Origin of the sequence: Flavobacterium sp. I3-2, assembly GCF_013389595.1 — a bacterium.
In the GTDB taxonomy this organism is placed as follows: Bacteria; Bacteroidota; Bacteroidia; order Flavobacteriales; family Flavobacteriaceae; genus Flavobacterium.
This window is the reverse complement of record NZ_CP058306.1, coordinates 519,042-576,712: the sequence shown is the minus strand read 5'-3', so window position 1 is coordinate 576,712 and position 57,671 is coordinate 519,042. Positions and strand designations below refer to the sequence as shown.

Sequence of the window (57,671 nt, the reverse complement as noted above, 5' to 3'; positions counted from 1 at the left end):
ATTCTCGTGGAAATCCAACTGTAGAAGTTGATGTAGTAACAGAAAATGGTATTTTAGGTAGAGCGGCAGTTCCTTCAGGAGCTTCTACAGGAGAACATGAAGCTGTTGAATTACGTGACGGTGGTAAAACTTGGATGGGTAAAGGAGTTTCAAAAGCTGTTGAAAATGTAAATACTACTATTGCTGAAAATATCATTGGTTTTGACGTTTTTGAACAAAATGCTATCGATCAAGCAATGATTGAATTAGACGGAACTTCAAACAAATCTAATTTAGGAGCTAACGCTATTTTAGGCGTTTCTTTGGCTGTTGCTAAAGCTGCTGCTAACGAATTAGGTTTGCCTTTATATCGTTATATTGGTGGTGTTTCTGCGAATACATTACCTGTTCCAATGATGAATATTATTAACGGTGGTTCACATTCGGATGCTCCAATTGCATTTCAGGAGTTTATGATTATGCCTGTTCTGGCTAAGAATTTCACTGAAGCAATGCAAATGGGAACTGAAATTTTCCATAATTTAAAGAAAGTTTTACACGATAGAAATTTATCTACAGCTGTTGGAGACGAAGGTGGTTTTGCACCAAATTTAGCTGGTGGAACTGAAGATGCTTTAGATTCAATCAAGTTAGCAGTTGAAAATGCAGGATATGTTTTTGGAAAAGATATTATGATTGCTTTGGATTGTGCAGCTTCTGAATTCTATGTAAACGGAAAATACGATTATACAAAATTTGAAGGTGATAAAGGAGTGGTTCGAACTTCTGAAGAACAAGCAGATTATTTAGCTGAATTAGCTTCAAAATACCCAATTATTTCTATTGAAGATGGTATGTATGAAGATGATTGGGCTGGTTGGAAATATTTAACAGAGAAAATCGGTGATAAAGTTCAATTAGTTGGAGATGATTTATTTGTAACTAATGTTGAGCGTTTATCTAGAGGAGTTGAAGAAAATATAGCAAATTCAATTTTAATTAAAGTAAATCAAATTGGTACTTTGTCTGAAACAATTGCTGCTGTAAATATGGCACATAATGCTGGTTTTACTTCTGTAATGTCTCACCGTTCTGGTGAAACTGAAGATAATACAATCGCAGATTTAGCTGTTGCTTTAAATTGTGGGCAAATTAAAACCGGTTCAGCTTCTCGTTCAGATCGTATGTCAAAATATAACCAATTATTACGTATTGAAGAAGAGTTGGATTCAGTTGCTTATTATCCTCAAATGAAAGCATTTAAGGTAAAGTAATTGTTGTAAATAGTTAAATTTTATGCATCTTGGAAACAAGGTGCATTTTTTATGTTATTTAGCAATATTTAGCTATAGAAAAGTAAATTAATCGATATTAAAGTTATTTTGATTGTTATATTGAAGAATATTTATTTTTTTCTTAAAATCTTTTGTTTAAATTTTGTTAAATGTATTTAAACGCTATGATATTCGAATAAATTTAAAGACTTTTTTAGTTTTTATTTTCTTTTTTTTTGGTTTGTTTTCAAAGAAAATACGTAAATTCGCTGTTAGCAATAAAAAAACAAATAATTTATAATATGTCAAAAAATGCAACTTTAGAGATAGATGGCAAAAAAGTTGATCTACCTTTAATCGTAGGTAGTGAAAACGAAGTTGCTATCGACATTGAGAAGCTACGAGCTTTAACTGGGGCAATAACTTTGGATCCAGGATACAAAAATTCAGGCTCTTGTAAAAGTGCAATTACTTTCTTAGATGGTGAAGAAGGAATTTTACGTTATAGAGGTTATTCTATCGAAGAATTAGCTGAAAATTCTAACTTTTTAGAGGTTTCTTATTTAATTATCTTTGGAGAATTACCAACTCAAGATCAGATAGAAAAATTTGAAAACGATATCCGTAAGCATACATTAGTAAACGAAGAGATGAAAAATATCATCGATGGTTTCCCTAAGAATGCGCATCCAATGGGAGTTTTATCTTCATTGACTTGTGCTTTAACAGCGTTCAATCCAGGTGTTGTTAATGTTGAAAATGACGAGAAAATGTACGAAGCTATTTGTAAAACAATGGGTAAATTTTTAGTAATTGCCACTTGGACATACAGAAAAGCTAAAGGATATCCATTGAATTATTATGATAATACAAAACCCTATGTTGATAATTTCTTACGTTTAATGTTCGAATTACCAACAGGGCCTTACACAATCAATAAAACGGTTTTAAACGCTATTGATAAATTATTCATCTTACACGCAGATCACGAACAAAACTGTTCAACTTCTACAGTAAGAATGGTTGGTTCTTCTCATGCAGGATTATTTGCTTCAATTTCTTCAGGTGTTTCAGCTCTTTGGGGACCATTACATGGTGGTGCAAACCAAGCGGTTTTAGAAATGTTAGAAGAAATCCAAAACGATGGTGGTGACGCAGATAAATTCTTAGCGAAAGCGAAAGATAAAAATGATCCATTCCGTTTAATGGGATTCGGACATAGAGTTTACAAAAACTTCGATCCACGTGCTCGTATCATTAAAAAAGCTGCTGATGAAGTGTTAGCTGAGTTAGGAGTTAATGATCCAATATTAAGAATCGCTAAAGATTTAGAAGAAAAAGCATTAAAAGATGAGTATTTCGTTGCTAGAAATTTATATCCAAATGTAGATTTCTATTCAGGAATTATTTACCGTGCTTTAGGAATTCCAACTGAAATGTTCACTGTAATGTTCGCAATCGGACGTTTACCAGGTTGGATTGCTCAATGGAAAGAAATGCGTGTTAACAAAGAACCAATCGGACGCCCTCGTCAAGTATATGTAGGTGAGCCATTACGTTCTTTTAAAAAAATGAATGAACGATAAACAGATACAATTTTTATTTATAAACTCTTCAAAAGCCAGACTTATCATCTGGCTTTTGTCGTTTATTTATATATATAATTTAAAAAATGCTTTGAAATGCGTTTTCATTTTATATATTTGTGAAAAAACACCCGTTATGTTACAGTTAAATGTAAAAAATGAGTCCTCGAGGTTAAGGGCAGTGGTTTTAGGAACCGCAATTAGTAATGGTCCTACACCTACAATTGAAGAAGCTTACGATCCTAAATCATTAGAGCATATTAAAGCCGGAACATATCCAACAGAAGATGATATGATTCAAGAAATGGAAGCTTTTAATCAAGTTTTTCAGAAATACGATGTTAAAGTTTTTCGTCCTGAAATAATTGAAAATTGTAACCAAATTTTCACACGTGATATCGGTTTTGTGATTGATGATATTTTCGTGAAAGCTAATATTTTACCAGATCGCGAAAATGAACTAGATGCTGTAAATTATGTGATTGATAAGATGGACCCTACAAAAGTAGTTCGTCCTCCAGAAGAAGTTCATATCGAAGGAGGTGATGTTATGCTTTGGAATGATTATATTTTTATCGGAACTTACAAAGGTTCTGATTACAAAGATTATATTACTGCTCGTACAAATATGCATGGAGTTGAATATATCAAGAATTTGTTTCCGAATAAAATTGTAAAAGAGTTCAACTTAAGTAAGTCGAGAACTGAACCAAGAGATAATGCGTTACATTTAGATTGTTGTTTTCAACCTGTAGGAGATAATAAAGCAATTATTCATCGCGAAGGTTTTCTGGATGAAGCGGATTATCAATATTTAGTTGATTTGTTTGGTATAGAAAATCTTTTTCACATCGATAGAGAAGAAATGTATCATATGTTTTCAAATGTTTTTTCAATTGATAAAAATGTTGTAGTTTCGGAAAAGAAGTTTACACGATTAAATAATTGGCTTCGTGAAAACGGTTTTGTTGTTGAGGAAATTCCGTATGCAGAAATTTCAAAACAAGAAGGCTTATTACGTTGTTCAACTTTACCCTTAATTAGAGATTAAAATGAGTCAGATAACCAATTCTGTATTAATGATACGACCAGTTGCTTTTCGTATGAATGAGCAAACGGCTGTAAATAATTATTATCAAAAAGTATTAGAAAACACAACTCCTGCAACTGTAAACGCAAAAGCACAACAAGAGTTTGATGCTTTTGTTGATAAATTACGTTCTGTTGGAGTTAATGTAATTGTAGTTGATGATACTTTAGAACCAAATACTCCAGATAGTATTTTTCCAAACAATTGGATTTCTTTTCACGATAACGGCGATGTAGTTTTATATCCGATGTTTGCTGAAAATCGCAGACAAGAACGTCGTGAAGATATTTTGGATATGTTAGAAGAAAAAGGTTTCAAAATCGAAAATATTATTGATTATACTTCGGCCGAAGAAGATAATATTTTCTTAGAAGGAACAGGAAGTATGATTCTAGACCGTGAGAACGAAAAGGTTTATGCAGCACTTTCTCCACGTGCAGATGAAGAATTGATTATTGAATTTTGTGAAGAATTCTTTTCTGATCCAGTTATTTTTGAAGCTTATCAAGATACACCAGATGGTAGAAAATTAATCTATCACACCAATGTAATGATGTGTGTTGCTGATGAATTTGCAGTAATTTGTGCAGATTGTATTGATGATAAACAAGAACGTAAAATCGTTTTAGATCATCTAAAAAAATCAGGGAAAGAAATTATTTATATTACCGAAGATCAAGTAAATAATTTTGCTGGAAATATGCTTCAGGTTTTAGGTGCTGATAATAAGAAATATTTAGTTATGAGTACACAAGCTTATAATAGTTTAAATAAAGGTCAGATTCAAGCGATAGAGAAACATTGCGAAATCCTACATTCATCACTAGATACGATTGAAGCTTGTGGTGGTGGAAGTGCTCGTTGTATGTTAGCCGAAATTTTCTTACCTCAAGAATAATAAATTAAAAAGGTTTCTAAATTTAGAAACCTTTTTTTGTTATATTTTAAAAATTGCAACTAACGAATTAACAATGTACTGAACTCCAATTGCTAAAACCAAGAAACCTATGATTCTTGAAATAGCTACAATTCCAGAAGCTCCTAAAAATTTCGATAAAAAGTTTGCACTTCGTAAAATCAAAAAAACAGTTAAAGATAAAATTAAAATTGAACCAACAATAATGGCTTTGTCTTGATATTCAGGATAATCTTGGTACATCGCGATTAGTAACGACATTGAACCAGGTCCTGCCATCATTGGTATTGCTAATGGCGTCAATGCAATATCACTTCGATGTTGCGCATCGTTGGTAACTTTTTTGCTCACACCTCTTTTTTTGCTAAAAGTACCCGAAAGTAATCCAAAACCGGAAGTACAAATAACAATTCCACCGGCGATTCGTAAAACATCAATGCTAATTCCAAAGAATTTTAAGACATATTCTCCAATAAAAAACGAGATAATTAAAATGATACAAACATTTATAGCCGCCCAAAGTGCTGTTTTGTTTTTAGACTCTTTTGAATCATCTTGAGTTAAACCAAGAAAAATCGGAACGCTTCCAAGTGGATTTATCACTGAAAAAAGTGCTGCGAAAGTAAGTAAAAATAAATCCATTTTTATATTTTGATTTTCATTAAAAGTAAGTAAAAACAGACGTATTTACAAGTTGAAATAATTTATGAAATGATTTTTTTTAAGAAAACATTTTAAATTAATTATTTTATAAAGTTTAAATTTATTGAAAAAACAAAGATGGTTAAATATTCTTTTTTAGATTTAGCTTATGTAACTGAGGATGCAACTATTGCTGAAACTTTTGATAAAACTTTAGAATCTGCTAAATGCGCCGAACTATTAGGATTTGAACGATTTTGGTTGGCAGAGCATCATAATATGGATGGTGTAGCAAGTTCTGCAACTTCTATTTTAATTGGGTTTGTTGCGGCAAATACAAAAACAATTCGTGTTGGTTCAGGTGGTTTAATGTTACCTAATCATTCGCCATTAGTAGTTGCTGAACAATTTGGAACTTTAGCAACTTTATATCCAAATCGAATTGACCTTGGTTTAGGACGAGCACCAGGAACAGACCAATTGACGGCTTCGTACATACGACCTGATTTTTATGAAAACGCTCAAAATTTCCCCAAAAACGTTTCCTTGCTTCAGCAATTTTTATCTTCAAATAATCGTAATTCTAAAGTTCGTGCAATTCCGGGCGAAGGAGTTGATATTCCCATTTGGATTTTAGGTTCAAGTACAGAAAGTTCAGTATTAGCTGCTTCGTTTGGTTTGCCGTATGCATTTGCAAGTCATTTTGCACCAGGGCAAATTAAAGCAGCTTTTAATTTTTATAAAGAAAATTTTCAAGTAAATGATGTCTTAGAGAAACCTTATAATTTAGCTTGTATCAATGTTATTGTAGCGGATTCTTTGCAAGAAGCTCAAAAATTAGCTACTTCTTTTTATATGATGTTTTTAGGAATTATTAGAAATGAACGTAAAAAGATGCAACCACCAATTGACTCCATGGACAATGTTTGGTCTGTAAATGAAGAAGCGATGGTACGTCAAATGTTGACTTGTTCGTTTATTGGAACAAAAGAAATTGTTAAACGTGAATTAACTAATTTCTTAGAAAAAATTCCTTGTAGTGAATTAATGATGAGTTGCCCAGTTTATGATTTAGAAGCTCGAAAACTTTCAATGACTTATTTTTCAGAAATTATGGCTGAAATTAATGAATAAAAAATCTTCCAAAAAGGAAGATTTTTTGTTATGAAATTGAATTTAAAAACATTGCTAGTTTAGTTAAGTCAGCGTTGTCTTTGAAATTAATTTTGTTTGATTTAAAATATTCTTTAATTTCTGATTCTTTACCAGGGAACATTTTGATATAATCTTTTTGTTTTGTAGGTAATTCAGAAACTTTATCTCCAACTTTAATGTAAAATGAATCTGATGCTCTTTTATATTCAGCAGGAGATCCTGTGTCATATGTGTTAACAGCAGGTCTAGCTTCTACATAGTTAATTTTTTCATATTTGTAAATACTAATTTTACCTGCATTTTTGATAAGATATAAGTATGAATCAAAAGTTTTACCTTTCTTATCTGTGTAAGAAATTAATTCATAAGATCTACCGTCTGAGAACTCAATAAATGTATTATCTTTTTTAATTAAAATAAGATTTTCATCATCTTTTTTGTATTCCATTACATTATTATGAGCATTAAAACGTATTTGGAAAGATTGATTACCTTGATTAACCTTAGCAGATTTATATTCTTCAATAATGTATTCTGATCCAATTACAGAAGGTTTATTGTCTGAATTACTTCTGTAAAATGTTAAAGTACCTCTACCACTCACACCTTGTGCGCTTACTTGAGCAAAAGAATCTGAAAAACTTAATAAAGTTAAGGTACTTAATATAAAAGTTATTTTTTTCATTTTATATAGCTTTTTTTGAAAATTGAAACCGAAATTACTTTTTCTTTTTGTCTAAAAAAAATATTACTTGTTAATGTTTTGATAATAATTAAGAAATTCGTTTAAATCTTTCATAGGCTGTAAACAATTATTGTTTGTGCAAATATATATTTCTGTGTTTTGATTTATTTTGTAATCTTTTAAAAAAGGTAAACTTGATTTGTTTTTGCTGCCTGTTTTTAAACTATTTGGGTAATATTTTTCATAGATTATATGTAAATATTCCTTTACTTCACTTCCCATTATAGTTATTTCCGTAAAAGTGTTTTTTGTTTTTAAAAAAGCTAATAACCAATGCGAAAATGCCGATGCATAATCTATAGTTTCTAGAATATGATGGGTCATTTTTTTTGCAGTTTCAGTAAAATATGAGTTTTGAAAAAGCTGCCCTAGAATTAATAAATTATTAGCCATTACAGAATTTGAAGCAGGAATAACATTGTCTTCAATTTCAAAATGTTTGATGATTAGATTTGGGTCTTTTCTGTGTGAACAGAAAAAATGTTTTTCAACATCATAAAATAAATCAAAAGCAACATGTGTGTAATTTTTAGCTTTTTGCAAATATTCTTCGTTGAAAGAATTTGAATACAAATCTATGTAAGCTTGAATAACAAATGCATAATCTTCAAACAAACCATCGATGTATAAATTATCGTTTTTGTAAACATGACCTAAATTATAATCTTCTTTGGTTAAATGATTTGAAATAAACGATTCTAAATTATAAATTGTTTCTTCTATTTCAATGTCTTTTAAAATACTATTTGCATGAACTAATCCAGATAAAAGCATTCCGTTCCACGAGGTTATGATTTTATCATCAAGTCTTGGTTTATTTCTTTTGTCTCGATATGTTTTTAAAAGCGTTTCCCAGTTTTTTTTCTTTTCGATTAAGACTTCAAATGTAATATTAGCTTCTTCTGCGATTTTATCAAGTTCTTTATTTTGAATCAAAACATAAAAATCATCTTCCCAATAGCCGAAATCATTGATATTAAAAACTTCTGAAAATAGATTAAAATCATCTTTTAAAATTGTTTTTAATTCTTCAATTTTCCAACTATAATAAGCACCTTCAACTAATTTGTTTTCTGGAGTTAACGAATCTGCATCGAACGCAGCATAAAATCCACCTTGAGTATTTAAAAATTCATCTTTTAAAAACTGAATTGTCTTTTCAATAACTTCTTTGTAAAGATTGTTTTGTGTACGTTTATAAGCATCTGAGTAAACTTTTAAAAGTAAAGCATTGTCATATAACATTTTTTCGAAATGTGGGATATGCCATTTTACATCTACAGAATATCGACTAAAGCCACCATGAATGGTATCGAAAAGACCACCCCAAGCCATTTTAGTTAAGCTTAAATCTACAAAATTTAAGATGTTTTTATCATTGGTTAAAAAACCGTAGTCTTGAAGAAATTCGAGATTGCTAGGCATCATGAATTTTGGTGCTCGTGCATATCCACCATATTCCCAATCAAAACTTTTACTCCATTTCTGAATCAAATGATTTAAATTAAACGACGATTCACTTTTAGGTAACTCATCGGTGTTACTTATTATTTCAATTCCATTTAAAAGTTTGTCTGCATAATCGACCATTTTTTCTGGGTCATTTTTATATAAATCGGATAATTGAGTTAATACTTCAATCCATTGACTTTTGCTGGCATAAGTTGCTCCCCAAACTGGTTTTCCGTTCGGAAGTGCAACAATATTTAATGGCCAACCGCCTTGTTTTGTCATCAACTGAAGTGCTTTCATGTATATAGCATCAACTTCGGGTTGTTCTTCACGGTCAATTTTTATCGAAACAAAATGATTGTTCATTACTTCTGCAACATCAAAATCTTCAAAACATTCATGTTCCATCACATGGCACCAATGACAAGCAGAATATCCAATACTTATAAGGAGTAGTTTGTTTTCTTTCAGAGCTTGTTCTAAAGATTCGTTGTTCCAAAATTTCCAGTGTACTGGATTTTCGGCATGTTGAAGTAAATAGGGCGAATGTGCGTTTTTTAGTTGATTCATTTGTGGATTAAATAATTGTTGTAAAAATACACTTAAGAATTAAATAAAAAAACGTTCACTTGGTTTAGTGAACGTTTGATTTTTAACCGTTGTTTGCTTCTACAATAATGTCGTTGTCGTTTAACATCTGACGTAACATATTTTCAATGCCGTTTTTAAGTGTAAAAGTAGATGAAGGACATCCGCTACAAGCACCTTGTAAAGTTACAGAAACACGTTTTGTAGCATCGTCATAACTATTAAACGAAATGTTTCCGCCATCAGCAGCAACTGCTGGTTTAACATATTCTTCTAAAATATTAATGATTTGTTGAGAAGTTACATCTAGTTTGTCGAAGTATTCTTCTTGATTTTTTTCGTGAACTTCTGTTTTAACAATCAAATCTTCTTCAATTACAGTACCACCATTTTCGATAAAGTTTTTGATGAAACTACGAACTTCAATAGTGATGTCGTTCCAATCGTAAGAATCGTATTTTGAAATTGAAACATAATTCTCATCGATAAAAACTTCTTTTACATACGGAAATTTAAATAATTCTTTAGCTAAAGGAGAAACGTCAGTTTGGTCAATGTTTTTAAATTCGATTGCAGTTTTTGTAAGTTTTTTGTTTGCGACAAATTTTAAAACTGCTGGATTTGGAGTAGTTTCTCCGTAAACCGTAACTGGGATTTTTTTGTTTTGACTATTTTCTGTTTCGATTAAAACTTTACCGCCATCTGTAATAAATTTTTCAATTTCTTCAGCAACAGCATCTTGAACGTCTGCCCATTCAACAATTGAAAAACGTTCAATTGCAATGAAATTACCAGAAATATAAACTGTTTTTACAAATGGTAAGTAAAATAATTTTTTGGCTAAAGGCGAATTTTCGGTTTCATCGATGTTTTTATATTCAAAATTAGCTCCGTAAGTTAAGAAATCTGGGAATTCGAATTTAAGAATTGCAGGGTTTTGCGTTTCTTTTATATTGACTTTAAACATTTTTTAAGATTTTTTTCAAAATTAACAAAGAAATATGGATTGATTATTTATATTTGGAATTTAAACGAAAAATTAACATTTGTTTAATTTAAAATTACCATAAATAAACTAACCCGTATAAATTTATGAAAAAGTACTTGTTGTTATGTATGCTCTTGTCTTGCTTTTGGGGTATTTCCCAGCCAATTACAGTTAGTACAACGCAATATACAGTTGAGGAGTTAATCACAGAAGTATTAATTAATACTCCTTGTGCTGAAATTACAAATATTACATGGAAAAATGGAAATCAGTTTGGGTCAGTAAATAGTATTGGTTCTTTTACTAATACAAATCCAAATTTTCCAATGGCTTCTGGAATCGTTTTATCTTCTGGAGCTGCAATGAGTGCGCCTGGACCATACGGTTCTTCGTCTCAAAACAATGGTAATGCCGCTTGGGTTGCAGATACTCAGCTTACTAATTATATGAATGATTATTTTCAAGAAACTGCAAATTATCATAATGCTTCTGTGATTGAGTTCGATTTTAGACCATTTACAGATGAGATGAGCTTTAATTTCTTATTTGCTTCTCAAGAATATGGTGGAGCTCAATGTTTTTTTTCAGATTCATTTGCTTTTTTTCTTACCAATACTGAAACTGGTGAAGTTACTAATTTAGCTTTACTTCCTGGTACAAATATACCTGTTTCTGTAGTTACAATTAGAGATAGTCAATATAATGATGGTTGTGAATCTGAAAATGTTGAGTATTTCGGGTCATTCAATCAAGGAGATCCAAATTCAGTTTTGAATTATAGTGGACAAACGGTTAAGTTGACAGCGGCTTCAGAAGTTTCGGCTGGTGTACTTTATCATATCAAGCTGGTTATTCAAGATAGAACAGATTTTATCTTAGATTCTGCAGTTTTTATTGAAGGTGGAAGTTTTGATATTGGAATGCCTAATTTAGGTGAAAATCGTCTTAAAGTAGATGGTTCAGCAATGTGTGCTGAAGAAGAATATGAATTATCAACTGGTTTAAATCCAGATCAATATTTGTTTCAATGGACTAAAGATGGTGAACTGATACCAGGAGCTACAGGAGCAACTTATACAGTAACAGAGGCGGGTCTGTATGGTGTGATGATTACTGCCATTTTCGGGGCTTGTGAACAAAATCCTGAACCAGTTCTGATAGAATTTTTTGATGAGTTGGAGATTTCTAATTTACCTAAAAATCTAAATTCTTGTCCAACAATTGGAGCTTCAACTATCTTTAATTTAAAAGATTCTGAAGAAGGCGTTACTAATGAGCCTGTTATTTTTAGTTATTTCTTAACTGAAGAAGATGCTAAGAATAATGAAAATTCGATTTCATCAACATATTTATTTGATAATAATGATACAGAACCTGTAACAATTTGGGTTCGTATTACAGGATTAACAATACCATGTTCAAGAGTTGAATCTTTTACTATTGCTTTAGATAATTGTACTTTACAATTAGAGCATTTGCCAGATATGTCTGTATGTATTGGTGCGCAACCAAACTCATTTGATTTTAATCCATATAAAAATTTAGTTTATCACGGAATTATTGGATATACAGTTACTTTCTATCACTCAGAGGAGGATGCACAATTGCAAACAAATCCAATAGATAATAATCTTATATCAAATTATACAGCTACAGATGGCGAGACAATTTGGGTAAGAGTACAAGATGATAGTGATGTTGAAATTTTTGGAATTCAATCATTTAATTTATATTTATACGATTTACCAGTGGTTAATACTCCAGAAGTATTAAGGTCATGTGAAGTTTACACAGCAGGTTTTGCTACTTTTGACTTGAGTATTAATCAAAATGCAATTGTTGGAGATCAAACTAATATCGCATTACAATATTATAGAACTTATGCTGAGGCTGAAATTGGTGATGTTGCTACAAGTTTGCCTTTGATTTATTCTGGACCACAAGGAGATATTTTTATTAGAGTTATTAATCAGCAAACAGGATGTTACATAATTGTTACACAACCTTTACAGATTGTTGAAGCGCCTGTTTTAGCACCTGTCGCTCCGTTAGAAGTTTGTGATGTTAACAACGATGGATTTGCTGTTTTTAATTTAATTCCAACGACAATTATAGTTACAGAGAATCCAGTTCCTGCTGATTTACTTATAACTTATCATGAAACTTTAGCTGATGCTAATAATAATGCTAATAAGATTCAAGATATTGGCGCTTATCAAAATACTGTTGCTAATAATCAAACAATTTATGTTAGGGTAACACGAATTAATTCTAAATGTTTCGCTACAATGCCAATTATGTTGAAAGTGAAACCAACTCCTAATATTTCAAATCCAACACCTTTACATGTTTGTGATTCTGATAATAACGGGATTGCAGATTTTGATTTGACTTCTAAAAAAGCTGAGATTTTAAACGGTTTAGATCCATTAGATTATATTGTAACTTATTATACTAATGAAGTAAATGCTAATGCAGGGACTAATGATATTACAAACCCAGCGAGTTATTCAAATTTAACTTCAAATATAGTTTTTGTTAGAGTTGAAGGTATTGGACAAGAATGCGCAAAAGTTGTTAGGCTAGTTTTAATTACTGATCCAACGCCAGTAGTTGCAAATCCAGTAGCAACATATTCGTTATGTGATGATAATTTTGATGGATTCCAAGTTTTTGATTTAGCGAGTAAAATACCAGTAATAACTGGTTCACAAACAGGGTTACAAGTAACTTTCCATTATTCATTAGCAGATGCAAATTCAGGATCAAATCCATTGGCATCACCATATCAAAATGTTGTACAAAATGTTCAAACTTTACATGTTCGTGTACAGCGTTTAAGCACAGGTTGTTTTACAACAACAACTATGGATATTCGTGTAACACCAATACCAGTATTGAATATTCCAATTGCACCAATTGATGTTTGTAGTAATACAGATTCAAGTTTTGGAACAATAAATTTAACAAGTTACAATGCGCAGTTTTTAAATGGAGGACCAGCATATGAATTGAAATATTTCGAAACACAAGCTAATGCACAAAATAATGTATTACCTATTTTAGGACCAGAAGCATATAATAACTTACAGCCATCAAACCCATCAGTTTGGGTAAGAGCAACAAATCCACAAACAGGATGTTTCTCTGTTTACAAAGTGACTTTCCGTTTATTAGTTTCACCTAAAATGCCAGTAGTTTTACCAGATGTAGTAACATGTGATGTTCATGCTGATTTATTTGACGGAATAACGCCGATCAATTTAGCACAACAAACACCATTGATTCTAGCAGCGCAAACTATACCAGGAACTTATGAAGTACGTTATTTTACATCATTAGTTTTAGCAAATGTTGGAACCAATTGGATTGCAAATCCAGAAACTTATTTGAATACATCAAATCCACAAACGATTTGGGTACGAGTTCAGAATGCAGCACATCCAACGTCATGTTTTGAGGTGAAAAGTTTTAATGTTGTAGTAAATACACCGTTACCATTAGGATTACCATCACCAATTGCATTGTGTGATAACGGCTTACCAAATGATGGACAAACAACATTTGACTTAACAATGAGACAAGGTCAAATTACGCAAGGTCAAATTTTTGGAGTAACATTGAAATATTATACAAATGAAGCAGAAGCAAAAGCAGGATTTAATCATATTACCAATCCAACTTCATATGTAAATACATCAAATCCACAAACAATTTGGGTTTCAGTAGAGAATATGCATGGATGTTTTTCATATACTACATTGACAATTCGTGTATTGCCATTACCAGAACCAAATTTAACCCCAACAGCTTTACAAAAATGTGAAACAGCTTTAGGAAGTGGAGAGGCATCCTTTGATTTAAGATTAGCACAACCAGACCTAAGTAATGGAAACGCTACTTTGACATATAAATATTTTATAACAGAACAAGAAGCGATAAATAATGTTGGTGCTATTGGTACACCAGAAGATTTCTTAACAGGATCAATGACAGTTTACGTTCGTGTGTCAAATACACCAACTATCTTATCAGAAAGTTGTTTTGTAATTGTGCCATTACAATTGATAGTAAATTCTTTACCAACAATTGGAACATTAACGCCATTGTTAGCATGTGAATTGAATACAGACGGAATTTATACTTTTGACTTACGCGATAAAGATCCACAAGTTTTAGGAAATCAAAACCCAGCGAATTTTGATGTTCGTTATTATGTAACTGAAACAGCAGCATTGTTAGGAGCAGCACCGATTCCTTATATTTATACGAATGCAGCAGCATATTTACAGACAATTTGGGTGCGAGTTCAACATAGAGTTACAGGATGTTATTCAATAGCATCTCTAGATTTAAAAGTTGAAGAAAAAGTATTTGCATATCCACCATCAGTAAGTTTAGCATTCTGTGATACAGATGGTGTAAATGATGGATTTGGACCAGCTGATATCACAACATTGAATGCAGGAATTATCTCTACACAAAATTTAACAGGAAATTTAGGAGTGAGATATTATTCATCTTGGGCGAATTACAACGCAGGAAATGCATCATCATCAACGCAATTCCCGATAACAAGTAATCCTCAGTTAGTAATTGCAGAAGTGTTTAATTTAGATAATGAGGAATTATGTACTGCAACAGTTCAGTTCTTTGTAACAATGAGTAAAGCTCCAAGTTTTGAACCAATACCAAACGGATATGTTTGTACAGATTTCAGAACAGGAAGAGTAAATGGTTACTTAATGGATACAGAATTACCAGCAGGACAGTACACATTTACTTGGATGCAAAATGGTAATATATTAGCAAATAATGGACCATCTCATGAAGCAACAGCTGCAGGAAATTATACAGTTACTGTAACGTCAAATGAAACAGGATGTTCAGTAACACAAACGATAAACGTTCAAGTAGCACCGGCAGTTTCTATAGATGAAATCAAAATAAGTGAAGGATTCTCAGAAACAAATGTTGTAGAAGTTATAGCATCAGCTACACCAGGAACATTATTGGAATATGCTATGGATGAAGGAGCTTATCAAGATAGTAATATCTTTGTAGATGTTGCTCCAGGAACACATATTATCTGGGTTAAAGTAAAAGGATTAAACGCATGTGCAACATCAAAAGTTATAAATGTGTTGAATTATCCTAAATTCTTTACACCAAATAATGATGGATATAACGATACTTGGAATATTTTTGCATTAAAAGATCAACCTGAAGCAAAAATTTATATCTTTGACAGACAAGGAAAATTATTAAAGCAATTAAGTCCAGCAGGTGAAGGATGGGATGGGACGTTTAACAACAAACCATTACCATCAACAGATTACTGGTTTAAAGCTGAATATATTGAACCAAACACAGGATTACAAAAAGAAGCTACAGGTCACTTTACATTAAAAAGATAACGAATGAATATTTTTAAAAAGCCTTTATTATTATTAGTGTCATCACTTTTCATTTCTCAAGCTAGTATAGCTCAAGAAGGTCTATCTGTTTATTCAGATTATTTAACAGATAATTATTATCTAATTCACCCATCTATGGCGGGAGCTGCGAATTGTGCTAAAATTCGTTTATCTGCTCGTCAACAATGGACAGATAATGATAAATCCCCTGCATTACAAACTTTGAGTTTTAATACTAAAGTTGGAGAACAATCGGGTGTTGGTTTTATTGCGTTTAATGATAGAAATGGTTATCATTCTCAGTATGGAGCTAAACTTACGTACGCGCATCATATTAATTTCTCAAGAAGTTATTATGATTTAAATCAACTTTCATTTGGTATTAGTGCGGGTGTTAATCAAACTACTTTAGATGAATCTAGTTTTGGTAATACATTTGATCCTTTAGTTAATGGAGGAGTAGATCAAAAGGATGTTTCTTTTATGGCTGATTTTGGTGTGTCATACCATTATCTAGATTTTTATGCACATGCAACTGTTAAAAATGCTTTTACAACAAAAAGTGATATTTATTCTGATATAGAAAGTGATAACTTAAGAAAATATTTATTCTCTACAGGTTATGTATTTGGTACTTATAGTAATTCTGGTTTTACATGGGAACCTTCTGTTTTATTTCAATATACTGAAAAAACAAACGAAAAAATGTTAGATGTAAACATGAAAATGTACAAAGAGTTTACAAACGGACAATTCTTTGCAGGTATTTCATATCGTACAGCTTTTGACGGTGCTGAATATGTAAAAACAGATGAGACCAAAAAACAATACTATCATTCTGTTTCTCCGATCCTTGGTGTAAAATATAAAAACATGATGTTAGGTTATACTTATTCTCATCAATTTGGTGATGTTAAATTCGAAAAGGGTGGATTCCATCAATTAACATTAGGGTTTAATTTTTTATGTAGAAACTCAAGTTATAAATGTAGCTGTCCTTCAGTTAACTTCTAATAAAATAAAATCCCGATATTTATCGGGATTTTTTTAATTTAATTATAAAATGGCTTTAATAAAAGAAATAAACGGAATTACTCCAAAGATTCCAGATGATTGTTATTTGGCAGAAAATGCTACTATAGTTGGAGATGTTACATTCGGAATTCAGTGTAGTGTTTGGTATAATGCTGTAATAAGAGGCGATGTAAACGCAATAAAAATTGGTAACAAAGTAAATATACAAGATGGAGCAGTTATTCATTGTACGTACTTAAAACACGCAACAATAATTGGGAATAATGTTTCTATCGGGCATAATGCAATTGTTCATGGCTGTACTATAGAAGATGATGTCTTAATCGGAATGGGGGCTATTGTGATGGATAATTGTATCGTTAAAAGTAATGTAATCATCGGAGCAGGTTCGGTTGTAACTCAAAATTCAATTTTAGAATCTAATGCTATTTATGCTGGAATTCCAGCCAAAAAAGTAAAAGATTTAGAAGCTTCCGATTTTAAAGGAGAAATCGAACGAATCGCAAATAATTACATCATGTATTCAAGTTGGCAATAACAAAAAAAATCTTCAAATTAATTTGAAGATTTTTTTGTTAAAAGTCTAATTCATAAACAGAATTTATATTAGGTAAAAAAGATTTTAGTACTGATGAATCTGTATTAATAAAAAATTCATTTTTAGGATGAATATTAGTTAAGTTTAATAGATTTAATGAGTTTAAAATATTTTTTGTTTGTTTTGCTACAGCTTCTCCTGAATCTATAATTTTAATTGTATCAGGTATTATTTGTTTGATGATTGGAATCAGATATGGATAGTGTGTACAACCTAACACAAGCTGGTCGATATTTTTTTCAATCATCGGATTCAAATACTCTTCTAATAATTTTTTTGTTGTTTTTGAATTTATTTGACCAGATTCAATAAGTGAAACTAAATTATAGCCAATCTGAGTGATTATTTCAGTGTTCTCAAAGGTGTTTACGCCCTTTTGGAACAATTCGCTTTCGATTGTACTTTTTGTTGCTAAAACGCCAATTACGCCAGTTTTTGATTGGTTTGATGCGGGTTTGATGGCTGGTTCAAGTCCAATTAAAGGAGTTTTATATTTTGCTCTTAAATAATCAATAGCGTTGGTTGTTGCGGTGTTACAGGCTATAACTATTATTTTTGAATTTTTATTAAGTAAAAACTCTACATTTTTTTCACTTAAATGAATAATTTCTTCTTTACTTTTTTGACCATACGGAGCATTTTTACTATCCGCTAAATAGATAGTATCTTCATTAGGAAGTAATTTGTTTACTTCTCTCCAAATTGTTGTTCCTCCAATTCCTGAATCAAATAAACCAATGGGATTGTACTCTTTCATAAATACAAAAATAAAAAAAAACTGCCATTTCTGACAGTTTTATATTTATCTATACGGATATTATTTTATTTTTAATTCAGCTTTAACATCTTGGAAAATATCTCCTGTGTCTGCCATGATAACTCCAGCTCCAGGAGTTGAATCTAAAACCATTTCGTAACCTTTAGCTTTAGCAACTTTATGAATTGCTAATCTTGCTTTTTCTAAAATTGGTGTGTTTAATTCAACTTGCTTTTTTTGTAATTCAGCTTGTGCTGTTTGTTCAAATTTTTCAATTCTAACACCAAATTCTTGTAACTCTCTTGATCTGGTTTCGTTTAATGCGTCACCTGCTGTTGGAGCTTCTTTACTGTATTTCTCAGCTTTTGTTTGGTATTCAGTTGTCATTGCTTTATAGTCTTTATCAAAACCTTCAGCTAATTTTTTTATTTGGTCATTTGCAGCTTTAACTTCTGGCATTAAAGGAATTAATTCACTTAAATTAATATGTGCAACTTTTGTTTGAGCTGTCATATTTGAATTTACTCCTAAAAATAAAACTGCTGCAATTACTAAACTTTTTAATTTTCTCATTTTAATCGTACTATTTAATTGTTTTTGATTTAATATTTAATTATTTTTCTTTCTTTCTTCTAATTCTTTCAAACGTTTTTCTTTATCTTCTTTCATTTTTTGTATACGTTCTTCTTGAAGTTTTTTAGCCTCTTCTTGGCGTTTTTGAGCAGCTAATTTTCGTTCGGCTAACAATTGGTCTCTTTTTTCTTTTGCTTCTTTAGCTTTTTGTAGACGAGCTTCCATCATTTCTTTCTGCTTTTCCGTCATCTCTTTTTGAGAATTTTGAGTGCTGTTAGATTTTTGACCAATATTGTTTTTTCTATCTAATGCATCTTGTGCTGCTTTTTCTCGAGCAAGTTTTAATTCTTCTTGTTTCTTTTTTATTGCTAACTTTTGAGCTTCAATCTTTTCAAGTTGTGCAGCTCTAATTTCCTCTTGTTTCTTTTTAGCTTCAGCGATTCGTTCTTGGTTGATTCTATTTCTTTTTTCAGCATCTGTTTCAGTAGGACCAATCGGATTTGATTCGCGGTTATTTTCGTTTGTATTTGATGGATTTAATAATCCTGATTCAATATCTTTTTGTCTTTCTCTTAATTCATCTCTTTTGTTACGTTGTCTTTCTTTACTTTCGGCAATTTTATCTTGTGCTTCTAAATCAGCAATTTCTTTTTTAGATAATTTACCACGAGTACGGCTACGCTCCATTTCTTTTAATACAAGATCCGTAATATCATTGCGCTTGTTTGCATAAAGCATGGTGTTGCCATCTCCTTTTACTAGGACTACATCATATTTCTTTTTAGCAGCAATATCATTTGTTATCGTATGAATTTGATCTAAAATAGGTTTGTATATATTCTGATGTTGATTGAAATAATCACCATCTGTGCCAAATTTTTCTTGTTGAAGCGTATTAAGTTCTGATTCAACCATTCTGATTTCATCTTCTTTTTCTTCAATAAGCTGACTTGTTAACAATGCGCGTTCAGTTAGTAAAGCATCTTTCATTTTTGTGACTTCTGCTTTTTTCTTATTGATTTGTGATTGCCAATCTTTGACACGTTTTTCTAGTTCCAAATTTGCCTCGGTATATTCGGGACTCTTTTTTAATATATGATAAATATCAACATAAGCAGTTTTGCCATTCTGTCCGAAAACAAATGAACTAACTGAAAGAAAAAGAATCGAAACTAAAAAATTTTTCATAAATGTTATTTTTCAAATATTGTGCCATTAGAACTGTTGCCCTAAGACAAAGTGTACTTGATAGCCACCTTTTTGATTTGTTCCAGGAATCTTATCAAATCCATATCCGAAATCAATTCCTAAAAGACCAAACATTGGCATGTGTACACGTACTCCGGCTCCGGCTCCACGTTGTAACTTAAACGGATTATAGTTTTTGAATGACGCATAAGAAGCACCAGCATCAAAGAATCCTAATACGTAAGCACTCATAGATTGTTTAAGTGTTATAGGATAACGTAATTCTAGGGCAAATTTATTGTACACAGTTCCACCAATATCAACACCATTTGAATTTACTGGGGATAAAGAGTTGTCTGGGTAACCTCTCAATGCAATATTTTCTCTACCATCCATTGAATAATTAATCATTCCACTTCCTCCTAAATAATATCTTTCAAAAGGAATTAAACCTCTACCTTGATTATAAGCTCCTAAAAATCCGAATTGTCCAGATGTTTTTAAAACTAAATCAGCAAATAAATTAGAATACCATTCTGCTTTCAAATTGATTTTATAATACTCTAACCAATTAAAACGTTTTTGATCGATTTTTTCTTCATTAGGTGCTGCATCTTCCCAATTTGCTACAGGTAATCCTTGCTTGTCTAAATACGTTCCGATTGGAATATCTGCACCTGTTTTAGGATTTGTTTGAATTTGAGTAGTTCTAACTTTGTACTCTCTTTCGTTGCCTAAGTTACCATAATCTATTTTATTAAACAAAGAATATGGAGGTGTTAATTTAGCATCAAAACTTAACAATGATCCGTATTTTGGAAATATCGGGTTCTGACCTCTACTATCTCTAGTTAAATTGAAATTATAGCTTAGGTTTTTTGAACTACCGTTTTTAAAGTTGAATAAACCATAATCATAATTATTTAAATCATAATATTGAAACCCAATTGAATGAGAAACGGTAAAGAAATCATCAGGAACACTTAATCTTTTTGCGAAACCAAAGTTCACACTTGTGATGTTTAATCCTTGTGAACGATCCACTTTGTAGTTGCTGTAATTGTATGCAAATTGTCTACTATGAGAAACTGATCCAAATAATGAAATTGGTTTACGACCTCTAAACCAAGGTTCAGAAAAACTTACACTAAATGTTCTGTAATATGTACTTGCTTGAATTCTTAAAGACATTCTTTGAGCATCTCCCATTGGGAAAGGTTTGTAAGCGTCTTTGTTGAAAACATTTCGTGCTGAAAAGTTGTTGAATGATAAAGCTAGAGTACCAATAAGCGCTCCACCACCATAACCTCCTTGTACCTCAACTTGACTTTGTCCGTTTTCGGTTACGTCCCAGTTGATGTCTACTTTTCCTTCATAAGGATCTGGTTTTACATCAGGTGTGATAGATTCAGCATCAAAAATTCCCATTCCACCTAAACGACGAATAGTTTCAATAACATCTGCTTTACTCCAGATTTGACCTGGTCTTGTACTTAATTCTCTGTAAATAATATTATCATGTGTTTTGTTGTTACCAGTAACTGTGATGTTATTATAACGAGCAAGTGGACCTTCTATAATTCGAATATCATAGTCAATGGTATCGTTATATGTTCTAGTTTCAACAGGAATTACTTGTGCAAATAAATATCCATGATTGTGGTATTCGTTTTGTAAATCGAATGCATCAGGATTTGATTGATCTGCAATTTTTTTCTGAAGTAAAACACCATTATACAAATCACCGTTTTTAATTCCAAGAACGTTTCTTAAGTGACGGTCTGGGTAAATTGTGTTTCCAACAAAACGGATGTTTCCAATGTAATATTGGTTTCCTTCTTCAACTTTAAGGTCGATTTTTACACGATTTGTTTTTGGATTATAGGTTGCTTTTTCTTCTACAATTTGGGCGTCTCTATATCCGTTTTCTTTGTACTTATCAATTACACTATTTAAATCTGATTTATAGTTTTTTTCAATATACTTAGACGATTTAAAGATACGTTTAGGATTCAATACACTACGTGTTTTTGTTTCCTTCATCGCTTTCTTAATCTGAGCGTTTGTTAACTTTGAATTTCCTTCGATATTGATTGATTCGATTTTAACTTTCTTGCCTTTATCAAAATCGATAATCATGTTTTGAGTTTTTCCGTCTCCAGAATCAACCGTTTTTATGTCAACTTTCGAATTGAAAAAACCATCTTTTTTATATTTGTTTTGAATATAGTTTTTAGTAGTTGTAATTAAATTGTCGTTAATTACAGCTCCTTGTTTGATATCTAAATCTTTTAAGATTTCAGTCTTTTTTGCTTTTTTTAAGCCATTTAATGTAATCTCATTTAAACGTGGAAGTTCGTTTAGATTAAGTTCTAGGTTAATTACATCACCAACTATAGAAGTTTCATAAAAATTAATATCGCTAAAATAATTAAGTTTCCAAAGCTTTTTTATCGCATCGGGAATCTCTTCTCCAGGAATGTTAATTTCTTGACCTTTCTCCAAACCTGTAAAAGTTAAGATAGTAAGTTCGTTGTATTTAACATTTCCAGTTACTGTAATGTTACCCAATTTATAGGTTCTAACTCCGTAATCTTCTCTGTTTATAACATTTTCAGAAATTTCTGTTTCTGTTACAATTTCTTGTGCATTTACTTGAGATACAATTCCTATGCAAAGGGGAATTAGATATTTTATGCTTTTATGAAACATTGGTATTTGTTTTACTTATTTTAATTGTTCGCTTGTTTTACCAAAGCGTCTTTCTCTATCTTGATAATTTTGTAACGCTTCCATTAAATGGTCTTTAGTGAAATCAGGCCATAAAACTTCAGTGAAATACAACTCAGCATAAGCAATTTGCCATAATAAAAAATTACTAATTCGTTGTTCACCACTGGTTCTAATAACCAAATCTACATCAGGCATCAATTTAGTGTAAAGATGATTATTAATAATGGATTCGTCAATATCTTCGATTGAAATTATATTATTTTTAACTTTATTACATAGCTCTTTTGTAGCTGAAACTAGCTCTTCTCTAGAGCCATAGCTTAATGCAAGTGTTAAAGTTAGTTTTGTGTTTTCTTTCGTTTTTTCTAAAACTTCTGTTAATTCTTTGCGAACTTCTGATGGGAGATTGTCTAAATTTCCGATTGCATTTAAGCGGATATTGTTTTTAGTGAAGGTTTTAATTTCTTTTTTTAAAGACTTAACTAAAAGCTTCATAAGCATCTGAACTTCAAATTTTGGTCGGTTCCAATTTTCTGTCGAAAACGCATATAAAGTTAGATATTCTATCCCAAATTCAGTACATGCTTCTACGATTTTTCGAACGGTGTTAACTCCGTTTTCATGCCCGATTGTTCTTAGAAATCCATTTTTCTTAGCCCATCTTCCGTTACCATCCATGATTATTGCTAAGTGTTTTGGTAACTTTTCTTTATTTAATTTAAATTCTGTATTCATTAATTAGGTGCGCAGTAGCAAGGGTTTTTTCCAAATGTATATGAAAGGCTTAGTCCTGTAAAAACATACCAATCTTTCGATAAAGTGTTTCCGAATTGGTTTGATGAATAATTCGCATCTTTTGGATGATTTCCATCTAAATTGTCTGTAAATGTATATCTAGCTCCAACCTCAGCACTTAATACAAATCTTTTGTCGATTAATGCTTTTACTCCAACATGAATAGGAATTGCCATTGAATAACCATTTCCGTATTTAACTTGTGTGTTGGTTTTGTTAAAATAGGTTTCATCGAATTTAAAACCTGCCAATCCTGTATAAATATATGGAGTGAAGGCAAACCATTCGTTATGAAGATCAAACTCAAAGAAGTTAAATTCAATACCTAATGAAGCTTCGTGTATTTTATTTTCGAAACTTAAATTTCTTAATTTTCTGCTCCCCATGTCAGATTTTGCATCTTTGCCGGATATTCCCATATAGGTATACGAAGCTCTCCAAGAATGTCTTGGGCTTCTGTTCCAACGGTATTGAATTCCAAATCCTAAATCTTTTGGTGCTATGTAATTTGTAGCGCCAATATCACCAATGTGATTTGCGCCACCTATGGTTACTCCGATTTCATGTATTTGTGCGTTTGAATTTACGCACATTGCCAAAGCAAAAAATGTTATTAAATTTCGAATCATAGGTATCTATTAATTTGCAAATATACTAATGTAAATCAATAATTGTTATTTTCAAAATTGAAATTAATTAATTATTTAGTTAGTATAACGCTAAAAAATTAGAATTATTTTCTATTAATTTCTTTTGTCTTCTCCCCAAAGTAATTTATTTCTCAGCGTTCTCAGAAAAGTTACATCCGGAAATTCAACCATATTAACGGTATGGTGTGCAAGCGAAATTTCAATTTCGGTTTCGTTGTCCATTGCAGCTGTTTCAGAATCAATAGATAATAAAAATTGAGGTTCGCGTCCAGAGATTTTCATTTTTATTCTACTTCTGTCATTTATAATTAATGGACGTGTAGTTAGATTATGAGGTGCAATGGGTGTGATTACCAAGCAGTTTGAGTCTGGAGTGATGATTGGTCCGCCACAACTTAATGAATATCCGGTTGAACCAGTTGGTGTTGAAATGATGATTCCATCTGCCCAATAGGTTGCTAAAAATTCTTCGTTGATATACGTTTCTATAGTTATCATCGAAGTAGTATTTTTACGTGAAATTGTTATTTCGTTTAATGCAAAATTGATTTCAAACGGAGTTTGACTTGGTTCAGGTGAATCTAATTTTAATAAGGTTCTTCGAGAAAGTGTATACTTGTTTTCGAACAATAATGGTATCAATTCTGAAATTGCATCTTGTTGAACGTTAGCAAGAAAACCTAAACGACCTGCGTTTATTCCAACAATCGGCACATTTTTACTTTTTACAAAATTTGCTGCACGTAACATGGAACCATCACCACCAATACTTACAAAAAATTTGGTGTCATCAGCTAAATCAATATGATTGGTAAATGTTTCAAAAATCGGTTCAATGATTTTTTCTTTAATCAATTCATTGTAATAATTCAACTCAAAACTGATTTGACCTTTTTTGTTTTGAATGGATTGGATTAATGATTTTACAATTGCATTATTCGCTGGTTTGTAAACTTGTGCGTAAATGGCAAACTTCATATTTATATGTTTAAATATTTATCTAAATAATCAGAACGATCTTTTAAATCGGATAAAAATAAATCTTCTATATGTTCTGAAATTATATTGTATTCATATCTTCTTAAAGATTGAATGATTTCATTAATATTAATTGTTGTTGCTTTTATAATAATTTGAGCTGTATTGTCAGTAACTTCACTTATAATTATACCTAAAATTTTTGAATTGTTAACCTCAAATATTTGCGAAATTTGACTGATGCTATAGCTATAAATATCTTTCTCAATGATAACTGTTGTTCCTATTTCTTTCAAAAATGGAGTTTCGTTGAAATAAGGAATCACATCGTCAAAAAGGTAATAACCAATTACTTTATTGCTTTTGTTTAAAACGGGAATGATATTCGTTTCGTGTTTAGAAAAGAGTTCTATAACTTCAAACCAAAAACTAGTTTCTCTAACAAAAAAAACTTCAAATAATGCTCTTGCATCTCCGATCTCATTTTTTTGAGGAAAAGTTTCTGCGTCGTTAGTTGATAAATTACCTAGGAAAATACCATTTTCTACAACCGGAAAATGGGTTAGGTTTTCATTTATCAATACATCGACAGCATCAGAAAATATAGTCTTTAGATTAAAATATTTTTTGTTTTTTATAATGAATTCTTGAATAGATTCCATAAGTCCAATTTTGTTACTGCAAAATAATTAAAAATATACTAATTACCCTTCATATTTACTTTGTATTTTTGTAATAAAATGATTAATAATGACGAAACTATCTGTAAACATAAATAAAATTGCCACTTTGAGAAATTCTCGTGGCGGAAATGTACCTGATTTATTACAATTTGCATCTGATGTTCAGGCTTTTGGTGCAGAAGGAATAACGATTCATCCACGTCCAGACGAACGTCATATACGTTATCAAGATGCCCGCGATTTGGTAAAAGTTGTTTATACCGAATATAACATTGAAGGAAATCCGATGGATAACTTTATGGATTTGGTTTTTGAATGTAAACCAACTCAGGTAACTTTAGTACCGGATGCTGTAAATGCTTTGACTTCAAATGCAGGTTGGGATACAATCAAACATCAGGGTTATTTAAAAGAAATAGTTGCTGAGTTTCAGAAAAAAGGAATTCGTACCTCAATTTTCGTGGATCCAGTTTTAGAGATGATTGAAGGAGCTAAAGAAACGGGAACCAATCGAATTGAATTATATACAGAAGAATTTGCACATCAATATGGTTTAGGAAACGAAAAAGCAATTGAGCCTTATTCAAAAGCTGCGCAATTAGCTAATGATTTGGGATTAGGAGTTAACGCTGGGCATGATTTGAGTTTACAAAACATCGAATTCTTTAAAAATAATATCCCTAATTTATTAGAAGTTTCAATTGGCCACGCTTTAATTTCAGAATCTTTGTATTTGGGAGTTGAAAACGTAATTCGAATGTATCAACAAAAAATGAAATAATATGATTTATTCTAAGATTGAAGGTTCTGGAAAACCGTTTTTGATTATTCATGGCTTTCTTGGAATGTCAGATAACTGGAAAACTCTTGCCATACAATTTGCTGCAGAAGGATTTGAAATGCATTTACTAGATATGCGAAATCATGGGCGTAGTTTTCATTCCGATGTGTTTAATTACGAGGTAATGGTTCAGGATGTTTTGGAATATTGTCAAGAAAATAAATTAGACGAATTCATCCTTTTAGGACATTCAATGGGAGGGAAGGTTGCAATGAATTTTGCATGTAAATATCCACTAAAGGTAAGTAAATTAATTGTAGCAGATATTGCACCAAGAGCTTATGCACCGCATCATCAGGATGTTATGGAGGCTTTGAATGCTGTCGATTTTTCTAAAGTAACTTCTCGCAAAGAAATTGAAGAAATTATGGGTAGCTATATTAAAGATTTTGGTACGCTTCAGTTTTTAATGAAAAATGTACATCGAGTTACTCCAGATTCATTTGGGTTTAGATTTAATTTAGAAGCGTTCAATAATGACGATTCGGTTATTGGAGAAGCTTTGTCTGAAGAAAAAAGATATTTAGGAAAGACATTGTTTTTAAAAGGCGAGCGTTCAAAATATATTCAAAAATCTGATTTTGTAGAAATTGAAAAGCATTTTCCAAATGCAATAATCGAAGCGGTTTCAAATTCAGGTCATTGGCTTCATGCCGAAAATCCTAACGAGTTTTTTATTAAAGTAAATGAGTTTATTTGTGATAAAACGTATTAAAATAATAAGAATATTTATTTAAATCGGTTATATTTTTTATAAATGTAATTTTTTCTAAAAATATTAAAAGATTAACATTTTGTTATATATTTGAGATTATAAAACTATAAATGTAAAATTTATGAATAGAAACAAACTTATGGCAATTTCTTTGCTAACCTTGATGTCTTCAAGTGTTTTTGCAGGGGGATATCGTATTAGTATGCAAGGTCAAAGGCAATTGGCGATGGGGCACACTGGAGTTGCTGTCATTGGTCAGAATGCAGAAAGTATCTTTTTTAATCCAGCAAACGGAACTTTCTTAAAAGATAAATGGAGTTTTTCTGCAGGTGTTACTGCTTTAACTTCGGATGTGAAATTTCAGAATAAAACTTATAATTGGAAAAATGAAACTAGTAATACAGGTACACCACTTTATTTTTATGGGAACTATCAGGTAAACGATCGTTTTTCTGTAGGTTTAGCAATTTATACACCTTACGGAAGTGCTGTTGAGTGGGATCAAGATTGGGAAGGTTCACATTTGGTGAACAATATTGATTTAAAATCATTCTTTATTCAACCGACTGTTTCTTACAAAATTACTGAAGATGTAAGTATTGGTGCTGGTTTAATTTATGTAAATGGAGGTGTTAAGTTCAATAGAAACTTGACTCGTAGCATGACAGACGATTCGGGAATGAATAGATCAGATGTTACTGTAGATGCTCAAGGAGTTCATGCGTGGGGATATAATGTAGGGTTAACAGCTAAATTAGACGATTATGTAACTTTTGGTGTTAATTATCGTTCTCAAATTGACATGAAAGCTAAAGGTGGTGATGCGACTTTCCATGACATGCCAACTTTTGCCCAAGCAACTTATAAAGATGGTAAATTTGATGCAACTATGCCATTGCCTGCGGAATTAACAGTTGGTTTTTCGTACCAAATTAATAAACAATGGTTAGCAGCAATTGATTATAATTATACATTTTGGAGCGCTTACAAAAGTTTAGTAATTGATTTTGAAGATCCTAATATTCCATCTTCTGTAAATCCTAGAAATTATAAAAATTCAAGTACAATTCGTGCTGGAGTTCAATATGCGCCGACTGAAAAATTCTCAGCTCGTATTGGAGGATATTATGATGTTTCACCAGTACAAGATGGTTATTTTGCACCTGAAACGCCAAGAAATGATGCGTTGGCTGGAACTTTAGGTTTTACATATAAAGTTACACCAAAACTAGGAATTGATTTCTCTGCTACAGTTCTTCATTTCAAAGAAACAGATAATTCATATGATTATTTTGTTGAAGATGGAAATCCGGTTTCTTTTGTAGGAACTTATCGTTCAGGAGCGTATTCTCTTGGTTTAGGACTTTCTTATAATTTTTAATTGAAGCGTCATGAAAAAATATCAAATTATACTTTTAGCTGCAATCGCAGTAGGTTTTTCATCATGTAAACCAGAGTTTGATGATGAAATTTCAAATGGAACTTATACTGCTGGAGAAGCAGATTTCTCAAGATATGTTGCTGTTGGGAATTCATTAACCTCAGGATATATGGATGGAACAATGTATCGCTCAGGTCAACAATATTCTTTTCCTAACTTGTTATCAAAACAATTCTCTGTTGTTGGTGGTGGCGAATTCACCCAACCTTCATATGCGGATGATGTTAATGATCTTGGAGGATTACTTTTAGGAAGTAATATTATAGCTAAAACTCGAATGATTATCAATATGAGTACAGGTGGGCCTCAAAACCTAGCAGGTACACCTACTATTCAGGTTGGTCAATTACAACAAAAAGCCTTCAATAATATGGGAGTTCCAGGTGCTAAATCTTTTCATTTATTAGCAGCTGGATACGGAAATTTACAAGGCGTTGCTACTGGTCAAGCTAATCCATATTTTGTTCGAATGGCAACAAATCCTAATGCAACGGTTTTAGCTGATGCACTTTCTATGAATCCAACGTTTTTTACAAACTGGATTGGTAGTAATGACGTTTTAGCTTATGCGTTATCAGGAGGAACTGGTGTAAATCAACAAGGTAATTTAAATCCAGCTACTTATGGAGGAAATGATATTACTGATCCAAATGTTTTTGCACAAGTTTATTCTACAATAACTAACGGGTTGACGGCTAATGGAGCAAAAGGAGTCGTGGCAACAATTCCGTATGTAACGTCTATTCCTCATTTTACAACTGTTCCTTATAATCCATTAACAACTGAAGCTCTTGGTGGGACTCAAGTTGTAGGGCAATTAAATGAATTGATTGTAAAATTAAAAGGAGCCTTAACTTATTTAGGTGCTGGAGATCGTGTACAAACTTTCTCAACAACAGCTCCAAATCCTTTGTTAATCAAAGACGAAACGTTACCTAATCTATCGACTCAATTAGCAACTATACTTGCTCAAGATCCACAATTTGCTCCTTTAGCAACGGTTTTAGGGCAAATTTACGGACAAGCTCGTCACGCAACTTCAAATGATTTGTTTGTTTTGGGTACAAGTTCGGTGATTGGAACAACTTCAACTGCAGCGACTATTGCAGCTTTACCAGCTCAATATCAAGCTTTATTTGGTAAAGTTGGGGTTACTTATCCGCTTGAAGATATGTATACATTGATTCCTCAAGAACAACAAGAAATTAAAGAAGCGACAGATTCGTTTAATAATACAATCAAAACAATTGCAGCAAGTAAAGGTTTGGCAGTTGCTGATATGAATGCAATTATGAATCAGTTAGTTTCTGGAATCAGAGTTGCTGACGGACAGATTTATACTGCTGATTATTTTAAAGGTTTAGGGAATATGAATGTAGTTTTGTTCTCTTTAGATGGTGTGCATCCAAATCCGAGAGGATATGCATTAGTAACAAACGAAATTATTCAGGTTATTAATAAGCATTACAAAGCTCATTTACCATTGTATGTTCCAGGAAATTTCCCTGGAGTTACAATCAAAGCTTCAAATTAGTTTTTTATATTTAAAAGCGTTACTTTGGTGACGCTTTTTTAAATTTTTTAGAATATGAATTTTATCATTAGATTAATAGTTTCAAGTGTTTTGGTGATGTTGACTGAAACAATCATTCCGGGTGTTTCTATCGAAAGTTGGTCGTCGGCTTTATGGGTTGTTGTAGCATTAGCTGTTTTAAATGCTATTGTAAAACCAATTTTACAGTTGTTTTCATTGCCAATTACAATTTTAACTTTAGGATTATTTTCATTAGTAATTAATGCAATAATTGTTTTATTAGCAGAGTATTTTGTTAGTGGATTTGTTGTAGGAGGATTTTTAAACGCCTTGTTTTTCTCAATCGTTTTATCTATTCTACAGTCAGTTGCTGGAATTCTGATTCCGTCATCGAAAAAAAAATAAAAAATTAATAGTTTATTGTAATACAATAGATTAAAAACTTGGTTGGCTTGTAAAAATATCATAATTTTGCAAGCCAATTTTAGTAGTAAATAACAGAAAGATGAATATTACAAGAAATAATGTAGATGCTCTTAACGCAATCGTTACAATCGAGCTTGCAAAAGAAGATTTCCAAGGAAATGTTGATAATGTATTAAAGAATTATAAAAAAAATGCTAACATTCCTGGATTCAGAAAAGGTGCTGTTCCAATGTCTTTAATCCAAAAACAATACGGAACTGCTGTTTTATTTGAAGAAGTTAATAAATTACTTCAAGAAAATTTAAACAAGTATTTGAATGAAGAAAAAATCGATATTTTAGGAAATCCACTTCCTGTTGCAAAAGATATTGATTGGAATGCAGATACATTATCATTTGATTTTGAATTAGGATTAGCTCCAGAATTTACTGTTGATTTAGGTGCTAAGAATAAAATAACTAAATTTAATATTGTTGCTGACGACGCAATGTTAGAAGAACAAGTTGAATTTATCCAAAAACAATACGGAAAAATCGTTTCTAAAGAAAAATCTGAAGAAGGTGATGATATTCGTGTAAAAGTTTCAAACGAAGAAGAAGGAATTTCTAACGAAACTACTTTCGCTATTTCTGACGTTCGTACAAAGACAAATCAAAAGAAATTCATCGGTAAAAAAGTTGGAGATGTAGTTGCAATTTCGACTAAAGGTTTATTCGAAGATGAGCAAAAATTAGCAAACGTTTTAAATATCGATGCTGAAAAAGCAAACGGTTTAGATGTTGAGGTTGCTTTTGAAATTACTGAAATCAACACAACTGAAAAAGCAGAATTAAATCAAGAATTCTTTGATAAATTATTCGGAGAAGGTGTGGTTACTACAGTTGAAGAATTAAAAGCTAAAATCAAAGAAGATGCTGAAAAACAATTCGCTTCTCAAGGTGATCAAAAGTTCACTAACGATGTAGTTGAATTCTTAATCGAATCTACTGATTTTGAATTACCAGCAACTTTCTTGAAAAAATGGTTACAAACTGCTGCTGAAAAACCTTTAACAGAAGAAGAAGCAAACGAAGAATACGTAAAATCTGAAAAAGGTTTACGTTACCAATTAATCGAAGGAAGAATTATTACAGATAATAATTTACAAATCACTTTCGAAGAAATTAAAGAATATACTTCTAAATTAATCAAAGAGCAAATGGCTCAATTTGGTCAATTAGAACCAGCTGAAGCTGATGTTGATAATATCGTTTCTCGTGTATTAACAAACCAAGAAGAAGTTCGTAGAATTTCTGAGCAATTAATGCAAGAAAAAATGGTTAAGTTATTCAGCGAAAAAGTAAACGCTAAAGTGAAAGAAGTTTCTTACAAAGATTTCGTTAAGGAAGCTTACGAAGCATAATTTTCACGAAAAAAATGACTATATTTGAGCGTCAGATTCATCAGAATTTGACGCTCACTTATTTATATAAATCAAAAAAAATAAATTTTGCATATGGACTTTGGTAATGAATTTAAAAAATATGCTACACAGCATCACGGTATAAACAATATGTACTACGATAAAATTGTAGGAAGCATGACACCTTATATTATTGAAGAACGTCCGATGAACATTGCTTCGATGGATGTTTTTTCTCGTTTAATGATGGATCGTATTATTTTCCTTGGAACAGGAGTTGATGATTACGTAGCAAACATCATTCAAGCGCAATTATTATTTTTAGAAAGCGTTGATGCTTCTAAAGATATTTCAATCTATATCAATTCTCCTGGAGGAAGTGTTTACGCAGGTTTAGGCATTTACGATACGATGCAATTTGTAAAACCTGACGTAGCTACAATTTGTACAGGAATGGCTGCGTCGATGGGAGCTGTTTTATTATGTGCTGGTGCAGATGGAAAACGTTCAGCTTTACCACATTCACGTGTAATGATTCACCAGCCTTCTGGAGGAGCGCAAGGTGTTGCAACTGATATGGAAATCAATTTAAAAGAAATGTTGAAACTGAAAGATGAACTATATGAAATCATCGCTAAACATTCAAAACAACCTTTCGAAAAAGTTTACAAAGACTCAGAACGTGATTACTGGATGAAAGCTGCTGAAGCTAAAGAATACGGTATGATTGACGAAGTTTTAATTAGAGAATAATCCCAAGAGAAAAAGAATTTAAATGAGAAATGATGGGAATGATTGTTCGTTTTGTGGACGTTCAAAAGCAGAAACGAACATTCTTATAGCAGGAATTAATGCGCATATTTGTGACCATTGTGTGGAACAAGCTCACGGAATCGTACTTGAAGAAATTAAATCAAACGGAATTAACGGATTGTCTGATGAGGTTTTATTAAAAAAACCAATCGAAATTCGTCAGTTTTTAGATCAATATGTAATAGGTCAAGATCAAACTAAAAAAGTTTTATCAGTTGCAGTTTATAATCACTACAAACGATTGTTGCAGCAAGAAAGTAATGACGATGTTGAAATCGAAAAAAGTAACATCATCATTGTTGGACAAACCGGAACAGGAAAAACATTGGTAGCAAAAACTATCGCTCGTATGTTAAACGTGCCGTTAGCTATCGTTGACGCTACTGTTTTAACTGAAGCTGGTTATGTTGGTGAAGATGTTGAAGGTATTTTAACTAAGTTGTTGCAAGCTGCAGATTACGATGTTGAAAAAGCAGAACGCGGAATTATCTTCATTGACGAAATCGATAAGATTGCTCGTAAAAGCGATAATCCATCGATAACACGTGATGTTTCTGGAGAAGGTGTTCAGCAAGCGTTATTAAAATTATTAGAAGGTTCAATTGTAAATGTTCCGCCTAAAGGAGGACGTAAACATCCTGATCAGAAATTCATCGAAGTTAATACAAAAGATATTCTTTTTATTGCTGGTGGAGCTTTCGATGGAATTGAAAGAATCATTTCTAAGCGTATGAATTTTCAAGCAGTTGGATTCGGAAATTCAAAAGATGAAGGTAAAGTTGATAAAGCTAATTTATTGCAATATATCATCCCAAAAGATATTAAAGATTTTGGTTTAATTCCTGAAATCATTGGTCGTTTACCAGTTCTGACGCACATGGATCCGTTGGATAAAGAAACGCTTCGAATGATTTTAACTGAGCCTAAAAATGCTTTGGTTAAGCAATACGAAAAGCTTTTTGAAATGGACGGTGTAACACTTACTTTTACAGACGAAGCTTTAGATTATGTAGTAGAAAAAGCATTAGAATATAAATTAGGTGCTCGTGGTTTACGTTCGTTGTGTGAAGCTATTTTAACAGATCCGATGTACGAATTACCAAGTTCTGATAAAGAAGCATTTATTGTTGATAAAGCTTTTGCAGAAACAGCTTTGAACAAAAATTTAATGAACAGGTTGGAAATGTCAATCTAGTTTTTTTATCATAAATTAATTAAAATCTCAATGTGTTTTTACGTATTGAGATTTTTTTGTTACTTTAGTAAGTATAAACCACTTTAAATCAATTATATAACATTTTTAGTTTTTTTTGATTTAGAAAAAAATATTTATTTATGAAAAACATTGTAAAAAGCTTAGTATTATCATCGATGCTTGTTTTGTTTGTAAATTGCTCTGATGATAACAATTCGAATCAAATAGTTGATCCTGGTTTTCAGCCAAATGGTCAAGATTTGAAAAATCTGTTTGCTTCAAATCTAAATAATATTACTCAAAGAACGAGTTTTGATTCAGAACAAGATTTTAGTTTTATCTCTGAAAAGGGAACATTGATAACAATTAATGCTAATTGTTTAAAGAGGCAAGATGATACGCCTGTGACTGGGCAAGTCGATTTTGCTTTTGTTGAAATTTTTGATAGAGGAACTATGTTAACTACAAATAAACCAACTGTTGGTCTATTTGGAGATGAAAAAAGATTACTATATTCTGGTGGTGAATTTTATGTCGAAGTTACTCAAAATGGTGAAAAATTAAAATCAGATTGTGGTTATATGCTTTCTACACCAACTAGTAATACTGGAGATGTCGATTATGAAATGAGATCATTTTATGGAGAGATTAACTCTCAAGGAGAATTACTTTGGAACCTTTCAATAACAGGAGGAGAAATGTGGATAGGTTACAATGAATTAATTAATACAGATGCATATAATGCTTTTGTTAATAATTTTGGTTGGTATAATTGTGATCGTTTTGTTGATCTTGGAAATGGCTTTACAACCGTTAATTTTTCAGTTCCTACTGGGTTTGCAAATAATTCTGTAGTATTTTTAGCAACAAAGAATGAACCTAATTCATTAGCATATGCTTATACAAATATGCCAGTTGGTTTAGAAGTTTACTATGTTCTGGTTACAGCTAATAACGGAAGATTTAAATATGCTATCAAACCATCTCAAGTAATTACACCAAATTTGAATGTAACATTTAGTTTGAGTGAAATGCAAGATGGAACCACACAACAATTAGTAGATGCATTAAACAATCTACCTTAAGGATATTAAATAATTTTTTTTAATTAGATTCAAATCTCAATGTGTTTTTACGTATTGAGATTTTTTATTTTTTAACGGTATGGTATTTGTTAATTTTGTATATATAATTTAACATTTTAGTTTATTTAATATGATTATCTAATAAATGTTATTTTTAATTATTAATTTAAAAATTGTTGCTATGAAAAAAATTGTACACTTATTATTAATCTTACCGTTAATTACATTTGTTAGCTGTAACAACGACGACAATGGTAATCTTGAAAATGAACAACAGTTTCAGCCCAACGGAATAGCTTTAAAAAGTTTATTTGCTTCAAATCTTAACAATATTAAACAACAAACTACTTTTGATTCTGGACAAAATTTTGTTTTTGTTTCAGAAAAAGGTACAGTTGTTAAGATTTTTGCTAATTGTATGACTAAGCTCGATGATACACCAGTAACTGGAAATGTTGATTTTGAATTTATTGAAATCTACGATCGTGGTACTATGTTGGCTACTAATAAAGCTACAGTTGGTAAATTTGGAACAGAAAAAAGAATGTTAGCTTCTGGCGGCGAATTTCATTTTAAAGTTTCACAAAATGGCGAAACATTAAAGCCTAGTTGCCATTTTCAAATTATAACTCCAGCTATTAATACAGGTGGTTTAGATTCAGAAATGCAAGGTTTTGTTGGAACGATTGACGAAAACGGAAATTTGTTATGGGAGAATTTCACTGGACAAGAAATGTGGTCTGGTTTTAATCAAGAAATAAATCAAGATGCATATACTGCTTTTTTGAATAATTTTGGATGGTATAATCACGATAGATTTATAGATCTAGGAAATGGTTATACCGATGTTACTTATGTTTTGCCTCAAGGGTTTAACGCTAGCAATAGCAGTATTTTTATGGCATCCAAAACAATTCCTAATTCACTAGCTAATGCATATGTTCGTGCTCCAATAGGACTTGAATTGTATTATATTTTAGTTGTCGAAAGTAACGGCGGTTTTAAATATGCAATCAAGCCAGCTCAATTTGTAACACAAAATATGAATGTTGTCTTTACATTACCAGAGATGCAAAATGGTTCTATTCAACAAGTTATTGATGCTATTAATAATCTTCCTCAATAAATTTTCTAAATCATTTATTTTTAAGCTTACAAGAAATTGTAAGCTTTTTTATTTATAAAATTTGGATAAATAAAATTTTGTTCTATATTTGTAGAACAAGTTCTAAAAAAACCGAATATGAAATTAACACCAGCCGAAGAACAATTGATGCAATATGTTTGGAATAAAGATAAATCGTTATTAAAAGATTTAATCGAAAGTTACGATGAACCTAAACCAGCTAAAACAACTGTTGCTACAACGATTAAAAAACTTATCGATAAAAAATTTGTGGCTTACGACGAAATCGGAAGTACACGTTTATATTATGCGATTGTAAAGAAGGAAAACTATTTTTCAAAACAAATGAAAAATATGATACATCAGTTTTTTGATAATTCAACTTCCAATTTCGCTTCCTTTTTTGCCAAAGAAGCTTCCTTGACCAAAGAAGAATTACAAAATCTACGCGACTTAATTGACGATGAACTTAAAAACAAGTAGCTATGATTTTATATTTCATTAAGTCAACTTTTTTGTTGATTGTTTTTTTCTTGATTTACAGATACAGTCTTCAGGATAAAAAATCATTAAAATTCAACCGATTTTATTTATTGGTTACGTTTGTTTTAGGTTTGATTTTACCTTTTCTCAATTTTAATTTTATTGTCAAATCAAATCAAATTATTGAAACAAAAACGATTGTTTTTAAGCAATTAGAAGATATTTCAAATTTCGATTATTTTCCGATTGTTGAAAAACAGCGCTTGTTTTCAAATATCGAAATACTATTTTCGGTAATCGCACTTTTATTACTGATTCGGATTGTGTTTCGAATTTATGCAATTATCAGTTTAAAAAACTCAGGAAAAAAAATTGAAAATGAATTCGGATTACTGATTTTAAATACCAAAGTTAAATCGCCCTTTTCGTTTTTAAGTTGCATTTATCTAAACTTAGAATCTTGGAATAAAAAATTAATAGAAAAAGAAATTTTGATTCATGAAAAAGGTCATGTTGTTCAAAGACATTCCTTGGATATTTTATTCATCGAATTTTTGAAAATTGGATTGTGGTTTCAGCCGATGTTGTATTTCTATAAAAAAGCCATTCAAGAAAATCACGAATTTTTGGCCGATGCCTTTTGTTTAAATCAAACAGAAAATATTAAAGATTACCAAAATATTATTTTAAACTATTATAGTGCACAAAATAAACAATTAGAATTAAGCAGTTCATTTAATTATAAAAATCTAAAAAAACGTTTTATTATGATGAAAAACACAAAAAAAGGAAATGTTACAAAAGTACTATTTTATAGTTTGGCTTTTGTATTGACTTACTTTGGTTTAGTTGGAATTGAAACCAAAGCAAACACGATTGATAAATTTGAAAGCGTGATTTCAGATAAAGTGAATGATTTAATGGATAAAAAAACAAGTGATGAAATAATTACGGATGTTGAATCTATTGAAATTGAAGATAAAATCGAAAATAGAAAGGCAAAACCCAAAGTTGAGTTTTCTATATTTCTAAATGAAATTCAAGATAAAATAGAAAAATATTATTCAAATGATGAATTAGAAAATACGGTTCATGTATTTTTTAATATTGATGAAAATGGTAAAATAGGCAAGGTAAATATTCTTAATACGAATGATTTTTTAATCAAAGATTTTATTACAAAGTTATTGGAGGAATCACCGAATTGGAACCCAGAAATTAAAAATGGAATTGCTATTCAATCAACCATGAGTATTCCATTACGAATTAAAAAGTCTGATTCTGAAATGTTAAACACTGATTTACACAAGACTGAAAATGTTAAGCAAGATTTTATAAAAGCGCATCCAAAAGAAGGGATAAAAAAATTCTATTCACATTTTATGAGAATACTTACAGTTCCAGAATTTAACGAGAATATTGATGTTAAGATTGTCCTTAAAATGGTTGTCGAAGAAGATGGAAATTTATCTAATTTTGAATTCGAAAAACCTAATGTATTGTACAAAGAACTAGAAGAAAATATAATTTCAGCTTTAAAATCAATGCCTGCTTGGAATCCCGCAACGCAAGATGGTAAACCAATTGCTTCTGATTTTTATTTGCCTATTAATATTAAGGTAAATATTTAAAACACAAAACCGAGAAATTAATTTCTCGGTTTTGTGTTATATATCAAGTTTCGCCTTTTGAAGGTCTAATTCGTTTTGTTGTAATTTTATTTTCAAATCTTTAACTTCTGTTTCAAGTTTAAGGATTTTGGCTTTTGCTTTTATTTGGTTTTCAGTGGATAATTTTCTGTTTAGCATATCTTTTTCAAATTGCGTTGTGGCTTTTTTTAGGTTGTTTTCCACTTTTGCTAATTTTACTTTAGATTGGGTTACGTTTTTTTGATATTTTTCAATGGAGTTTTTAGCTTTTGAGATTTTGTTAGCCTCTTTTAATATTTCCTTTTGTGATTTCTCAACTGTTTTTAATTCATTTTTTAAGACTTTAACTTCGTCATCAACTTTCTTTTGATTTTGCTTCGCTTCTTCAATTTTTAAAACATCATCAGTTTTTTTTGCTTCTTTGGTTAAGATTGCTAATTCACTCGCTTGACTGATTTTTTGATTTAAATCTTGCTTTTTTAACTCGATGTCTTCACCAATTTTAGCAGCTTCGGCATTTAATTCTGCAATTCTTTCTTTAGATGTTTTTATTATCTGTACTGTAGTTTCTACATTTTGAGCATTAGAATAGAAAGGTGAAAATGATAATAAAAAAAGGAGTAATAAAAACTTATTTTTCATATTATATTTTTTAGTATTTATGTTAATAATGCTCAAAAAGTGTACCAATTACCACTCGTTTACTTTATTTGAATCTAATTTTAAAAAGATAAATAACATAATCGTAAAGGCTATTAAACTTGATCCGCCATAAGAAAAGAATGGAAGTGGAACTCCAATTGTAGGAAACAACCCGATTAACATGGATACGTTTACAAAAAAGTGCATAAACAAAAATGCTGCTACACAGTAACCATAAATTCTAGGAAATGCTGTTTTTTGTTGTTCTGCCAAATATATTATCCTAAAAAATAACGTGACAAAAAGTCCAATTACAACGATACAGCCAACAAATCCCCATTCTTCTCCGACTGTAGTAAATATATAATCGGTGTGTTGTTCTGGAACAAATCCACCTTTGGTTTGGGTTCCTTCAAGAAATCCCTTACCTGTCCAGTTTCCTGAACCAATTGCAATTTTAGATTGATTTAGATTATAACCTTCTTTTTTCATGTCTACATCTTGACCAATCAATACATTGATTCGATCTTTTTGATGTGGTTCTAATACTGAATCATAAACATAATCTACACTATAGACAAATCCTACCATTATCAGTGTGATGATTAAATATATGAATGGATTTCTGTTGATTTTTTTGTTGGTAATAAAGTGGATTAAAGCTACTACTATTATTCCTAAGATTATGAAATGAGGTTCGATTAAAAGTGAGAGAAAAAATAATACAATGGCTATAAATCCTGTCCAAAGATACCAACTAGGAAAACCTTCTCGATATAATACCAAAAATAATGTCATGAAAATCATGGCGCTTCCCATGTCAGGTTGCATCAAGATTAGTAAAACGGGAAACATAAAAATTCCCATTCCAATGGCTTGTTCTTTTAATGTTTCGAAAGTGGGTTGTGCTTCTGCAATATATTTTGCTAAGAGTAAAGCTGTGGCTGTTTTTACAAACTCGGAAGGTTGGAGTCCAAAACCTCCGAATTGATACCAGTTCGTTTGTCCTTTAATGCTTTTACCAAAAACAAATAATCCTAACAGAGATACTATTCCAATACAATAAAACACAACAGCATATTTTTCATAAAATTTTGCATCAATGGAAAGTAAGAGAATAATCAAAGGAACAGATAATCCAATAAATAAAATTTGTTTGCCGTAAATCTGACCAAGATCAAAAATCGATGTGGTTTCATCAGGTAACGATGCTGAATAAATATTCAACCAACCTAAAAACACTAGGACAGCATATATAAAAATGGTAAGCCAATCGACATTGCTTATTACACTTTGATTTGCTAAATGCTTTGTTTTAACCATTGATTTTTTTTTGTTTTGCTTTTAACTGTGCTTGTAATTTTGCTTTTGCTTTTTTTTCTGCATCCACTTGATCCTTTAATATGTACTCTGAATGTAAAGAAGTTTCAAACATTCGTTTCTCTAAATCTGTTCGAGTAATGGTACCTTTTAAATATTTTTCTATCATTAAGGAAGTAATCGGACCTGCATAAGAAGCTCCCCAACCACCATTTTCAATAAATACAGCAACTACTATTTTAGGGTCATCTTTTGGTGCAAATGCTAAGAATACTGAGTGATCTTTTAATTGTTTCTTTTGACCGTCAATTTTTATAAAATTTTCTACAGTTCCTGTTTTTCCACAAACTGCAATGTCTGGTATTTGTAATCTACTTGCTGTTCCAGTTCTATAAACTTCTGCTAAACCTTCAATAACAGGAATAAAATGTTGCTTATCAATAGTCGTTGTTTTTTTCTGAACAAAGTTTTTATCGATATGATCTTTTTCAATTGATTTTATAATATGAGGTGTGTAATAATAACCTTGATTGGCAACTGCGCACATTACATTTGCAAGTTGAATTGGAGTTACCGTAATTTCACCCTGTCCAATGGCATTAGATATTGTTGTAGTTCCTTTCCAACCGCCATTTGGATACCATTTGTCGTAATATTCTGAATTTGGAATCTGACCTTTTCTACCTATTGGTAAATCATATCCCAAAAACTGACCTAATCCAAAACTCTTCAGATGATTATACCAAGCATCCATTCCTAATTTTGGATTACTATATTTATCTATGATACGTTTATACGTTTGTGCAAAATAGGTGTTACATGATTTTGCGATGGCAGGATGTAAATTCCAACTTCCAGCATCGTGACATTTCATAAAAGCTCCTCGGGAATAATAAAACCCATGACTACAAGAAAAGTGAGTGTTGGTGTCAATGACTTCTTCTTGTAAACCAATCAGTCCAGTTAAGATTTTAAAAGGAGAACCGGGTGAATATTCTCCGATTAATACGCGGTCAAAAAAAGGATCACCTGGTAATTCTGCTAATTGTTGGTAATTTTTTGAACGATCTCTTCCGACTAATAATTTGGGATCATAATTTGGAGAAGCAACCAATGCAAGAATTTCACCTGTTTTAGGTTCAATTGCAACTATTCCACCACGTTTGTTTACCATTAATTTTTCGCCATATTCTTGTAAAGCTCCATCAATGGTAATAGTAATGTCTTTTCCTTTTTCTGAAATCGAATCGTAAATACCCTCTTTGAAAGGACCAATTTCTCTATTGTGTTTATCTTTTTGAATATATTTTACACCTTTTTGTCCTCGTAAAATTTCTTCATAAGCTTGTTCAACTCCTTGAATTCCGATTAAATCACCACTGATATAATATGGATTTCTTTTGATGTCGTTATCATTAACTTGACGGATGTATCCAAAAACATTTCCTGCAAAATCAACTTGATAATCTCTTAGGTTTCTTTTTTGTATGTAAAATCCTTTGAAATGACGAATTTTTTCTTGAAAAACGGCGAATTCCCTTTTGGTTAATTGTGATAAAAAAACAGAAGGAAGGCGAGGGCTATAAACTTTTGCTTTTTCAATTTTATTATTGAACTCTGCAACTGAAATATCTAAAATTTTACATAAACTTAAAGTATCAAGGTTTTTTATTTCGCGTGGAATAACCATGATATCATAACTTGGTTGATTCGCTACTAAAAGTTTTCCTGTTCTGTCGTAAATATAACCTCTTTCTGGATATTCATAAACAATTTTTAAAGCGTTGTTATCTGACTTTTTTAAGTATGAATCATCAATAATTTGCAAATAAAATAAGCGCGCAACAATGGCAATTGTCGCTAAAATTATAATTATAGGGAATAATAATTTTCTCATTTTTTTGCTGGCTTAATTAAGAAGATTAAGATGATTATAAAAATTAAAGTTAAAGCTGAAGATAAAATAGTTCTTAAAAGTATTTCGAAAGCAAATTGAATATTGAATATTTCTAATGTATAAAATATCAAATGATGAAATAAAATAGAGATGGACAAATAAGTCAATAATTCGGTAGAGAATTTGTCTGTAATTTTCATCATGTGATATTCGTAACTTATTCCGAAAGAAAACTTTAAAAAGGGCTCTCTAAAATAGGCTAAACAAACACAAGCTGCGGCTTGAACACCACCAGAATTATTGAAACTATCTAGTATTATTCCAAGAAAAAAACTTGCCAAAATTAATCCAGCACGATTTGAATTTAATGGATAAAGTAGAATGAATAATATATATGGATATGGCGTTACAAAACCGAATAAATCGATGTTGTCAAACAAAACAACTTGTAATAAAAGTAAAGATACAAATCGAAAAATATTTATAATTAATGTACTATTCATCGCTTAAAGTTGCTTCTTCTAATTGTTTTATTTCTTGTAAATTCACGTTTTCAATCAGATAGACAGAACCAATGTTTGTCATATCATTAAATAAACGAACGCTTATTGTGTAAAAGTTTGATGATTTTGATGCAAATACCTTATCTACGACTCCAATCGGAATGTTCTCAGGAAAAATAATTGATTCACCACCTGTAACAATACTATCTCCTTTGTGAAGTTTAGCTAATTTTGGAATGTCAATTAACTGCACAAAGCCTGCATTTTTTCCATCCCAAACAATGGTTCCAAAATGATTTGAATTACTCACTTTGGCATCGATACGAGTTTTAGAATTTAAAATACTTTGAACGGTTGCATAGTGTTTCGAAACATTTTCTACTATTCCAACTACTCCTCGTGAGTTTATAACTCCCATATCTTTTGCAAAACCATTTTTTGTTCCTCCTTTAATGGTCAAATAATTTTCTTTTTTATTGTAATTGTTTCGAATTATTTTAGTTTGAAAAACGTTATAATCTGTGGCAATACGTAATTCAGGATTAACCTTAAATGCTGAGTCAATGATGATTTGGCTGTTGTATAGCGTTTGTTTAAGCTTTGCATTTTCTTTAGCAAGCATTTCATTTTCAGTCTTTAAATGAAGGTATTCTTTTAAATTATTGGTTTCTTCATAGATTGTTCCTGAAACAATATTTGCAGAATTTACGAATTGGCTTTTATGAAAAGCGTGCGATTGAATAGTCATGTATAATGAAATGACTAAAAGCAGCAAAAACAGCAACTTCGTGCTGTTTTTTGTAAAAAAAGATATGATCTGCTGCATGCTTTTTCTTTATATTATTTTATAAGAATACTTCTGTATTTATTGATGTTTTTTATCACCATTCCTGTTCCGCGAACTACGGCTCTTAATGGATCTTCTGCAATGTAAACTGGTAAATCTGTTTTTTGAGAAATACGTTTGTCTAAACCTCTTAGTAACGAACCTCCACCTGCTAAATAGATTCCTGTATTATAAATATCAGCTGCTAATTCTGGCGGTGTTTGCGATAATGTTTCCATTACTGCATCTTCAATTCGTTGAATAGATTTGTCTAATGCTTTTGCAATTTCACGATATGATACGTTTATCTGTTTAGGTTTACCTGTTAATAAATCTCTACCTTGAACTAACATATCTTCTGGACCTTGGTCTAAATCTTCGATTGCTGCTCCAATTTGGATTTTAATTTTTTCGGCAGTTCCTTCTCCGACAAATAAGTTGTGCTGAGTTCTCATGTAATAGATGATGTCGTTAGTGAAAACGTCACCAGCAATTTTTACAGATTTATCACATACAATTCCGCCTAAAGCAAGTACAGCAATTTCTGACGTTCCACCACCTATGTCAACAATCATATTTCCTTTAGGTTGCATGATGTCAACTCCAATACCAATTGCAGCTGCCATTGGTTCGTGAATCAAATAAACTTCTTTTCCGTTTACGCGTTCACACGATTCTTTTACCGCACGCATTTCTACCTCTGTAATTCCAGACGGAATACAAACGACCATACGTAATGCTGGTGTGAACATTTTTTTCTTTAGTGCAGGAATACTTTTAATGAAAAGACTAATCATCTTTTCAGAAGCATCAAAGTCAGCAATAACTCCGTCTTTTAACGGACGAATGGTTTTAATGTTATCATGGGTTTTACCCTGCATTAAACTTGCTTCTTTCCCTACTGCAATTATTTTTCCAGTAACTCTATCACGAGCTACGATAGACGGACTGTCTACCACAACTTTTCCATTGTGAATAACAAGTGTATTAGCAGTACCAAGGTCCATTGCAATTTCCTCGGTCATGAAATCAAAAAATCCCATATTCGTTAAAAGGGTATTAGGTTAGTTAAAATTTTTAGCTTACAAAAATAACAAATTAATGTTTAAAATGACGAATTCCTGTTGTAACCATTGCAACATTATTTTCGTTACAATAGTTTATACTTAATTCATCCTTAATTGATCCACCAGGTTGAATAACAGCTGTGATTCCTGCGTTATTTGCAATTTCAACACAATCAGGGAAAGGGAAGAAAGCATCACTTGCCATGACAGCTCCTTTTAATTCAAAATTAAAAGTGTTTGCTTTTTCTATCGCTTGATTTAAAGCGTCAACACGTGATGTTTGTCCTGTTCCAGAAGCACATAATTGTTTGTTTTTGACTAAAACAATTGTGTTTGATTTTGTGTGTTTGCAAATTTTTGAAGCGAATAATAAATCGTCAATTTGCTCTTCTGTTGGTGTTAAGTTTGTAACAAAGTTTAAATGTTCTTTAGTGTCTGTGATATAATCTTTATCTTGAACCAAAATTCCGTTTAAACAGCTACGAACTTGTTTGTTTGGTAATTCTACATCGTTAATGATTAGAATAATTCTATTTTTTTTGCTTTGTAAAATAGTAATGGCTTCTTCGTCATATGAAGGTGCGATTACAATTTCACAAAATAATTTATTAATTTCTTCGGCTGTTGCGACATCAATTTTTCCGTTAGCAATTAAAACACCACCAAAAGCAGAAGTTGGGTCACCAGCTAAAGCTGTCAGATAAGCATCAACCATTGTTGTTTTTTGAGCAACGCCACAAGCATTGTTATGTTTAAGGATTGCAAATGTTGGAGCTTCGTTTTTGAACTCTTCCATTAATTTTACACCAGCATCAACATCTAATAAATTATTGTAAGATAACTCTTTTCCGTGAACTTTTGTAAACATTTCGTCAAAATTTCCAAAGAAAAATCCTTTTTGATGTGGGTTTTCTCCATATCGTAACGTTTGACCATTTGCTTCGCTAATTTTTAAAACAGTTTCGTCTGTATTGAAATAGTTGAAAATTGCACTGTCGTAATTTGATGAAACGTGGAAAGCGCGTGTTGCTAATAATCGTCTTTGTTCTAAAGTTGTAGCTCCATCACCTTCGGTAATCATGTTTAAGAATAATTCGTATTCATCTACAGAAGCAACGATAACTGTATCTTTGAAATTTTTAGCTGCTGCACGAATTAAAGAAATTCCTCCAATGTCAATTTTTTCTATGATATCAGCTTCAGGTGCTTTTGATGCAACTGTTTTTTCGAACGGATATAAATCTACAATAACTAAATCGATTTGAGGAATTGCATATTCTTGCATTTGTTGTACATCTCCTTCATGGTCTTGACGATTTAAAATTCCACCAAAAATTTTTGGATGTAAAGTTTTAACGCGTCCACCTAAAATAGATGGGTAAGATGTAACGTCCTCAACAGGAACTACAGGAATACCTAAATCTTTGATAAATGTTTCTGTTCCTCCAGTAGAATAAATAATTACGTTGTTTTCGTGTAATTTTTTTACAATTGGTTCTAAACCATTTTTATCAAAAACTGATATTAATGCAGATTGAATCTTTTTAGTTGTTGTCATTATAATAGTTGTGTCATTATTTAGCACGTAAAATTACTATATGTTATTCATTAAATAAAAAAAAAATGAATTGATTTTTAAATAATACTAAAAAAAATATTTTATTTAATTTGTGTAACTTTTTTAACTTTTTATCTACTTATATTTATATTAATTTCTATTCAATCTGAATGATTTATTTAAAGTTAATTAAAGAAAGTTTATTGTTCGCGCTCAATGCCTTACGGACAAATAAATTACGAACCTTACTCTCTCTTTTAGGTGTTACTGTCGGAATTTTTTCGATAATTGCTGTTTTAGCGGCTGTGGATTCTATGGATAGAGGAATTCGTAAAGATTTAGAAGGAATGGATAATTCAATGTTGAATATTTTTCAATATTCATTTTCTCCAACCGATGTTCCAAAATGGAAGATGGAACAATTTCCAGACATGAAATATGATGAGTATGAATACTTGAAACGAAATGTGGTAAGTATTGATCGAATTTCTTTTAATTATTTTACCAATTCACAAAATATCAAGTCAGAATATGCAACTGCAAACGATGTTTCTATTTCGCCTTGTAGTTTTGACTATCAATATATAGATAATATTAAGGTTGAGAAAGGTCGCTTTTTTAACGAAAGTGAAGATGCTTCAGGAAGTTCGGTTATTGTCTTGGGATATGAAATTGCCGAAGTGTTGTTTCCGAATGTTAATGCAATTGGACAAACGGTTCGCTTATATGGAAAACGATTTGATGTTATTGGTGTTTTAGAAAAACAAGGATCCTCTTCATTTGGAGAATCAAAAGATTTACAAGTTTTTATTCCTTCGAATTTCTTGAGACAATATTATGGTGAAAATAGTAATTATTTAACTTCTGTTATTGTTGTAAAACCAATCAAAGGATTTGATTCGGGTATCTTTAAAGATGATATTACTTTGAAGTTGCGTACATTTAGAGGTTTGAAACCATCTGATATAGACAATTTCTTTTTAAATGAATTTGCTGGTTTAACCGAGTTTATTGATAATATTGTAGGGAGTTTAAATGTTGTTGGTTGGATTATTAGTGCTTTTTCTTTATTAGTAGGTGGGTTCGGAATTGCAAATATTATGTTTGTTTCTGTAAAAGAACGAACGCATATTATTGGAATTCAAAAAGCATTAGGAGCAAAGAATCATTTTATATTATATCAGTTTTTATTTGAAGCTGTTATACTTTCATTTATTGGAGGTTTAGTTGGGGTTTTGTTAGTTTATTTAATTGCAGTTATTGTATCTGCTTCAACTTCATTTGAATTTATTTTAAGTTTTTCAAACGTAATTATCGGACTTTCGTTAGCAAGTTTTATTGGTTTGTTGTCGGGTATTTTACCTGCGATATCGGCTTCTAAACTTGATCCAGTTGAAGCGATTAGATCAGGAATGTAATCATAAAAAGCGAAGATAAAAAAAGCATTTTCAAATTGAAAATGCTTTTTTTTATTTATCTAACCGGTTGGTTTAAAATTAAATCGATATAAAGATTTACACTGTCTTTTAATTTTTTACGATGTGTAACAAAATCTAAGAAACCATGTTCTAATAAAAATTCAGAAGTTTGAAACCCTTCTGGTAAATCTTTACCTGTTGTGTCTTTTACAATACGTGGTCCTGCAAAACCAATTAGAGCACCTGGTTCAGCAATATTAATATCTCCTAACATTGCATAAGAAGCAGTTGTTCCACCAGTAGTTGGGTCGGTACATAAAGAAATATAAGGAATTTTTGCTTCAGCTAGTTGAGCTAATTTTGCAGAAGTTTTTGCCATTTGCATTAATGAAAAAGCAGCTTCCATCATACGTGCTCCACCAGATTTAGAAATCATCATAAAAGGAATTTTATGTTTGATTGAATAATCAATTCCTCTTGCGATTTTTTCTCCAACAACTGATCCCATTGAACCTCCAATAAAAGCGAAATCCATACAAGCTACTACTAAGTCAGCACCTTTAGATTTTCCAACAGCTACACGAACTGCATCTTTTAATTTTGTTTTACTTTGGGCTTCTTTTAAGCGTTCTGTATATTTTTTTGTATCGACGAAATCTAAAATATCTTTAGATACAATTTTTTCAAATAATTCTGTGTATTTGTTATCGTCGAATAAAATTTTATAATATTCGTTGCTTCCAATTCTAACATGATAACCATCTTCTGGACTTACCCATAAATTTGCAGCAAGTTCATCTGCATCAACAATTTTACCTGTTGGAGATTTATACCATAAACCTTTTGGAGTATCTTTTTTATCTTCAGTTGGGGTTTGAATCCCTTTTTCAGTTCTTTTAAACCAAGCCATATTTAAATTTTTAATAGCTTAAGCGATTTTGTTACAGCGTGTTTACGTTGTTTAAATCAGAGAAAGCTTGTTCTAATCGTTTGTTGAAAGTTAATTCTGATTCACGTAACCATTTACGTGGATCATAATATTTTTTATTTGGAAGTTCTTCTCCTTCTGGATTTCCAATTTGTGTTTTTAAATAGTCAATTTTAGATACCATATAATCTCTTGTTCCTTCAGTGAAAGCAAATTGTAAATCGGTATCTAAATTCATTTTAATTACTCCGTAACCTATAGATTCTCTGATTTCTTCTAATGTTGAACCTGAACCGCCATGAAAAACAAAGTCGATTGGATTTGAGATTGTTCCGTATTTTTGTTCAACAAATTTTTGAGAATTATCTAAAATTTTTGGAGTCAATTTTACGTTACCTGGTTTGTAAACACCGTGAACATTTCCGAAAGCAGCTGCAATTGTAAAACGAGGCGATACTTTCATTAACTCTTCGTATGCATAAGCAACTTCTTCTGGTTGTGTGTATAATTTAGACGAATCAACATCAGAGTTATCAACACCATCTTCTTCACCACCAGTAATTCCTAATTCGATTTCTAGAGTCATTCCCATTTTACTCATACGCTCTAAATATTTTTTAGAGATTTCTAAGTTTTCTTCAATTGGCTCTTCTGATAAATCAATCATATGAGAAGAAAATAAAGGTTTACCAGTTTCAGCAAAGAATTTTTCGCTAGCATCTAACAATCCATCAATCCAAGGTAATAATTTTTTAGCGCAATGATCTGTGTGTAAAATAACAGTAGCACCGTATAATTCAGCTAATTCATGAACGTGTTTCGCACCAGAAACACATCCTGCAATAGCAGCTTTTTCATTTTCATTAGACAAACCTTTTCCGGCCATAAATAATCCACCTCCGTTTGAGAATTGAATGATTACAGGAGCGTTTAATTTTGCTGCTGTTTCCATTACACCGTTGATATTGCTAGAATTTGTTACGTTAATTGCAGGTAAAGCAAATCCTTTTTCTTTTGCATATCTGAAAATTTCTTGTACTTGATCTCCTGTAGCTACTCCAGGTTTAATGTTATGTGCCATATTTTAGTTGTGTTTTTTTGTTTATTAAAATGTTTACAAAAATAGTAATTTTATTAAAATGGATAGTTAATTCCTACATTTAAAACTGCATCTCTAATATTTAATTCTTTGAACCATCTTTCACCAGGAGATTTACCTGGGTTGTATGTTTTAAATCCTATGTCACAGCGTATTACGAAAAAGCCTAAATCATATCGAATTCCAAATCCTGTTCCAAGGGCAATTTCTTCTAATGATTTAAGTCCTTCAAAATTCATTGACTCGTCTTCAACATTGTCTAAAACATTCCAAATATTACCTGCATCGGCAAACAAACCTAAATTCCATTTTCCTGTAATATTGAATCTGTATTCAAATGAAAATGCCAATTTCATATTTGCTTCATTAAAATCATTTACACCTTCGCTACTTCCTGGTCCTAAACGATACGATTGCCAAGCGCGATTGTCGTTGGATCCACCAGCAAAATAACTTCGTGAGAACGGTATGCTATTGGAATTTCCGTACGGAATTGCAATACCACCGAAAGCTCGTACTGCAATTACTTTTTTATTTCCTAAATCGAAATATTTGATATAATCTACTTCTCCTTTGATATATTGCGAATAAGCAACATCAAATAATGTTTTTGAACCATCTTCTCGAACATTGTTTTTTTGAAGATTAGATAACAAGCTTGCTAAATTACCAGCAGATTCTATTTTTGATCTGAAAATATAAAATTCATTATCATCAATATTCGTTCTAGAGGATTGTGTGAAGGTAATGTTAGATGCCAGAATTAAATTGTTTTCTGTAAGTCTATTCTTTCTTTCATTAATACTTCGTATCGTTTTGTATTCAGATGAATTACTTGGAAAAGTTGTATTTCCGTTTAATACATCATGTATAAATTTGTCTGGACCGCCACCACTAATATTCAAATTTCCTTGACTATTTAAATAATCAGGATTTGTATCAGTCATGTGAGCTAAATTATTTAAAGTATTATATGAAGATTTATAGACATTGAAATAGTTTCCAGGATTTAAATTTCTGACGTATTGTAAATTCAATAAATCTAGATTAAAATTTGTTCTTCTTTGTGGGCTCCAGTTGTAATTATAAACGGCTGTTAGGTTTCTCTTGTCTAAACCAATATTTTGTTGACTCGAAAATCCTAAACTAACATTGGTAACTGGAAACATTCTTCTTGGTAAAATTTTATCTGTGTTTGTAAAAAATACAAATCTAGGAAATGATAATTTTACGTCAGCTCCATATTCTAAAATGTCAAAAAAAGTGTTTTGATTACTTCGATATTTACTTGCAGAAGAACCAATACTTCCTCTTACACCAACGCTTAAAATTTCAGCACCTTTAAAAACATTGTTGAAATCATATCCTAAACTTCCAAGAATTCCAAAATCTTGTATGTTTGAATGTGTGACATCAATCGAAGGTTTGAATACAGCTCGTTCTTTAGGAACCAAAGTAATATTAGTGATTAAAGATAAACCAGTACTGTCAGCTGGGTCTTTTACAAATTCAATTGACGGATAATTAAAAACGCGTAAATTACTTAAAGAACGTGAAGTTAATAAACGTCTACTGTCACTATATTTTGTCTCTGGTTCAAGAAATATAGTATTTGTTAATACTTTCGGACGATAATTTAGTGGACCTTCGCTCAATATTTTAATGCCATTGTATTCAATGGTGTCCGTAAGCATTCTTCGGTTGCTTGCGGTTTTGTTCAAAGTGTAGATGTTGACTTTGCTTAACGAATATAATTTGAAAGGTTGTTTGATTAAAGAATCTCCCGTTTTTACAGTCTTGTCATTAATTATAAGATTGATGTCAGCTTTGTGATTTTTACCAACTGTATCAATTTCATAATTAATAAAAGTTTTTTGAAAATCATAGGCGCCATTGTTTCTAAAAAGCGTAGTAATTCGATCTCTTTCTTCGTCTAAAACAGCACTGTTATATTGTTTTCCGGTTTTGATTAAAGAACGTTTTTCATTTAAATTATATAAAGTTTTTAAATCTTCAGAATGAACTGTTGCATATAAACTATCGATATAAAAAGGGCTTCCCGTTGTAATCGTATAATCTACTTTTGCTTCTTTAGGTTTGATAGAATCTATTTTATAGGCAACTTTTGTGTTGAAAAAACCACGATTAAAAAAATAATTTCGCAATCTCAATGTAGATTTTTCCGCTTGATCTTCTTTTAAAAGTACTGGTTTTTCTCCTAAGTTTTTTAATGAATTGCTGATTCCAGAAACCAAAAAAGAATTACCTAAACGATCGGTTTGTTTTGCAGATAAAACAGAATTTAAAAATTTATTTGTATTCGGATTTTGTTTTAACCAAGCGTTGTATGATGAATCTGCATCAACCTTAGCCAAATTATATAATTGCAAACGAATTCTCATGCCAAGCAAGTTAGAATTCGGATGTTGATATAACTGTCCTGTTATGGCATCTGAAGTTTCTTTTTTGCCATTTTTTAAAATCTCATTTTTCATTAAAAGCTGCTCACCATCTGGTACTCTTTTTGTCAAAGAGCAAGAATATAGAGCTAAGCTTGAAATGATAACTATTGCCGTTTTAGAGATATATTTTTTCAAAATCGTTATAAAATAGAATGTAAAAATACAATTTTTTGTTTATTAAAAGATTCCTTTTTTTTAGATTATGACAATGTAAAAACTTTATTCGTTTTGTTTCTATTTATTGTGAGTTTTACTTTATAAATTTGCGTCATATTTAATAATGTCCTATGATTAGTAAAAATCAAATAAAGCAAATCAGTCAATTGAAACAAAAGAAATTTCGTGAGATTGATCAGAAGTTTATTGCAGAAGGAATAAAAGTAATTCAAGAATTGATTGCGTCTGATTTGAAGTTGGTTCATATTTATGTAACAGAATATTTTGATTTTGGAGTTTCATCAAATTTAGTAACTCAAATTTCTGAGACCGATTTAAAAAAAATATCGGCACTAACAAACCCAAATACTTGTTTGGCTGTTTTTGAAATGCCCAATTTAAACCTGCCTCAACCAAACGGATTGAAAGTTGCCTTAGACGATGTTCGTGATCCTGGAAATTTAGGAACTATTATTCGATTATGTGATTGGTTTGGGATTTCTGATTTAATTTGTTCTGAAACTTCTGTTGATGTTTACAATCCCAAGGTCGTTCAAGCAACTATGGGTTCAATGACTCGAGTAAATGTACATTATGTTGATTTAAAAAAATATTTACAAGAAACTAATGTGCCAATATATGGAACGTTCATGGATGGAAATAACATATATAAAGAACAGTTAAAAACTGAAGGGATTATTGTGATGGGAAATGAAGCTAATGGAATTTCTGTTGAAATTGAAAAATTAGTTACTCATCGTATTTCTATTCCTAGATTCGGAGATTTACAAGTAACAGAAAGTTTGAATGTTGCGACAGCTACTGCAATTACCTTGAGCGAATTTAGACGATAAAAAAAAGCTATATCTTGATACGGATATAGCTTTTAATATTTTTAATGAAATGTGAAGTTAACTAAGATTGCTCTGGTTTTCATTGACTCTATTCCTCCTGTCCAAGGACTTTGTGGATTACGATCACGAACTAATTCATCGCCCATTCCAAAAACACCTCGAACAGATGGTGTAAATTTAAAATGTTCAAAATAAAAATCAACTCCTAAACCTAATTCGTAATTGTTCGTCCATTTTTTTACTCTAAATTTTCCTGCGTAATTGTCATCTTTAGAATCTTCGTTGCTTCCAAGATTTAATGATTTAGAAAAACCGCCCACAACATACGGACGAATATTTCCGGTACGCAAAGCTGAGAATTTTAATAATAATGGAAAGTTAATGTAAGTTGAATTAATTGTTCTGATTTTAGACAAATTGTTTCCTTCAGCTAACTGTGGAAAAAAAAGTGTTTTTTTTCCATAATATAAACCTGGTTCAAAACGCAAATTTAAATATTCAGTTAATCTTAGATCACCAACCATACCAACATTGAAACCACCACTTGTTTGTACTTGAATTTCTTGACTGTTATTTTTAACTTCGTAACCTTCTGTATAATTAATTTTATAATTATAGGTGTTGAATCCCAAGAAATAACCCCAATGAACTCTTTGTTTATCAAATTCTTGTTGGTTTCTATAAGGATTTTTTCCGAACATATTTTGAGCAACACTTGTTACTGAAATAAAAAGACAAGCAATTACAATTAGTTTTTTCATAGTTTATTTTGATGATTCATAAATTGTAGCAACTCCCATTGTTTGAGGATGATGCTTTACATTCTTAAACCCAACTTTTCTCAAAATATTGTTCAATTCTTCTCCAAAAGGAAAATTTTTTGCAGATTCTGATAAATATTCATACGCTTGCTGGTCTTTAGAGAACATTTTTCCCATAAATGGAACCATGACTTTTGTATAAAAATTATAACCTTGTTTCAAAGGAAATTTAGTTGGAACTGAAGTTTCTAATATAATAAAAATTCCGTTCGGTTTTAAAACTCTTAAAATTTCTGCTAAACCTTTTTCTAAGGTCTCAAAATTTCTAATCCCAAAGCCAACTGTAATGGCATCAAAGCTGTTGTCTTCGAAAGGTAAATTCTCAGAATCACCTAAAATCATTTCGATTCTGTCATCTAATTTTAGAGCTTTTACTTTTTCTTTTCCAACATCAAGCATGCCTTGTGAAAGATCTAAACCTACAATTCGAGTTGCATTTGTTTTCGATAAAAAGATGGCCATGTCGCCAGTTCCGGTTGCGATATCTAAAATTGAATCTGGTTTTTTCGCAGCAACCATTTTCAAGACATTCTTTCTCCAACCTTGATCGGTTCCTAAAGAAATCATACGGTTTAAGTTATCGTAATTTTCAGAAATGGTATTGAACATTTGAGCGACTTGTTCTTTTTTGCCCAAATTAGAATCTTTATATGGATTGACTTGTTTTGACATTTTCGTTTTAATTTCTACAAATATAAGGATATTCTTAAAGATGAAATTTAAATGTTACGGTTGTTGTGTTGAAATTTTATCTTTTAATAAAGAAAGATCGCATTTACTAAACACGATCTTTTTGATTTATTTTTTCTTTGTTTCCTTTTCCGGAAGATATTCATTAGTTCTTTTTGTTGCAGAAAATTTCTTATAACCAAAAATAACTAGAATAAGTGCTGCCATTCCAACATAAACGTATTGCATGATTTTATATATTTAATAATCAAATTTAAAATAAAAATAAATGCCATGATTTTTTTTACGTCTATTTTTAATAAAAAAAAACCAGAACATTTGTTCTGGCTTGGTATTTTTTAGATTGCGAACGAAGCTTGTTTTTCAGCGTCTAAAGCACTGAAACGAGCTTGACATTCTTCGATTAAAGCAATTGCAGCTGCTTTGTCTCCGAATCCGTTAGTTTCTACTTTTTTCTTTTCTAAATCTTTGTAAACTTGGAAGAAGTGTTCGATTTCTAATAATTTATGTTCGTTAACGTCTTTTAAGTCGTTTAATTTGTTCATGATTGGATCTCCTGTAGGAACACAGATGATTTTTTCGTCTTGTCCTTTATCGTCAGACATATAAAAAACACCAACTGGTTTAACTTCAACTAATAATCCTGGAATCATTGGTTCTGTAACTAAAACTAAAACGTCTAACGGGTCGTTATCTAAAGCTAAAGTTTCAGGAATAAATCCGTAATCAGCAGGATACATCATTGAAGAGAATAATAAACGGTCGAAACGCATTTTTTTTAATTCAAAATCAAATTCATATTTGTTTCTGCTTCCTGTTGGTATTTCGATAAATGCATCGAATTTTTCAAAATTTGTCATAATGCTTTTATGTGTAATATTTAATTGTCAAAAAAATTGGATGCAAAAGTACGCTAAAATCCAAATTATTACAAGTTTATCTGCGAAAATAGTCTTAAAACTGGAATCCGAAACCAATTTTTGCACCGAATTTGTGAGCTCCTGGATTTTCTAAATAATTTCCACGCCAAGTAAAATCAAGACGTATCAACTTGAAGATATTTCCAACTCCTACATAATATTCGTAATATATTTTATCTGTTGGTGCAACATAATTAATGTTCGAAGCATTGATGGCTTTATTTTCATCAGAAACAGTTCCGTAAGCTCCTCTAAATCCAATAATTTCGCGTAAATTTAAATCTCTTAAATAAGGAATTCTTGAAAATAAACGACCTTCAAAATTATGTTCTAAATGTAATGTAACATAAGTGTCTGTAACAAATTCGTAATAATTAAGTTGACTAAAAGCATTTTCAATTCTAAAATACGATTGATTTCCTGGTATTACACTCATTAATCCAAGTGGTACAGTTCCGAAAGTTTTACCTGCTTCAACAATTGGCGTTAATCTACCAAATCCACCTACCCAAAATGGATGTTTATAGAAAACCTGTATTTTTTTGTAATCAAAATCTCCGTTTAACATGCCTTTGACACCTAAACTATAATTTACAAAAAGTCTTGCGTAATCATAATTCACGTCAATTCGATCAACACCATATCCGATGTATTTTCTTTTTGGTGTATAATCTACAGAAACATTGATTTCTGATTGTTTTAATTGTTGCTCTATTGTACCTGTTGTTAAATCTAAATAATCAAGGCTGAAAGTTGGAGAAGCTGTTTTTAACGTTTTGTAATTTAAAGATGTTGAGAACTTTAAATTCTTTACAGGTTCAATTTCCAAACCAGCTGTACTTGTATTGATGTTTGATAATTTTGAATTATCTCCACTAGCAAATAAAGCACTAGAAGCAAAGCTACGTCCTAAAACATCGACAATAGGAGATAAGCTAGCGCCAATTTGTTCAACATCTCTTCGGTTTCCTGCATAAATCATAAAACGATTTCTTTTGTCTAGCATGTATTTCGCAGAAATTCCATATTTGAATTTATCATCTTTAATTCCGTAAGCAAGGAAACCTTCTAAACGCCAATAATCATTAGGTCCAAAGTAAGTTCTACCTCCAACACGAAAACGCGTACCTTCAACGTCATTAAATCCTAAAGATGAAAAAATAGGTCCGTAATCGAAATTTCCAAATTGAATGTATTCACTCGAAAGAATACTTACTGCGTTTACGTAACTATTGAATCTTTTATTTTCTTTAAGCGCATCAAGCATTTCATAAATTCCCATTTCTTCTTCTGAAAGTGGTTCAAAACGGTAGGTTTCCCAAAATGAATCGTCGCGTGCCATTATACTTTCGTCGTAAGTGTTGACTTCACTTGTGTAAAAATTATCTGGGCGTTTTACATTGAATTTGTGATCTTTGTAGTAAGTTGTTCTTTTTCCATAAACACCTTTGGATTCGTCTTTTTTACTGATGCTAAAATCGGTCATCATGTGATCTTTGGTTAACAAGAAAACGGAGTCGTCAAAAACTTCAAACTCTTGTTCTACATAAATATCTTTAACCCAGTTGATATTAACACCTTTGCTAACTGCTAAATTTATTTTTTTGATTGCCCATGTGGTATCATTAACCCAAAAATCCCCTTTAAAGGTAAGTTCACCTTTTCTTCTTGGATAAAAAACAATATTGTAACACCATTTGTTTCCAATGAATGTACTATCTGCTAAGACATAATTATAGACGTTAATTCCAGTGGTAGAAAGTGGACTGACAAAATCTTTATCATAAAAACGAATGTAATTGTTATAGATATTATAATCTACATACAAATCATTAATGAAAGAAATGATGTGTTGATTGTTTTCAAAACCAGAATTTTTGTTTCCTTTTACAAGTTCTTTCTTTTTGTTTTTAATATTATCTCCATAAATCATTGAAGCTTTTTCGTTGATGAAAATCGGTAGATATGTCTTTCCTGT

Annotated in this window: 48 protein-coding genes (2 of these 48 cut by a window edge); 22 read left to right on the top strand and 26 right to left on the bottom strand. The window is 31.1% G+C overall.

The genetic code is table 11. The features are described 5' to 3' along the window. The 4 genes from eno to ctlX form a co-directional block, all read left to right on the top strand. Positions 1-1,253, top strand: partial view of a phosphopyruvate hydratase gene (gene eno / locus HW119_RS02765; protein WP_177761151.1) — the 3' portion only. It extends 40 nt beyond the left edge of the window; the window shows 1,253 of its 1,293 coding nt (coding positions 41-1,293); its start codon lies off the left edge, out of view; the stop codon is at positions 1,251-1,253. Between the two features lie 302 nt (positions 1,254-1,555). Continuing rightward, entirely contained in the window at positions 1,556-2,839 is a 1,284-nt protein-coding gene (locus tag HW119_RS02760) for a citrate synthase (RefSeq protein WP_177761150.1), read from the top strand. A gap of 136 nt (positions 2,840-2,975) precedes the next feature. Then, complete coding sequence (locus HW119_RS02755) at positions 2,976-3,890, top strand: dimethylarginine dimethylaminohydrolase family protein (protein ID WP_177761149.1); 915 nt, start codon at positions 2,976-2,978, stop codon at positions 3,888-3,890. A 1-nt stretch (position 3,891) separates the two neighbouring features. Continuing rightward, positions 3,892-4,827 (top strand): citrulline utilization hydrolase CtlX, encoded by a 936-nt coding sequence (ctlX, locus tag HW119_RS02750; protein ID WP_177761148.1) that lies wholly within the window; start codon positions 3,892-3,894, stop codon positions 4,825-4,827. Between the two features lie 39 nt (positions 4,828-4,866). Here ctlX and HW119_RS02745 read toward each other — a convergent pair whose 3' ends face one another. Beyond that, positions 4,867-5,487, bottom strand: coding sequence for a MarC family NAAT transporter (locus HW119_RS02745; RefSeq protein WP_177761147.1), 621 nt, complete (start codon positions 5,485-5,487; stop codon positions 4,867-4,869). A gap of 138 nt (positions 5,488-5,625) precedes the next feature. Here HW119_RS02745 and HW119_RS02740 point away from each other — a divergent pair, with 138 nt between their 5' ends. After that, positions 5,626-6,621 (top strand): LLM class flavin-dependent oxidoreductase, encoded by a 996-nt coding sequence (locus HW119_RS02740; protein ID WP_177761146.1) that lies wholly within the window; start codon positions 5,626-5,628, stop codon positions 6,619-6,621. A gap of 28 nt (positions 6,622-6,649) precedes the next feature. Here the strand turns inward: HW119_RS02740 and HW119_RS02735 are convergent, their stop codons facing one another. The 3 genes from HW119_RS02735 to HW119_RS02725 form a co-directional block, all read right to left on the bottom strand. Continuing rightward, entirely contained in the window at positions 6,650-7,327 is a 678-nt protein-coding gene (locus HW119_RS02735) for a hypothetical protein (RefSeq protein ID WP_177761145.1), read from the bottom strand. Between the two features lie 63 nt (positions 7,328-7,390). Then, on the bottom strand, positions 7,391-9,409 hold the full coding sequence (locus HW119_RS02730; protein WP_177761144.1) for a thioredoxin domain-containing protein: 2,019 nt from the start codon (positions 9,407-9,409) through the stop codon (positions 7,391-7,393). Between the two features lie 82 nt (positions 9,410-9,491). After that, positions 9,492-10,394 carry a NifU family protein gene (locus HW119_RS02725; RefSeq protein ID WP_177761143.1) on the bottom strand — a complete coding sequence of 301 codons (903 nt, stop codon included), beginning with the start codon at positions 10,392-10,394 and terminating at the stop codon, positions 9,492-9,494. Between the two features lie 125 nt (positions 10,395-10,519). On the opposite strand from HW119_RS02725, the gene HW119_RS02720 reads away from it, so the two are divergent. The 3 genes from HW119_RS02720 to HW119_RS02710 are packed head-to-tail and all read left to right on the top strand — an operon-like array spanning position 10,520 to position 17,405. Beyond that, positions 10,520-15,832, top strand: coding sequence for a choice-of-anchor L domain-containing protein (locus tag HW119_RS02720; RefSeq protein WP_177761142.1), 5,313 nt, complete (start codon positions 10,520-10,522; stop codon positions 15,830-15,832). 3 nt (positions 15,833-15,835) lie between these two features. Next, the gene (locus tag HW119_RS02715; RefSeq protein ID WP_177761141.1) at positions 15,836-16,846 is read left to right on the top strand and encodes a type IX secretion system membrane protein PorP/SprF; all 1,011 of its coding nucleotides are present in this window, start codon (positions 15,836-15,838) and stop codon (positions 16,844-16,846) included. Between the two features lie 49 nt (positions 16,847-16,895). Then, the gene (locus HW119_RS02710) at positions 16,896-17,405 is read left to right on the top strand and encodes a gamma carbonic anhydrase family protein (RefSeq protein ID WP_177761140.1); all 510 of its coding nucleotides are present in this window, start codon (positions 16,896-16,898) and stop codon (positions 17,403-17,405) included. 37 nt (positions 17,406-17,442) lie between these two features. On the opposite strand, the gene murI is transcribed toward HW119_RS02710, so the two are convergent. The 8 genes from murI to HW119_RS02670 all read right to left on the bottom strand — a co-directional run bounded on the left by murI (position 17,443) and on the right by HW119_RS02670 (position 25,801). Further along, positions 17,443-18,222 (bottom strand): glutamate racemase, encoded by a 780-nt coding sequence (murI, locus tag HW119_RS02705; protein WP_177761139.1) that lies wholly within the window; start codon positions 18,220-18,222, stop codon positions 17,443-17,445. A gap of 60 nt (positions 18,223-18,282) precedes the next feature. Beyond that, a complete protein-coding gene (locus HW119_RS02700) occupies positions 18,283-18,795 on the bottom strand; it encodes an OmpH family outer membrane protein (RefSeq protein ID WP_177761138.1) in 513 nt (170 codons plus the stop codon). A 36-nt stretch (positions 18,796-18,831) separates the two neighbouring features. Continuing rightward, complete coding sequence (locus tag HW119_RS02695; RefSeq protein WP_177761137.1) at positions 18,832-19,983, bottom strand: OmpH family outer membrane protein; 1,152 nt, start codon at positions 19,981-19,983, stop codon at positions 18,832-18,834. Between the two features lie 27 nt (positions 19,984-20,010). Beyond that, a complete protein-coding gene (locus HW119_RS02690) occupies positions 20,011-22,695 on the bottom strand; it encodes an outer membrane protein assembly factor (RefSeq protein ID WP_177761136.1) in 2,685 nt (894 codons plus the stop codon). 15 nt (positions 22,696-22,710) lie between these two features. Then, positions 22,711-23,451: an isoprenyl transferase gene (locus HW119_RS02685; RefSeq protein ID WP_177761135.1), complete on the bottom strand. Its 741-nt coding sequence runs from the start codon at positions 23,449-23,451 to the stop codon at positions 22,711-22,713. Continuing rightward, positions 23,451-24,140 carry a DUF6089 family protein gene (locus tag HW119_RS02680; RefSeq protein ID WP_177761134.1) on the bottom strand — a complete coding sequence of 230 codons (690 nt, stop codon included), beginning with the start codon at positions 24,138-24,140 and terminating at the stop codon, positions 23,451-23,453. Before HW119_RS02680 ends, HW119_RS02685 begins: the two co-directional genes overlap by 1 nt. A 114-nt stretch (positions 24,141-24,254) precedes the next feature. Continuing rightward, entirely contained in the window at positions 24,255-25,139 is an 885-nt protein-coding gene (locus HW119_RS02675) for an NAD kinase (protein ID WP_177761133.1), read from the bottom strand. 2 nt (positions 25,140-25,141) lie between these two features. After that, positions 25,142-25,801: a CBS domain-containing protein gene (locus tag HW119_RS02670; protein WP_177761132.1), complete on the bottom strand. Its 660-nt coding sequence runs from the start codon at positions 25,799-25,801 to the stop codon at positions 25,142-25,144. Between the two features lie 88 nt (positions 25,802-25,889). Here HW119_RS02670 and HW119_RS02665 point away from each other — a divergent pair, with 88 nt between their 5' ends. The 12 genes from HW119_RS02665 to HW119_RS02610 all read left to right on the top strand — a co-directional run bounded on the left by HW119_RS02665 (position 25,890) and on the right by HW119_RS02610 (position 38,514). Continuing rightward, positions 25,890-26,603: a pyridoxine 5'-phosphate synthase gene (locus HW119_RS02665; protein WP_177761131.1), complete on the top strand. Its 714-nt coding sequence runs from the start codon at positions 25,890-25,892 to the stop codon at positions 26,601-26,603. Position 26,604: 1 nt separating this feature from the next. After that, positions 26,605-27,378 carry an alpha/beta fold hydrolase gene (locus tag HW119_RS02660; RefSeq protein WP_177761130.1) on the top strand — a complete coding sequence of 258 codons (774 nt, stop codon included), beginning with the start codon at positions 26,605-26,607 and terminating at the stop codon, positions 27,376-27,378. Positions 27,379-27,499: 121 nt separating this feature from the next. Beyond that, on the top strand, positions 27,500-28,759 hold the full coding sequence (locus tag HW119_RS02655) for an OmpP1/FadL family transporter (protein WP_177761129.1): 1,260 nt from the start codon (positions 27,500-27,502) through the stop codon (positions 28,757-28,759). 10 nt (positions 28,760-28,769) lie between these two features. Next, a complete protein-coding gene (locus HW119_RS02650; protein ID WP_177761128.1) occupies positions 28,770-30,353 on the top strand; it encodes an SGNH/GDSL hydrolase family protein in 1,584 nt (527 codons plus the stop codon). Between the two features lie 54 nt (positions 30,354-30,407). Beyond that, positions 30,408-30,758 carry a phage holin family protein gene (locus HW119_RS02645; protein ID WP_177761127.1) on the top strand — a complete coding sequence of 117 codons (351 nt, stop codon included), beginning with the start codon at positions 30,408-30,410 and terminating at the stop codon, positions 30,756-30,758. A 100-nt stretch (positions 30,759-30,858) separates the two neighbouring features. Next, positions 30,859-32,181 carry a trigger factor gene (gene tig, locus HW119_RS02640; RefSeq protein WP_177761126.1) on the top strand — a complete coding sequence of 441 codons (1,323 nt, stop codon included), beginning with the start codon at positions 30,859-30,861 and terminating at the stop codon, positions 32,179-32,181. A gap of 93 nt (positions 32,182-32,274) precedes the next feature. Further along, positions 32,275-32,934 carry an ATP-dependent Clp endopeptidase proteolytic subunit ClpP gene (gene clpP / locus HW119_RS02635; RefSeq protein ID WP_177761125.1) on the top strand — a complete coding sequence of 220 codons (660 nt, stop codon included), beginning with the start codon at positions 32,275-32,277 and terminating at the stop codon, positions 32,932-32,934. Positions 32,935-32,956: 22 nt separating this feature from the next. Next, complete coding sequence (gene clpX / locus HW119_RS02630; RefSeq protein ID WP_177761124.1) at positions 32,957-34,189, top strand: ATP-dependent Clp protease ATP-binding subunit ClpX; 1,233 nt, start codon at positions 32,957-32,959, stop codon at positions 34,187-34,189. A 140-nt stretch (positions 34,190-34,329) separates the two neighbouring features. Continuing rightward, positions 34,330-35,274: a hypothetical protein gene (locus HW119_RS02625; protein WP_177761123.1), complete on the top strand. Its 945-nt coding sequence runs from the start codon at positions 34,330-34,332 to the stop codon at positions 35,272-35,274. Between the two features lie 181 nt (positions 35,275-35,455). After that, entirely contained in the window at positions 35,456-36,400 is a 945-nt protein-coding gene (locus HW119_RS02620; RefSeq protein WP_177761122.1) for a hypothetical protein, read from the top strand. Positions 36,401-36,517: 117 nt separating this feature from the next. After that, positions 36,518-36,883: a BlaI/MecI/CopY family transcriptional regulator gene (locus tag HW119_RS02615; protein ID WP_177761121.1), complete on the top strand. Its 366-nt coding sequence runs from the start codon at positions 36,518-36,520 to the stop codon at positions 36,881-36,883. Between the two features lie 2 nt (positions 36,884-36,885). Beyond that, positions 36,886-38,514, top strand: coding sequence for a M56 family metallopeptidase (locus tag HW119_RS02610; RefSeq protein ID WP_177761120.1), 1,629 nt, complete (start codon positions 36,886-36,888; stop codon positions 38,512-38,514). Positions 38,515-38,550: 36 nt separating this feature from the next. Here the strand turns inward: HW119_RS02610 and HW119_RS02605 are convergent, their stop codons facing one another. From HW119_RS02605 to purH, 7 genes are read right to left on the bottom strand one after another with little or no spacing between them, the layout of a single operon-like run. Then, a complete protein-coding gene (locus HW119_RS02605) occupies positions 38,551-39,174 on the bottom strand; it encodes a hypothetical protein (RefSeq protein WP_177761119.1) in 624 nt (207 codons plus the stop codon). 48 nt (positions 39,175-39,222) lie between these two features. Further along, a complete protein-coding gene (gene rodA / locus HW119_RS02600; protein WP_177761118.1) occupies positions 39,223-40,497 on the bottom strand; it encodes a rod shape-determining protein RodA in 1,275 nt (424 codons plus the stop codon). Next, positions 40,490-42,391 carry a penicillin-binding protein 2 gene (gene mrdA / locus HW119_RS02595; RefSeq protein WP_177761117.1) on the bottom strand — a complete coding sequence of 634 codons (1,902 nt, stop codon included), beginning with the start codon at positions 42,389-42,391 and terminating at the stop codon, positions 40,490-40,492. Before mrdA ends, rodA begins: the two co-directional genes overlap by 8 nt. Then, entirely contained in the window at positions 42,388-42,894 is a 507-nt protein-coding gene (locus HW119_RS02590; protein WP_177761116.1) for a rod shape-determining protein MreD, read from the bottom strand. Before HW119_RS02590 ends, mrdA begins: the two co-directional genes overlap by 4 nt. After that, positions 42,887-43,720 carry a rod shape-determining protein MreC gene (gene mreC / locus HW119_RS02585; protein ID WP_177761115.1) on the bottom strand — a complete coding sequence of 278 codons (834 nt, stop codon included), beginning with the start codon at positions 43,718-43,720 and terminating at the stop codon, positions 42,887-42,889. Before mreC ends, HW119_RS02590 begins: the two co-directional genes overlap by 8 nt. Positions 43,721-43,734: 14 nt before the next feature. After that, positions 43,735-44,763 carry a rod shape-determining protein gene (locus tag HW119_RS02580; RefSeq protein ID WP_177761114.1) on the bottom strand — a complete coding sequence of 343 codons (1,029 nt, stop codon included), beginning with the start codon at positions 44,761-44,763 and terminating at the stop codon, positions 43,735-43,737. Positions 44,764-44,818: 55 nt separating this feature from the next. Then, on the bottom strand, positions 44,819-46,345 hold the full coding sequence (gene purH, locus HW119_RS02575; protein WP_177761113.1) for a bifunctional phosphoribosylaminoimidazolecarboxamide formyltransferase/IMP cyclohydrolase: 1,527 nt from the start codon (positions 46,343-46,345) through the stop codon (positions 44,819-44,821). Between the two features lie 170 nt (positions 46,346-46,515). Here purH and HW119_RS02570 point away from each other — a divergent pair, with 170 nt between their 5' ends. Then, positions 46,516-47,763 (top strand): ABC transporter permease, encoded by a 1,248-nt coding sequence (locus HW119_RS02570; protein WP_177761112.1) that lies wholly within the window; start codon positions 46,516-46,518, stop codon positions 47,761-47,763. Between the two features lie 55 nt (positions 47,764-47,818). Here HW119_RS02570 and accD read toward each other — a convergent pair whose 3' ends face one another. Genes accD through HW119_RS02555 form a run of 3 tightly spaced genes read right to left on the bottom strand, consistent with a single transcriptional unit; the run spans position 47,819 to position 52,321 of the window. Next, positions 47,819-48,673 carry an acetyl-CoA carboxylase, carboxyltransferase subunit beta gene (gene accD, locus HW119_RS02565; protein ID WP_177761111.1) on the bottom strand — a complete coding sequence of 285 codons (855 nt, stop codon included), beginning with the start codon at positions 48,671-48,673 and terminating at the stop codon, positions 47,819-47,821. Between the two features lie 31 nt (positions 48,674-48,704). Continuing rightward, positions 48,705-49,772 carry a class II fructose-bisphosphate aldolase gene (fbaA, locus tag HW119_RS02560; protein WP_177761110.1) on the bottom strand — a complete coding sequence of 356 codons (1,068 nt, stop codon included), beginning with the start codon at positions 49,770-49,772 and terminating at the stop codon, positions 48,705-48,707. 53 nt (positions 49,773-49,825) lie between these two features. Further along, complete coding sequence (locus HW119_RS02555; protein ID WP_317171501.1) at positions 49,826-52,321, bottom strand: BamA/TamA family outer membrane protein; 2,496 nt, start codon at positions 52,319-52,321, stop codon at positions 49,826-49,828. A gap of 218 nt (positions 52,322-52,539) precedes the next feature. Between HW119_RS02555 and HW119_RS02550 the strand changes: the two genes are divergently transcribed. Beyond that, entirely contained in the window at positions 52,540-53,262 is a 723-nt protein-coding gene (locus tag HW119_RS02550; protein WP_177761109.1) for a TrmH family RNA methyltransferase, read from the top strand. Between the two features lie 41 nt (positions 53,263-53,303). Here the strand turns inward: HW119_RS02550 and HW119_RS02545 are convergent, their stop codons facing one another. The 4 genes from HW119_RS02545 to HW119_RS02530 all read right to left on the bottom strand — a co-directional run. After that, positions 53,304-54,023, bottom strand: coding sequence for a porin family protein (locus tag HW119_RS02545; protein ID WP_177761108.1), 720 nt, complete (start codon positions 54,021-54,023; stop codon positions 53,304-53,306). Between the two features lie 3 nt (positions 54,024-54,026). Then, positions 54,027-54,755, bottom strand: coding sequence for a bifunctional demethylmenaquinone methyltransferase/2-methoxy-6-polyprenyl-1,4-benzoquinol methylase UbiE (gene ubiE / locus HW119_RS02540; RefSeq protein WP_177761107.1), 729 nt, complete (start codon positions 54,753-54,755; stop codon positions 54,027-54,029). Positions 54,756-55,111: 356 nt separating this feature from the next. Next, positions 55,112-55,633, bottom strand: a complete 522-nt coding sequence (locus HW119_RS02535) for an inorganic diphosphatase (RefSeq protein ID WP_177761106.1) — start codon at positions 55,631-55,633, stop codon at positions 55,112-55,114. Positions 55,634-55,727: 94 nt separating this feature from the next. Further along, positions 55,728-57,671, bottom strand: partial view of a DUF5686 family protein gene (locus HW119_RS02530; RefSeq protein ID WP_177761105.1) — the 3' portion only. It continues 546 nt past the right edge of the window; 1,944 of the gene's 2,490 nt are visible here — the last part of the coding sequence; the start codon falls outside the window, past its right edge; the stop codon is at positions 55,728-55,730.

Coding starts and splice junctions, on each gene's coding strand:
- HW119_RS02760 (WP_177761150.1), top strand. CDS start 1,556: ATGTCAAAAAATGCAACTTTAGAGATAGATGGCAAAAAAGTTGATCTA.
- HW119_RS02755 (WP_177761149.1), top strand. CDS start 2,976: ATGTTACAGTTAAATGTAAAAAATGAGTCCTCGAGGTTAAGGGCAGTG.
- ctlX (WP_177761148.1), top strand. CDS start 3,892: ATGAGTCAGATAACCAATTCTGTATTAATGATACGACCAGTTGCTTTT.
- HW119_RS02745 (WP_177761147.1), bottom strand. CDS start 5,487: ATGGATTTATTTTTACTTACTTTCGCAGCACTTTTTTCAGTGATAAAT.
- HW119_RS02740 (WP_177761146.1), top strand. CDS start 5,626: ATGGTTAAATATTCTTTTTTAGATTTAGCTTATGTAACTGAGGATGCA.
- HW119_RS02735 (WP_177761145.1), bottom strand. CDS start 7,327: ATGAAAAAAATAACTTTTATATTAAGTACCTTAACTTTATTAAGTTTT.
- HW119_RS02730 (WP_177761144.1), bottom strand. CDS start 9,409: ATGAATCAACTAAAAAACGCACATTCGCCCTATTTACTTCAACATGCC.
- HW119_RS02725 (WP_177761143.1), bottom strand. CDS start 10,394: ATGTTTAAAGTCAATATAAAAGAAACGCAAAACCCTGCAATTCTTAAA.
- HW119_RS02720 (WP_177761142.1), top strand. CDS start 10,520: ATGAAAAAGTACTTGTTGTTATGTATGCTCTTGTCTTGCTTTTGGGGT.
- HW119_RS02715 (WP_177761141.1), top strand. CDS start 15,836: ATGAATATTTTTAAAAAGCCTTTATTATTATTAGTGTCATCACTTTTC.
- HW119_RS02710 (WP_177761140.1), top strand. CDS start 16,896: ATGGCTTTAATAAAAGAAATAAACGGAATTACTCCAAAGATTCCAGAT.
- murI (WP_177761139.1), bottom strand. CDS start 18,222: ATGAAAGAGTACAATCCCATTGGTTTATTTGATTCAGGAATTGGAGGA.
- HW119_RS02700 (WP_177761138.1), bottom strand. CDS start 18,795: ATGAGAAAATTAAAAAGTTTAGTAATTGCAGCAGTTTTATTTTTAGGA.
- HW119_RS02695 (WP_177761137.1), bottom strand. CDS start 19,983: ATGAAAAATTTTTTAGTTTCGATTCTTTTTCTTTCAGTTAGTTCATTT.
- HW119_RS02690 (WP_177761136.1), bottom strand. CDS start 22,695: ATGTTTCATAAAAGCATAAAATATCTAATTCCCCTTTGCATAGGAATT.
- HW119_RS02685 (WP_177761135.1), bottom strand. CDS start 23,451: ATGAATACAGAATTTAAATTAAATAAAGAAAAGTTACCAAAACACTTA.
- HW119_RS02680 (WP_177761134.1), bottom strand. CDS start 24,140: ATGATTCGAAATTTAATAACATTTTTTGCTTTGGCAATGTGCGTAAAT.
- HW119_RS02675 (WP_177761133.1), bottom strand. CDS start 25,139: ATGAAGTTTGCCATTTACGCACAAGTTTACAAACCAGCGAATAATGCA.
- HW119_RS02670 (WP_177761132.1), bottom strand. CDS start 25,801: ATGGAATCTATTCAAGAATTCATTATAAAAAACAAAAAATATTTTAAT.
- HW119_RS02665 (WP_177761131.1), top strand. CDS start 25,890: ATGACGAAACTATCTGTAAACATAAATAAAATTGCCACTTTGAGAAAT.
- HW119_RS02660 (WP_177761130.1), top strand. CDS start 26,605: ATGATTTATTCTAAGATTGAAGGTTCTGGAAAACCGTTTTTGATTATT.
- HW119_RS02655 (WP_177761129.1), top strand. CDS start 27,500: ATGAATAGAAACAAACTTATGGCAATTTCTTTGCTAACCTTGATGTCT.
- HW119_RS02650 (WP_177761128.1), top strand. CDS start 28,770: ATGAAAAAATATCAAATTATACTTTTAGCTGCAATCGCAGTAGGTTTT.
- HW119_RS02645 (WP_177761127.1), top strand. CDS start 30,408: ATGAATTTTATCATTAGATTAATAGTTTCAAGTGTTTTGGTGATGTTG.
- tig (WP_177761126.1), top strand. CDS start 30,859: ATGAATATTACAAGAAATAATGTAGATGCTCTTAACGCAATCGTTACA.
- clpP (WP_177761125.1), top strand. CDS start 32,275: ATGGACTTTGGTAATGAATTTAAAAAATATGCTACACAGCATCACGGT.
- clpX (WP_177761124.1), top strand. CDS start 32,957: ATGAGAAATGATGGGAATGATTGTTCGTTTTGTGGACGTTCAAAAGCA.
- HW119_RS02625 (WP_177761123.1), top strand. CDS start 34,330: ATGAAAAACATTGTAAAAAGCTTAGTATTATCATCGATGCTTGTTTTG.
- HW119_RS02620 (WP_177761122.1), top strand. CDS start 35,456: ATGAAAAAAATTGTACACTTATTATTAATCTTACCGTTAATTACATTT.
- HW119_RS02615 (WP_177761121.1), top strand. CDS start 36,518: ATGAAATTAACACCAGCCGAAGAACAATTGATGCAATATGTTTGGAAT.
- HW119_RS02610 (WP_177761120.1), top strand. CDS start 36,886: ATGATTTTATATTTCATTAAGTCAACTTTTTTGTTGATTGTTTTTTTC.
- HW119_RS02605 (WP_177761119.1), bottom strand. CDS start 39,174: ATGAAAAATAAGTTTTTATTACTCCTTTTTTTATTATCATTTTCACCT.
- rodA (WP_177761118.1), bottom strand. CDS start 40,497: ATGGTTAAAACAAAGCATTTAGCAAATCAAAGTGTAATAAGCAATGTC.
- mrdA (WP_177761117.1), bottom strand. CDS start 42,391: ATGAGAAAATTATTATTCCCTATAATTATAATTTTAGCGACAATTGCC.
- HW119_RS02590 (WP_177761116.1), bottom strand. CDS start 42,894: ATGAATAGTACATTAATTATAAATATTTTTCGATTTGTATCTTTACTT.
- mreC (WP_177761115.1), bottom strand. CDS start 43,720: ATGCAGCAGATCATATCTTTTTTTACAAAAAACAGCACGAAGTTGCTG.
- HW119_RS02580 (WP_177761114.1), bottom strand. CDS start 44,763: ATGGGATTTTTTGATTTCATGACCGAGGAAATTGCAATGGACCTTGGT.
- purH (WP_177761113.1), bottom strand. CDS start 46,345: ATGACAACAACTAAAAAGATTCAATCTGCATTAATATCAGTTTTTGAT.
- HW119_RS02570 (WP_177761112.1), top strand. CDS start 46,516: ATGATTTATTTAAAGTTAATTAAAGAAAGTTTATTGTTCGCGCTCAAT.
- accD (WP_177761111.1), bottom strand. CDS start 48,673: ATGGCTTGGTTTAAAAGAACTGAAAAAGGGATTCAAACCCCAACTGAA.
- fbaA (WP_177761110.1), bottom strand. CDS start 49,772: ATGGCACATAACATTAAACCTGGAGTAGCTACAGGAGATCAAGTACAA.
- HW119_RS02550 (WP_177761109.1), top strand. CDS start 52,540: ATGATTAGTAAAAATCAAATAAAGCAAATCAGTCAATTGAAACAAAAG.
- HW119_RS02545 (WP_177761108.1), bottom strand. CDS start 54,023: ATGAAAAAACTAATTGTAATTGCTTGTCTTTTTATTTCAGTAACAAGT.
- ubiE (WP_177761107.1), bottom strand. CDS start 54,755: ATGTCAAAACAAGTCAATCCATATAAAGATTCTAATTTGGGCAAAAAA.
- HW119_RS02535 (WP_177761106.1), bottom strand. CDS start 55,633: ATGACAAATTTTGAAAAATTCGATGCATTTATCGAAATACCAACAGGA.